49 protein-coding genes (1 of these 49 running past the window's edge) are annotated in these 57,671 nt (G+C 62.8%); 27 read left to right on the top strand and 22 right to left on the bottom strand.

The window, feature by feature from the left end:
* Positions 1-284 carry the 5' portion of a DUF3027 domain-containing protein gene (locus QMG25_RS14620; RefSeq protein WP_283461459.1) on the bottom strand. 214 nt of this gene lie to the left of the window's left edge, so only the first 284 of its 498 coding nucleotides appear in the window; it begins with the start codon at positions 282-284; its stop codon lies off the left edge, out of view.
* 11 nt (positions 285-295) lie between these two features.
* Positions 296-676, bottom strand: coding sequence for a cold-shock protein (locus QMG25_RS14615; RefSeq protein ID WP_283461457.1), 381 nt, complete (start codon positions 674-676; stop codon positions 296-298).
* Between the two features lie 200 nt (positions 677-876).
* On the opposite strand from QMG25_RS14615, the gene QMG25_RS14610 reads away from it, so the two are divergent.
* Genes QMG25_RS14610 through QMG25_RS14595 form a run of 4 tightly spaced genes read left to right on the top strand, consistent with a single transcriptional unit; the run spans position 877 to position 5,685 of the window.
* Entirely contained in the window at positions 877-1,116 is a 240-nt protein-coding gene (locus QMG25_RS14610; protein WP_283461455.1) for a hypothetical protein, read from the top strand.
* Between the two features lie 17 nt (positions 1,117-1,133).
* A complete protein-coding gene (locus QMG25_RS14605) occupies positions 1,134-3,167 on the top strand; it encodes a helicase-associated domain-containing protein (protein ID WP_283461453.1) in 2,034 nt (677 codons plus the stop codon).
* Positions 3,160-4,833 (top strand): DNA repair helicase XPB, encoded by a 1,674-nt coding sequence (locus tag QMG25_RS14600; protein WP_283461451.1) that lies wholly within the window; start codon positions 3,160-3,162, stop codon positions 4,831-4,833. The genes QMG25_RS14605 and QMG25_RS14600 overlap by 8 nt, the downstream gene beginning before the upstream one ends.
* Positions 4,834-4,890: 57 nt before the next feature.
* Positions 4,891-5,685 (top strand): class I SAM-dependent methyltransferase, encoded by a 795-nt coding sequence (locus tag QMG25_RS14595; RefSeq protein ID WP_283461449.1) that lies wholly within the window; start codon positions 4,891-4,893, stop codon positions 5,683-5,685.
* Between the two features lie 80 nt (positions 5,686-5,765).
* Here QMG25_RS14595 and QMG25_RS14590 read toward each other — a convergent pair whose 3' ends face one another.
* The gene (locus tag QMG25_RS14590; RefSeq protein WP_283461447.1) at positions 5,766-7,295 is read right to left on the bottom strand and encodes a sulfatase family protein; all 1,530 of its coding nucleotides are present in this window, start codon (positions 7,293-7,295) and stop codon (positions 5,766-5,768) included.
* 125 nt (positions 7,296-7,420) lie between these two features.
* Complete coding sequence (locus QMG25_RS14585) at positions 7,421-8,413, bottom strand: sugar phosphate isomerase/epimerase family protein (RefSeq protein WP_283461445.1); 993 nt, start codon at positions 8,411-8,413, stop codon at positions 7,421-7,423.
* A 165-nt stretch (positions 8,414-8,578) separates the two neighbouring features.
* Between QMG25_RS14585 and QMG25_RS14580 the strand changes: the two genes are divergently transcribed.
* On the top strand, positions 8,579-10,033 hold the full coding sequence (locus QMG25_RS14580) for a sulfatase family protein (RefSeq protein ID WP_283461443.1): 1,455 nt from the start codon (positions 8,579-8,581) through the stop codon (positions 10,031-10,033).
* A gap of 48 nt (positions 10,034-10,081) precedes the next feature.
* Here the strand turns inward: QMG25_RS14580 and QMG25_RS14575 are convergent, their stop codons facing one another.
* Positions 10,082-11,845, bottom strand: a complete 1,764-nt coding sequence (locus QMG25_RS14575; RefSeq protein ID WP_283461441.1) for an alpha-L-fucosidase — start codon at positions 11,843-11,845, stop codon at positions 10,082-10,084.
* 170 nt (positions 11,846-12,015) lie between these two features.
* The gene (locus tag QMG25_RS14570) at positions 12,016-15,210 is read right to left on the bottom strand and encodes a chondroitinase family polysaccharide lyase (RefSeq protein WP_283461439.1); all 3,195 of its coding nucleotides are present in this window, start codon (positions 15,208-15,210) and stop codon (positions 12,016-12,018) included.
* A 276-nt stretch (positions 15,211-15,486) separates the two neighbouring features.
* On the opposite strand from QMG25_RS14570, the gene QMG25_RS14565 reads away from it, so the two are divergent.
* On the top strand, positions 15,487-17,862 hold the full coding sequence (locus QMG25_RS14565) for a polysaccharide lyase 8 family protein (protein WP_283461437.1): 2,376 nt from the start codon (positions 15,487-15,489) through the stop codon (positions 17,860-17,862).
* Here QMG25_RS14565 and QMG25_RS14560 read toward each other — a convergent pair.
* From QMG25_RS14560 to QMG25_RS14550, 3 genes are read right to left on the bottom strand one after another with little or no spacing between them, the layout of a single operon-like run.
* Positions 17,859-19,772: a DUF2264 domain-containing protein gene (locus tag QMG25_RS14560; RefSeq protein WP_283461435.1), complete on the bottom strand. Its 1,914-nt coding sequence runs from the start codon at positions 19,770-19,772 to the stop codon at positions 17,859-17,861. The genes QMG25_RS14565 and QMG25_RS14560 overlap by 4 nt on opposite strands.
* A complete protein-coding gene (locus QMG25_RS14555; RefSeq protein ID WP_283461432.1) occupies positions 19,769-20,776 on the bottom strand; it encodes a Gfo/Idh/MocA family protein in 1,008 nt (335 codons plus the stop codon). Before QMG25_RS14555 ends, QMG25_RS14560 begins: the two co-directional genes overlap by 4 nt.
* A gap of 6 nt (positions 20,777-20,782) precedes the next feature.
* Positions 20,783-21,922: a GntR family transcriptional regulator gene (locus tag QMG25_RS14550; protein WP_283461430.1), complete on the bottom strand. Its 1,140-nt coding sequence runs from the start codon at positions 21,920-21,922 to the stop codon at positions 20,783-20,785.
* Positions 21,923-22,184: 262 nt separating this feature from the next.
* Here QMG25_RS14550 and QMG25_RS14545 point away from each other — a divergent pair, with 262 nt between their 5' ends.
* From QMG25_RS14545 to QMG25_RS14510, 8 genes are all read left to right on the top strand, one after another.
* On the top strand, positions 22,185-23,492 hold the full coding sequence (locus tag QMG25_RS14545) for an ABC transporter substrate-binding protein (RefSeq protein WP_283461428.1): 1,308 nt from the start codon (positions 22,185-22,187) through the stop codon (positions 23,490-23,492).
* A complete protein-coding gene (locus tag QMG25_RS14540) occupies positions 23,492-24,457 on the top strand; it encodes a carbohydrate ABC transporter permease (RefSeq protein ID WP_283461426.1) in 966 nt (321 codons plus the stop codon). The genes QMG25_RS14545 and QMG25_RS14540 overlap by 1 nt, the downstream gene beginning before the upstream one ends.
* A gap of 9 nt (positions 24,458-24,466) precedes the next feature.
* Positions 24,467-25,390, top strand: coding sequence for a carbohydrate ABC transporter permease (locus tag QMG25_RS14535; protein ID WP_283461424.1), 924 nt, complete (start codon positions 24,467-24,469; stop codon positions 25,388-25,390).
* Positions 25,391-25,397: 7 nt separating this feature from the next.
* Positions 25,398-26,828 (top strand): sulfatase family protein, encoded by a 1,431-nt coding sequence (locus QMG25_RS14530; RefSeq protein ID WP_283461422.1) that lies wholly within the window; start codon positions 25,398-25,400, stop codon positions 26,826-26,828.
* A gap of 10 nt (positions 26,829-26,838) precedes the next feature.
* Entirely contained in the window at positions 26,839-28,233 is a 1,395-nt protein-coding gene (locus tag QMG25_RS14525) for a sulfatase family protein (protein WP_283461420.1), read from the top strand.
* An 87-nt stretch (positions 28,234-28,320) separates the two neighbouring features.
* Entirely contained in the window at positions 28,321-29,031 is a 711-nt protein-coding gene (locus tag QMG25_RS14520; protein WP_283461523.1) for a response regulator transcription factor, read from the top strand.
* A gap of 5 nt (positions 29,032-29,036) precedes the next feature.
* Positions 29,037-30,557, top strand: coding sequence for a sensor histidine kinase (locus QMG25_RS14515; RefSeq protein WP_283461419.1), 1,521 nt, complete (start codon positions 29,037-29,039; stop codon positions 30,555-30,557).
* A 110-nt stretch (positions 30,558-30,667) separates the two neighbouring features.
* Entirely contained in the window at positions 30,668-30,961 is a 294-nt protein-coding gene (locus tag QMG25_RS14510; RefSeq protein WP_283461417.1) for a WXG100 family type VII secretion target, read from the top strand.
* A gap of 13 nt (positions 30,962-30,974) precedes the next feature.
* Here QMG25_RS14510 and QMG25_RS14505 read toward each other — a convergent pair whose 3' ends face one another.
* Both QMG25_RS14505 and groL read right to left on the bottom strand, forming a co-directional pair.
* Positions 30,975-31,976: a ribonuclease HI family protein gene (locus QMG25_RS14505; protein WP_283461414.1), complete on the bottom strand. Its 1,002-nt coding sequence runs from the start codon at positions 31,974-31,976 to the stop codon at positions 30,975-30,977.
* Between the two features lie 224 nt (positions 31,977-32,200).
* The gene (gene groL / locus QMG25_RS14500; protein ID WP_283461412.1) at positions 32,201-33,835 is read right to left on the bottom strand and encodes a chaperonin GroEL; all 1,635 of its coding nucleotides are present in this window, start codon (positions 33,833-33,835) and stop codon (positions 32,201-32,203) included.
* Positions 33,836-34,249: 414 nt separating this feature from the next.
* Here groL and QMG25_RS14495 point away from each other — a divergent pair, with 414 nt between their 5' ends.
* On the top strand, positions 34,250-34,795 hold the full coding sequence (locus QMG25_RS14495) for a TM2 domain-containing protein (protein ID WP_283461410.1): 546 nt from the start codon (positions 34,250-34,252) through the stop codon (positions 34,793-34,795).
* Between the two features lie 99 nt (positions 34,796-34,894).
* On the opposite strand, the gene QMG25_RS14490 is transcribed toward QMG25_RS14495, so the two are convergent.
* Entirely contained in the window at positions 34,895-35,494 is a 600-nt protein-coding gene (locus QMG25_RS14490) for a LytR C-terminal domain-containing protein (protein ID WP_283461408.1), read from the bottom strand.
* Between the two features lie 42 nt (positions 35,495-35,536).
* Entirely contained in the window at positions 35,537-35,845 is a 309-nt protein-coding gene (locus tag QMG25_RS14485) for a DUF3263 domain-containing protein (RefSeq protein ID WP_283461406.1), read from the bottom strand.
* Between the two features lie 247 nt (positions 35,846-36,092).
* Here QMG25_RS14485 and QMG25_RS14480 point away from each other — a divergent pair, with 247 nt between their 5' ends.
* Positions 36,093-36,851 carry a uracil-DNA glycosylase gene (locus QMG25_RS14480; protein ID WP_283461404.1) on the top strand — a complete coding sequence of 253 codons (759 nt, stop codon included), beginning with the start codon at positions 36,093-36,095 and terminating at the stop codon, positions 36,849-36,851.
* A gap of 77 nt (positions 36,852-36,928) precedes the next feature.
* Positions 36,929-37,783 (top strand): siderophore-interacting protein, encoded by an 855-nt coding sequence (locus tag QMG25_RS14475; protein ID WP_502866418.1) that lies wholly within the window; start codon positions 36,929-36,931, stop codon positions 37,781-37,783.
* A 48-nt stretch (positions 37,784-37,831) separates the two neighbouring features.
* On the opposite strand, the gene QMG25_RS14470 is transcribed toward QMG25_RS14475, so the two are convergent.
* On the bottom strand, positions 37,832-39,211 hold the full coding sequence (locus tag QMG25_RS14470; protein ID WP_502866417.1) for a threonine/serine exporter family protein: 1,380 nt from the start codon (positions 39,209-39,211) through the stop codon (positions 37,832-37,834).
* Here QMG25_RS14470 and QMG25_RS14465 point away from each other — a divergent pair.
* Positions 39,201-39,656: a pentapeptide repeat-containing protein gene (locus QMG25_RS14465; RefSeq protein WP_283461400.1), complete on the top strand. Its 456-nt coding sequence runs from the start codon at positions 39,201-39,203 to the stop codon at positions 39,654-39,656. The two genes, QMG25_RS14470 and QMG25_RS14465, sit on opposite strands and share 11 nt — an antisense overlap.
* A gap of 5 nt (positions 39,657-39,661) precedes the next feature.
* Here QMG25_RS14465 and QMG25_RS14460 read toward each other — a convergent pair whose 3' ends face one another.
* From QMG25_RS14460 to QMG25_RS14450, 3 genes are all read right to left on the bottom strand, one after another.
* The gene (locus tag QMG25_RS14460) at positions 39,662-40,735 is read right to left on the bottom strand and encodes a lipid II:glycine glycyltransferase FemX (RefSeq protein ID WP_283461398.1); all 1,074 of its coding nucleotides are present in this window, start codon (positions 40,733-40,735) and stop codon (positions 39,662-39,664) included.
* A 136-nt stretch (positions 40,736-40,871) separates the two neighbouring features.
* Positions 40,872-42,536, bottom strand: coding sequence for an MDR family MFS transporter (locus tag QMG25_RS14455; protein ID WP_283461396.1), 1,665 nt, complete (start codon positions 42,534-42,536; stop codon positions 40,872-40,874).
* Positions 42,533-43,162, bottom strand: a complete 630-nt coding sequence (locus QMG25_RS14450; RefSeq protein WP_283461394.1) for a TetR/AcrR family transcriptional regulator — start codon at positions 43,160-43,162, stop codon at positions 42,533-42,535. Before QMG25_RS14450 ends, QMG25_RS14455 begins: the two co-directional genes overlap by 4 nt.
* A gap of 297 nt (positions 43,163-43,459) precedes the next feature.
* Between QMG25_RS14450 and QMG25_RS14445 the strand changes: the two genes are divergently transcribed.
* Genes QMG25_RS14445 through QMG25_RS14430 form a run of 4 tightly spaced genes read left to right on the top strand, consistent with a single transcriptional unit; the run spans position 43,460 to position 47,521 of the window.
* On the top strand, positions 43,460-44,251 hold the full coding sequence (locus QMG25_RS14445) for an IclR family transcriptional regulator (RefSeq protein ID WP_283461392.1): 792 nt from the start codon (positions 43,460-43,462) through the stop codon (positions 44,249-44,251).
* Entirely contained in the window at positions 44,248-45,276 is a 1,029-nt protein-coding gene (gene hutG, locus QMG25_RS14440) for a formimidoylglutamase (RefSeq protein ID WP_283461390.1), read from the top strand. Before QMG25_RS14445 ends, hutG begins: the two co-directional genes overlap by 4 nt.
* Positions 45,273-46,790: an ABC transporter substrate-binding protein/permease gene (locus QMG25_RS14435; protein WP_283461389.1), complete on the top strand. Its 1,518-nt coding sequence runs from the start codon at positions 45,273-45,275 to the stop codon at positions 46,788-46,790. The genes hutG and QMG25_RS14435 overlap by 4 nt, the downstream gene beginning before the upstream one ends.
* Positions 46,790-47,521 (top strand): amino acid ABC transporter ATP-binding protein, encoded by a 732-nt coding sequence (locus QMG25_RS14430; RefSeq protein ID WP_283461388.1) that lies wholly within the window; start codon positions 46,790-46,792, stop codon positions 47,519-47,521. Before QMG25_RS14435 ends, QMG25_RS14430 begins: the two co-directional genes overlap by 1 nt.
* Before the next feature lie 30 nt (positions 47,522-47,551).
* On the opposite strand, the gene QMG25_RS14425 is transcribed toward QMG25_RS14430, so the two are convergent.
* The 4 genes from QMG25_RS14425 to bcp form a co-directional block, all read right to left on the bottom strand.
* A complete protein-coding gene (locus tag QMG25_RS14425) occupies positions 47,552-48,376 on the bottom strand; it encodes an enoyl-CoA hydratase/isomerase family protein (protein WP_283461386.1) in 825 nt (274 codons plus the stop codon).
* Positions 48,369-49,766, bottom strand: a complete 1,398-nt coding sequence (locus tag QMG25_RS14420) for a CaiB/BaiF CoA transferase family protein (protein ID WP_283461383.1) — start codon at positions 49,764-49,766, stop codon at positions 48,369-48,371. Before QMG25_RS14420 ends, QMG25_RS14425 begins: the two co-directional genes overlap by 8 nt.
* The gene (locus QMG25_RS14415; protein ID WP_283461381.1) at positions 49,759-51,294 is read right to left on the bottom strand and encodes an aldehyde dehydrogenase family protein; all 1,536 of its coding nucleotides are present in this window, start codon (positions 51,292-51,294) and stop codon (positions 49,759-49,761) included. Before QMG25_RS14415 ends, QMG25_RS14420 begins: the two co-directional genes overlap by 8 nt.
* A gap of 439 nt (positions 51,295-51,733) precedes the next feature.
* Positions 51,734-52,201, bottom strand: coding sequence for a thioredoxin-dependent thiol peroxidase (gene bcp, locus QMG25_RS14410; RefSeq protein WP_283461379.1), 468 nt, complete (start codon positions 52,199-52,201; stop codon positions 51,734-51,736).
* Positions 52,202-52,490: 289 nt separating this feature from the next.
* Here bcp and uraD point away from each other — a divergent pair, with 289 nt between their 5' ends.
* The 4 genes from uraD (at position 52,491) to QMG25_RS14390 (ending at position 55,866) form a co-directional block, all read left to right on the top strand.
* Positions 52,491-52,988, top strand: a complete 498-nt coding sequence (gene uraD / locus QMG25_RS14405; protein WP_283461518.1) for a 2-oxo-4-hydroxy-4-carboxy-5-ureidoimidazoline decarboxylase — start codon at positions 52,491-52,493, stop codon at positions 52,986-52,988.
* Complete coding sequence (gene uraH, locus QMG25_RS14400) at positions 52,985-53,326, top strand: hydroxyisourate hydrolase (protein WP_283461377.1); 342 nt, start codon at positions 52,985-52,987, stop codon at positions 53,324-53,326. The genes uraD and uraH overlap by 4 nt, the downstream gene beginning before the upstream one ends.
* A 3-nt stretch (positions 53,327-53,329) precedes the next feature.
* Entirely contained in the window at positions 53,330-54,241 is a 912-nt protein-coding gene (gene pucL, locus QMG25_RS14395) for a factor-independent urate hydroxylase (protein WP_283461375.1), read from the top strand.
* A gap of 140 nt (positions 54,242-54,381) precedes the next feature.
* Positions 54,382-55,866, top strand: a complete 1,485-nt coding sequence (locus QMG25_RS14390) for a nucleobase:cation symporter-2 family protein (RefSeq protein WP_283461373.1) — start codon at positions 54,382-54,384, stop codon at positions 55,864-55,866.
* Positions 55,867-56,281: 415 nt separating this feature from the next.
* Here QMG25_RS14390 and QMG25_RS14385 read toward each other — a convergent pair whose 3' ends face one another.
* Complete coding sequence (locus QMG25_RS14385) at positions 56,282-57,076, bottom strand: SDR family oxidoreductase (protein WP_283461371.1); 795 nt, start codon at positions 57,074-57,076, stop codon at positions 56,282-56,284.
* Positions 57,077-57,496: 420 nt separating this feature from the next.
* Between QMG25_RS14385 and QMG25_RS20600 the strand changes: the two genes are divergently transcribed.
* A partial coding sequence (locus tag QMG25_RS20600; RefSeq protein ID WP_502866419.1) for a pyruvate dehydrogenase E1 component-related protein occupies positions 57,497-57,671 on the top strand: 175 nt, incomplete at its 3' end.

The following is a 57,671-nucleotide window of genomic DNA, read 5'->3' as shown; positions in this document are numbered from 1 at the left end:
TTGCCGCGGGCCACCCTTGACAACGAGGCAAACCATACCCAGCCCTGGTATCCGGGCTTTTTCGACTCAAACAAGTGCGTCACGCACCTGATGCCTTCGCTGCGGGCGCCGAGATGGGCCCCGATGTCGTCCGGGCCGGCGATCTCCTGCACAGCAGTACGGGCAGTGGCCGCATCGGCAGCGAGGATGGCATCGGGCTTTCCCAACCGCCAGACGGGAACTCCGGGGCGCGATGCTTCGATGGGGGCGGAGGAGGCGGCGGATTCGCCGGAAAGTTCGGTCATGATGGGCACCGTTACGCGTCGAAGTTGTCGGCAACCTTGCGCAGCGCAGCGGCAATCTTGCTCGCGTCGCCGTCAGGATACTTGCCGTTGGTCAGGGGTCCCACGGAGCTTTCAAGCAAGGAGACCAGGTCCTGCACAATAGGGGCCAGGTCACGTGCGGGCATCCGCTTGGCCTTGGCCACGGACGCGCTGCGATCAAGGATCTTCGCGGCCATGGCCTGGGCACCCTTGCGCCCGTCGGCGACACCGAACTCCATGCGCATTCCGGGCTTGATCTCAACAGCATCCGCAGGCAGGGCATTGGCGCGCAGGAAAACTTCACGGCCGTCGTCGGCAGCAATGATGCCGAAGCCCTTTTCGTTGTCGTACCACTTCACTTTGCCGATTGGCACTTGCTTTACCCCTTAAAGGTCTTGTTCTGGCGAGCCGTGTCCTGTGCCTGCGCTAAACGTGCTCGCCGTTGACGAGGCCGTGATTTGTTCGGCCGGTGCCTTCAGCCACGGTTTGTGCAGCCCTACTCGCTTATAGGTTACCGTGTTGGCGAAACTTCCGCGGCTTTGTGCCGAACCTGTCCGCTGTTAGCGTTGTGTTCATGAGCCAGCATTTTTCTGCCCCGCAAACCGTGCACCGCGGATGGCAGATTTTCAACTACACGGCCATGGCCTTGGCGTTTGCAGCACTTATTTGCCTGATCGTGGTGTTGGGCGGCAAATGGGCAGGCGGTACGCCGTGGCCCGGGTTCAATTGGATCGCCATGCTCGCCATGCCCGCAGCATTTTTCATGATGGGCGCCAGCGTCCTGCGCTCAGTGGCCATCCGGCGCCGGCTCTGACTTTCCCTCCCCCACCCATGGCCGCTTTGGCCGCTTTGGCTACGGAATTGTCGGGCCGTTCCGACGCGGAGCTGCTGCGCCTGTTGCAGCTGCGCCCTGATGCCATGACCCCGCCGGTGCCCGACTTCGCCGCCTTGGCCGCGCGACTGTCCATGAGAACCAGCATCAACCTCGCCCTGGACCGGCTCAACGTCCTGCAGTTGCAGACGCTGGCCGGGTTTGTTGTCGGGGCCCACTCCCCCAGCCACCGCCGTTTCCTGCCCGCGCTGCATGATCTTGCCCTTGTCGTGCAGGTTTCCCCGGCCCACAGGCCATTGGGGCACGACGCCGGTGCTCACCATTTCCTCCCCCTCGCCGCCGTGGCACCAGTCTTGGGCGGCGGCTTCGCTGCGGAAGTGCCGCCGCTCCTCCCGCCGCCCGAGCCCCTCACGGTGCGCTTGCGGATCAGGGACAACGCCTCGGCGGCTGCCATCGACATGCTCCTGCGCGGCATGGCCACATTGCTCGACTGTGCCTCTGCGGCCGGTATTGACTCCTTGCGCGGCGGTGCCGTGGGCGTCCGCGGCCTGCGAACGCTGGCCAAATCCACTCAGCTCGATGAAGCACGATTGTGCTTCTACTTGGAGCTTGCCGCCATCGCCGGACTGATCGCCCTGGATGGCGTCGCCCTGCGGTGGCGGGTTGCGGCAGCCGAGTGGAGCGCGTTGGACCGTCCCGGTCAGTGGATCGTGCTCGTGCAGGCTTGGTTGAACAGCAGCCGGCCGTCGGCGGCCGGCTTCGCGCCGGGCAACGGCCGGCAGTCGCCCCAAACCGTCAGGCCACTGGCTGCCGGACCGCTGGCCGCCAGGCCGCTGGCACCGGCCACGCCGCACCGGCACGCTGCAACCTGGCGACGCAACGTGGTTTTGGCCCTGGCACAGCTGAGCGATCCACCCGCCGCCGCGATCCCCGCCGGCTGCATGCCCACCGCCTCAGCTTCGACCGCGACAGCTTCCACCACCACAGCGCTAGCTGCGACAGCAACAACTGCCACAGCTCCGGCCGCGACAGCGCCGACTTCCGCATCGCTGCTCTCTTTTCTGGCCTGGCGGCATCCGCGCCAAAGCGAACACATGGCCACGCAGTTGCCGGGCGTCTTGGCCGAGCTGGAACTATTGGGCATCACCGGCGCCGGCGCCTTGTCCGGATCAGGGTGCGCCGTGGCGAATGCCGACTGGGACGGTGCCGCCGACTGCGTGGGCGGGCTGCTGCCCGCTCCGATCCAGCATTTCCTCATCCAAGGGGACCTGACAGCCGTTGCCCCCGGCTTCCTGGCACCCGCCGTGGCGGCCCAACTAAAACTCATGGCCATACCGGAGGGCGACGGCACAGCCGGCATTTACCGCTTCAGCCAGGGGTCGCTGGAAGTCGCCATCCGTTCCGGCATGGACAAAGATGCGATCCTCAGCTTCCTCCAGCACCATTGCAGCACAGCTGTACCACAATCGCTTGGCTACTTGATTGGCGCCGCAGCCCGCGCGGCCATTGCTCCCAACAACAACTACCTTCCCAACCCCTCAGGCGCGGCCAACAACTTCGGCGCGGCAAACCCGGCCGGCATAGCGACAACCCCAAGCGTCGTCTCCCCGGCTCCCCCGCGACAGCCGGTGAAAGCGCAAAAGTTCCCGGCCGACGTCGCACGTCCCGACGCCAAGCGTTCCCAAGCCGTGCATCCCGAAACCCTCCAGACTGCGGCCACCCGTGCCGAGGCGGAGGCGCAAATTGTGCAACTGCGCAGTCGGCCCGTCTGGGCGGATACGGGCGGTGGCGAGTCTGGGCCGGCCCTGGTCATGGAACAACTGCGCCAGGCTGTGGGGATTGGCGGGCGCATCCTGCTGCAGGCCGTGGACGGCACGGGTACCGTTGAGCGCGTGCTGCTCGAGCCGGTGTCGCTGGAGGCCGGCATGCTCAGGGCGCATTTGCCCGGCACGGGGCGGGAGCGCCGCTTCAGCATCCATCGCATTGTGGCGGCAGAACCGGCGGTCGAAGAGCAGGAGGACGAGCATGACTGAGGGGCCCCTGATCGTGCAAGGCGACAAAACCATTTTGTTGGAGGTGGCGCACCCCGACTCCACCGAGGCGCGGCACGCCATAGCCGCCTTTGCCGAGCTGGAGCGGGCCCCGGAGCACATGCACAGCTACCGAATCACTCCGCTGGGACTGTGGAATGCGCGGGCGGCGGGGCTTGACGCCGAGCAGGTCGTGAACACACTCCTGCAGTACTCGCGCTATCCCGTGCCGCATGCGCTGCTGCTGGACATTGCCGAGATCATGGCGCGGTATGGACGCCTGCGGCTGGAAAAGGATCCGCAACACGGGCTGGTGCTGCGCAGCGACGACGAACTGATCCTGGCGGAGGTGGCCCATGGCAAGAAGATTGCCGCGCTGCTGGGTCCGCGGATCGATGCCGTGTCAGTGGTGGTGCACGGCTCCGCCCGCGGGGAACTCAAGGCGCTGCTGCTCAAGGCAGGCTGGCCGGCCGAGGACCTGGCCGGATATGTCGACGGCACCTCCCATCCGATCGCGCTGACGGAAAACACCGGCGCTGCGCCGTGGTCGCTGCGCCCGTACCAGCGCACGGCCGTGGAGAACTTTTGGGCCGGCGGTTCCGGCGTCGTGGTGCTGCCGTGCGGGGCGGGGAAGACGATCGTGGGCGCCGCGGCAATGGCCGCCGCCGGGACCACGACGCTGATCCTTGTCACCAACACCCTCTCCGCACGGCAGTGGAAGGCCGAACTGCTCAAGCGCACCACGCTGACGGAAAATGAGATTGGCGAATATTCCGGGGCCGTGAAGGAACTTCGGCCCGTCACCATCGCCACCTACCAGGTCATGACCACCAAGCGCCACGGCAGCTACCAGCATCTGGACCTGTTGGACGAAAACGACTGGGGGCTGCTCATCTACGACGAGGTCCACTTGCTGCCCGCGCCCATCTTCCGCATGACGGCCGAGCTGCAGGCGCGCCGCAGGCTGGGGCTGACAGCCACGTTGGTGCGCGAGGATGGCCGGGAGGGCGAGGTTTTTGCCTTGATCGGGCCCAAGCGCTACGACGCGCCGTGGAGGGACATTGAGTCCCAGGGCTACATTGCCCCAGCCGATTGCGTGGAGGTCCGCGTCGATTTGGCGCGTTCGGAGCGGCTGGCTTATGCAACGGCGGACGACGGCGAGAAGTATCGCCTGTGTGCCACGTCCCTGGCCAAGTCGGTGGCTGCCCAGCAACTGGTGCGGGCCCATGCCGGGGAACAAATCCTGGTGATCGGGCAGTATCTTGGTCAGCTCGATGAACTGGCTGCCCGGCTGGACGCGCCGCTGATCAACGGCACCACCCCGGTGGCCGAGCGCGAGCGACTCTTTGGGGAGTTCAGGGAGGGACGCCTTTCCACCCTTGTGGTGTCCAAAGTGGCGAACTTTTCCATCGACCTGCCCGAGGCATCTGTGGCCATCCAAGTCTCCGGTGCGTTTGGCTCACGCCAAGAGGAGGCCCAGCGACTGGGCCGCCTGATGCGTCCCAAGACCGACGGGCGGACAGCTCGATTTTACACCTTGGTTGCCCGCGATACGGTGGACGCCGACTTTGCCGCCAAGCGCCAGCGCTTTCTCGCCGAACAGGGTTATGCCTACAGGATCATGGACGCCCGGGATGCTCCCCGCGCGCCCGACGACTTGCAGGAGTAGGATCGAAAAACAGCGGGTCGCTGCCAAGGCATTCAGTTCCAAGCGCTCGGAGGCGTCATGGGCATCGAGGAGTCAGTTGCTGCGCACTACGGTCGCGGCAGGATTGAAGAACAAATTCTGGCCAAAATTGCTGCTTCGGGCAACGACCCGGAGCATTTTGACATTGCCGATCTGCATGGAATGGACCAACTCCACGTTGGCGGCGCCGCGGCCACGTCCCTCGTTGCGGAGCGGGCGGGGATCAACGCCTCCCACAGGGTGCTGGACATCGGTTCGGGACTGGGCGGCGTGTCCCGGCATTTGGCCCGTCATTTCGGTGCCACGGTCCATGGCTTGGAACTCACGGCCGAGTTTGTGGCCGCAGCCACGTCGCTGACCCGCCGCACCGGCTTGGCGGAATTGGTCGAGTTCACCCACGGCAGCGCCCTGTCGATGCCTTTTGAAAACGATTCCTTCGACGCGGCCGTGCTCTTCCACGTCGGCATGAACATCCAGGACAAGGACACCCTTTTCGCCGAGGCCGCCCGCGTGCTGCGTCCGGGATCCGTCTTGGCCATCTACGAGGTCATGTTGATGGGTGGAGACGTTGAGGAGTATCCGCTGCCATGGGCCGAAACCGCTGCGACATCCTTCCCGCAGCCGCCGCTGGCATATAGCGATGCCTTGGCCCAAGCCGGGTTCAGCGTTGACTTTGAGGCCAAGGTTCCGCTGGCGGAAGCCGCCAAGTTTCTGGAACAAAGCATGGCGGGAGGCGGGCCCCAGGGTGTGCAGAACATCCAGTTCGCCAACCTCCTGGCCGCGTTCCGCGCAGGTGTGCTGGCTCCGGTGGAGATCTACGCGCACATGCCCTGAGCCTCCCCGAAATGGTGTCCGGGCCGTCTCGCGGACCGGACGGTCACCCGGCCCGGGCCCTCATGCAGGCCCGGTTGGGGTCAGTCGCGGCCGGCCGCTGACAATGAGCGGCCGCCAGCGATGCTGGCCGCCCACGCATCATGCAGTGCCGTGAGCTCGGCCGCCACGATTGGCTCAGTTCCGTGGAGGTTGGTGGTCTCTGCCGGGTCGTCGGCCAAGTTGCACAAGAAGTAGCCGCTGCCGGGCTCAGCATGCTCAACGTCCCTGATGGCCTGGGCCACCGGCGAGTCCGGCTCCGCCCAGTGCAGCTTCCAGTCGCCCTTGCGCACAGACCATTGCCAGCCGCAATCCCAGTGCAGGACTTCGTGTCCGCCGCCGGAGGCAGTAGTTGGTGTGCCGTCCGCGCCCGTTTCCGTGGCAGCATCCGGGGTCGCAGGAGCTGCGGCCAGCAGGTCGAGCCCGTCGCAGTGGGCATGCACGGCGGGGTCCGCTCCGGCGGCTGCGAGCGCGGTGGGCACAATGTCCATGGCGCTGGTGAGACCGGCGCGGGTTTCGCCGGCAGTGACGTGGCCCGGCCAGCGGAGCAGAAACGGGACCCTGACCCCGCCTTCCCACAAGGTGTATTTGGTGCCTCGCAAAGGCAAGTTGACACCGTAGTTGCAGGTGGAGCCGCCATTGTCCGTCAGGTAGATGACAAGGGTGTCCTCGGCCAAGCCCAACTCATCCAGCTGGTCCAGGATGAGCCCGATCTGTGCATCCATCAATTCCAGCTGCGCCAAATAGTAGGCACGGCCGTTTTCCAGGTGGGGGCTGATGGCGCCGTCGTACCAGTCAATGTATTCCCCGGCTCCCGGATTCCAGTCGCCATAGGCGGGCAGTCCGCGCTTCTCCAGCTCTTCCGCCGGCAGCTGCCAGCAAAAGTTGTGGACCGCATTGAACGCAACGGTTGCGAGGAAGGGGGTGTCTGCATGGTCGGCGACGAACTGCCGGGTCCGTTCGCCGATGGCATCCGTGAGGAAGCCTTCCAGTTCCTGCGGCTCTTCCCCGTTCCACAGCGGCTGGACGGCCATGGGGAAGGCAGCCTCACCGTAGTCCTGCACCGACTCTTCGGAGTGGTGCATGTAGTTGAGCCGGCCCATGGATTCGCCGGCCAGCCCATAGAACGACTCGTCGTAGCCGTGCTGCGGGGGCGTGCCGCGGTCTCCGCTGTGCTCGGTGCCGTAGTGGACTTTCCCGAAGTAGCCGGTGGCGTAGCCTTCCCCGCGCAACAATTCGGCAATCGTGGGCACCTGGGGCGGGCAAATCTCCGAGTCCGTGAACCAGCGCGCACCCCACCGCTGCTGGTAGCAGCCGGCGGCCAGTCCCGCGCGCGACGGGGAACAAATGGGTGCCGTGACATAAGCGTTGGAATAGGACACCCCTTGCGCGGCCAGGCGGTCCATTGCGGGGGTGCTCACATCGTCCTGCACACCCAAGATTGACCGGTCGGCGTAGCCGTGGTCGTCGGAGACGATGACCATGATGTTGGGCCGGCGCGTGGTGGGCTGGCCGGTGGTGTCAGTGGTGGGCTGGCGCGTGGTGGGCTGGCCGGTGGTGTCAGTGGCGGGCATGAAGATCCTTCTCATTGTCAGGGGGCTGTGTGCCGGGGCTATCGGTCAATGACACCGTTATGGTCTTTCGCTGCCGGTATTACCGGGCGCGAAAGACCATAACGGTGTCCTTCGTCAAATATTCGTCAAGCAAGGAGTGCTTTCAGCGATGCAAGGGCCTGGCCAACAGGCGGCAGCTCCGGGTGCCAGGCCCGTTCCCATTCAAGGGAAACCCAGGGATCGAAAATGCCTTGCATGGCGGCAATTTCGGCTGCGAGGGCGTTCATCCGCAGCAAAGGCAGCTGGCCCTCCCCCGGCAGCGTGAGCACCACGTCGTGGGTGTCCGGTGTCCGCACGCCGTCCTTGTACTGGGCGTAGGCCAGCGATTCCGTCAGCAGGGCGGCCGTCCGCTCGGGCGTCTCATCGTGGCGCCACGGGTGCATCAGGTCCCAAATGACCTTCACCGGCGCATCCGCCTCAACATGGGCCAGGATGCGGGCCACATCGGAGGCGCGCGGGTGCGAGTCGTGGGTTTCCAGCAGGATGCCCACCCCGAGGTCGCGGGCATGCCCGGCAGCGGCGTTGAGCCTGCGTGCGGCACGAAGGTCGGCGGCAGCCAAGGCGGGCGACGGCTCCTCCCCCACCCCGCACGGTTCCAGCCCCGCCCCGGGAAACACCCGCACTTGTGCACCCTGCCCCGTGTTGCCGGTGGAGAGTGCGGCGGCAAGGTCGAAGGCGGCCAGCAGCTCCGCCAGCACCGGATCCTCGGCTGGGTATCCGGCCTGGGCATCGGCCGGATACCCCGCACCAGGGGCGGCACCGCCGGCGACATACACGGCCGCACCGTCGGCCGCACCGTCGGCCGCACCAGGGGCGGCACCGTCGGCGACACTCACGGCGACAGTACCGTCGCTGGCAGCACACACACGGACGTAGCTCGCCAGCGCAAGCACTTCAAGTCCGGCGTCGGCCAGCTCGCCGGCCACTGCGGAGCATGCTGCGGCGTCCATGCCTGGGTAAATAAATTCACCGGCTGCGGCGCGCAACTCCAGGCCAGTGGCACCTGCTTCGCGGGCAATGCCGATGACCTGTGCCAGGGAAGCACCGGGGCAGCCGAGGGTGGAAAATGCCAAGGGCATGGTGGGCCTTTCAACGGGGTGATCGAAGTCTCTAGTATCAACACTATGCCGGAAAACGCTTTCCAACAATGCCCGCAAGAGGATCGGCAGCATCCGCTCTACACCTTTATTCCTCTCCCGGTTCCGTGGTATTTCTAGTGCATCCCGTCCCTTTAAGGAGCAGCAATGGCCAGCTCGTCCCCCGCGGCACCAAACATCGTCTTCATCCTCAGCGACGATCAAGGCCCCTGGGCGCTGGGCTGCGCAGGCAACGAGGAAATCCACACGCCCGTCCTTGACGCACTTGCAGCAGACGGCACCCGGTTGGAGAACTTCTTTTGCGTCTCCCCCGTCTGCTCCCCCGCACGGGCAAGCCTCATGACAGGGCAAATTCCCTCCCGACACGGCGTGCACGACTACCTCACCGGGGTCGAAGTGGGAGCCCAGGCCCCGGACTACCTGGCCGGTCAGGCCATCTTCACAGACGTCCTCGCCGATCACGGCTACCGCATGGGCCTGTCCGGAAAATGGCATCTTGGCGCCAACGATGCGCCGAGGAAGGGATTTGTGCACTGGTATGGGCTCGAAGGCGGCGGCAGCCCCTACTTGGGTGCCACCATGTATCGCAATGGCAGGCGGGAGGAAGTCACCGATTACCTGACCGACATCATCACCGACGATGCGCACGCCTTCCTTGACCGGGAAGCCACCCGCGAGGAGCCGTTTTTCCTCGCGGTCAACTACACGGCCCCGCACAAGCCGTGGAAGGGCCAGCACCCCCCGGAGTTTGAAGACCTGTACGCGGACTGCGCCTTTGACAGCTGCCCGCAGGAGGAACCGCACCCGTGGCAGCCCACAGTGGACGGCGTCGCCATTGGCGGCGAACCGGATGTGCGGGCCGCCTTGGTGGGTTACTTTGCCGCCGTCAGTGCCATGGACGCCGCCATAGGCTCGCTCCTGGAGCACCTTGAAAAGCTGGGCATCGCGGAGAACACACTGGTCATCTTCAGCAGCGACAACGGTTTCAACGCAGGCCATCACGGCGTGTGGGGGAAGGGCAACGGCACGTTCCCGCAAAACATGTACGACTCCTCCGTCAAGGTCCCCGCCATCTTCCACTGGCCCGGCCGCATCGCTGCCGGCCAGGTGCGCGAGGAACTGTTCTCCGCCTATGACGTTCCCGCCACCATCCTGGAACTGGCAGGCCTGGAACCGGCCCCGTTCGAGACCGGCCCGGGCGCCTCCTTTGCCCCGGTGTTACAGGCGACTGACGACTCAGCCGAGGCTGTCGGCCGGGCTGAAAACGCCGTGGTGGTGTATGACGAATACGGTCCCGTGCGCATGATCCGCACCCGCAGCCACAAGTACGTCCACCGCCACCCGCACGGCCCGCACGAGTTGTATGACTTGGTTGCAGATCCCGGGGAACGGCACAACCTGATGGACGACGGCGGCGCCCACCCCGTGCTTGTTGGCTTGCGTTCGCGTATGGCTGGCTGGTTCTCGCAGCACGGAGTGCCCGAATTTGATGGTGCCGCGCTGCCGGTCGCCGGCGCCGGCCAGCACAGCCCGCTGCGCTCCCCCGCCGGGCAGCCAGATCCGCTGGGGGCGTTCACCGGACCCAATTGGGATGGTGTATAGGGACGGCGCATAGGTCCGGCACCCCACCATTTGTCTGTCGGGGCTTACCTAGTCCTCGGATGCGACTGGCTCAAGCCTCAGCGCGATCATGTTCACTCCGCCGCGGTCCCATTTCGAGTCAACAACCGGCAAATCTTCGATATTCAGTTTATGCTGGCCGGTCCTGGACACGTGAAGCACTCCAATCTCGCTGCGAACCACCTTCCAGTAGTGCAGGATCGGGTAAAGCTCTTCGCCGTCCCTGCGCAGCGTAAACGGCGTACTCCCGGCTTCCGTTTCCAGCGTCCCCGTCAAGCCATCGGCCCACCACTGTGGGTTGAAGTTGCCGAACGTCTCCTTACTCAAAAGCACCACACGGTACTCGCCGGGGGTCGCCATAGTGAAGTTCCACCGCAGCGCTTCGCCAGCGCCGGTTTCCGCGTTCCACACATCGAGTCGAAGGGGTGATCCCGGGACCTGCACAATGCTCTGATCGACTCTCGGCAACTCGGTGAAGGCCAGCTCAATCGTTCGCGGCAGTTCATCGGTGGGCGCAGCGAGTTCCAGAGTAAGAAGCGGCCCCCTGCCGTCGGCTTCGCTCAGGGTGAAAGGCAGCAGGGTGCCCGTGCCCAAATCACGCACGGAGTCAGGTGCGCTCGCAATGCCGCGCAGGGACAGTTCCTGCTTCCCGAGATCGGCAACGTGCAGATAGACCGACGATTCGCCGGCAGTCACGTAGCCCCAGTCAAAGCTGGCGGCAAAGGGCGATGGCCCGGCGCCACGGATGGCTGATACAGCCCGCTGCATCCAGGTTCCGATGCCCGCGAACTGCTCCTGAACTTTTTCTGGGATCGCACCGCTGGCGTCGGGCCCGGCGTTAAGCAGAAGGTTTCCGCCGCGGCTGACCGTGTACGCCAGAGTTTCGCAGAGGCTGGCAACCGGCTTCCAGCCCGCTGCCAGCTTGGAGAATCCCCAGCTGTCATTCGTGGTGGCAGCCGTTTCCCAGGCATTCACAGGCAGGAAGTTGTTGAAGTAGTTGTCATCCATGGAGTTGTAGTCGGCGTCAACCCCTCCGCCAAGCCTGCTGTTGATGACGGCGCCTGGCTGCAGTTCCCGCACCAGGCTAAATGCTTCCTGGGCGCACTCGGCCGGGATGCCACTGGGCATGTCAAACCACATCAGTCCGATGTCGCCGTAGTTGCTGAGGATTTCACGCAGCTGCGGGGCCGCCTTGCGACGCCAGTAACTGTGAAAATCTCCCTTTTCGGTGTCGAAGTCCCAGCTGTTGCAGCTGGGGCCCACCGCATCAGGATCTTCCCAGTCTATGGTTTGGGAATAATAGACCCCCAGCATGATGCCGTACTCGACGCATGCTTGTGCTATTTCGGCCAACGGGTCGCGCTGAAACGGCGTCGCATCGACGACGTTGTACGCGGAAGCCTGCGAGTGATACATGGCGAATCCGTCATGATGCTTGGCTGTGTATACAAAATACTTGGCCCCTGCTTCTGCGGCCATGCGCACCCAGTCCCGTGCATTGAGATCGGCCGGGTTGAAGTCCTTGGCCAGCTCGGCATACTCTGCCAGAGGGATTTTGGCCCTAAATTGGATCCATTCAGCCAGCCCTTCGACATGTTTTCCATGCCACAGGCCACCGAGGATGGCGGATACGCCCCAATGCACAAAAACCCCGAAACTTGATTCCGACCACAGCTCCCGCCGGGCGATGTCTTCGGGGGTCTGTCGCACGACCGACGGGCCATGGACGCCCTCATCCGCGGTTGGTGCAACAAAGGCAGACTTGGACGATTTTGCGGGGAGTGTCGAAGGCATACCCACGACATTACCCTCAGATGGCCGCTGCCACGTCTCGCTGTTGCCTGGAGGTTTCATGATGTTCATCTGGGTCCAATGCTGACTATTTTGTGTGGCTATATCGATTTTTTGCACGGATGTGGCCGGCAGCATCCAGCTGCCGGCCCCATCCTGATGTGCCGGACGTGCTAGGCCTTGGTCAGGCGCAATTCGGTCGGCAGGCCATCCGCGCAGTTCACTGTGATCTGGGTGGTGTTGTGGCCGACGTTCGCCTTCACACCATCAGTACCGGACTTCCATCGACCTTCCAGTTCAACCGTGATCTTGCTGCCCTGGCTGGGCGATCCGCGCCACGGCACTCCGAACGGCGACTGGGCCGGGTCGGACTTGTCCTTGCCGTTGTAGAACCGCAGGTCCGGGTCCGTCACTGACAGGACCAGCTCGGCCCCGTCGGGTTGGACCAGCACCACCGAGGGAGTATCAACCGCCTTCACCACACCGTCGGTGAGCTTCTTTGCAGCTTCGAACACGGCGTGCGCAGTGATTCCGGTGGCCCGGTCCTGCACCACGTGCGCCGTGTCATCATGCCGAAGCACCTTGTACGCCGCCTTGTCGCGCTGGCCCATGTCCGCTGTGAAGGAGGCCATCGACTCTGCCGTGGCACCCACCACCATCGAATACTCGTAGGTCCCGCGCTTCGGCTTGTTCCCGTGGTCAATGACCGCGGTTGCATACGGCAGCGTGCCCTCCGTCTTGGCACCCTGGTCCGGCGCGGTCTGCACTGCGCGGGAAACCACCAGCTGCTGCCCGCCGGGCACGTAGTAGCCCACGTTCTGCGGATCCACGAGCCACACCGGGTCGTGATGCAGCTTCTCGGTGTTGTTGTAAGGCACCGAGGCGATCGCCCCGACCCGTGAGTCCTGCGTCGGCACGGACGTATTGGCCAAGTGGCACTGGAACAACGTCGTTTGTGTGCTGTGCTTGCGGTCGTGGTTCTCAATCCCACTGCCCAGGGCCACCACCCTGTTGTCAAACATGAACACCGACTTGCGGGCATGGAACGAACCGTCGTACACGGCGCTCTCATGCAGGCTCATCAAGAACGCGCCGTTTTTACCGCCGATCGTGCCACCGCCGCCCAACCGTTGGTCGGTCAGCAACATCTCCTCGCCCAAGGGGTTGATGGTCGTGTTCAACTGCTCAAATGGCAGCTGGATCGCGGTGGTGCCCGGGAACCGGTTCCAGTCCCAGCCAGGCTGAACAAAGCCCGAGTCGGTATTGCTCACGGGATCACCGCCGCTCATCACCTGCACGTGGCCATAGGTGATGTAGCGGCCGTACTCGTTGGAGCCTCCATACATCTCCGTGGACCACAGGTAGCGGTTGTGTCCGCGCACGGACACCAGCCAGTTGTCCCGACGGTGCGAGACGAGTGCTGCGTGGTTCATCACTTGGCAGCCGCTCGGGTCCGGCTCCGCAACCACACCGGCGGCCGCCAGCTGTTTCGCCACTGCAAGCTGCGCCGAGAAGGGCTTGGCCGGCAACAGTCGCAGGAACGCCGCGCCTATGACCGGGTCCAGCTCGTGTTTGCCATCCGGGCTGCCCGCCAAGGTCATCGTCTGGTAGCAGTTGAGACTCAGCGAATCGGTCCCCGTTGGGTGGCGATTGGACAAGCTCAACGGGAAGTTGGTTTTGTTGGAATAGAATCGCATTGCCAGCAGAGCTTGGTTCCACCGCTCGTGCGACTCCTGGGAGATGGCAAAGCCGGTACCGGCGAGCACGGCAAGCGCCGGCGAACCGCCGTTAAGCCCGTCCCGCGCATAGGCCGGGTAGTGGCCCATGTGGTGGAAGGTGGCGAAGTCGGGCTTGAATCCGCCCTGGATACCGGGCGAGGGTTTAATGGCGTTGTTGAACCAATTCTGCAGCAGACTCAGATTTGCCACCTGGGCCGTCTCGCCGTCAGCGATCAAAACGCTGCCCAGCAAGCCCATCAGCGTGGTGTTGATGATGTCGAAAATGCCGTTGTAGAACAGATTGGCGTCGCCCGTCCCCACCCGGAACTTACCCAGACCCACCATCCAGTGGAGGGTTGCCCGCACATCAACCAACCGCCCGCGCGAGGCCAGCAGGTCCCGCATCAACCACACCGAATTGTAGAATCCCCGGTTCTGATAACCCAGGTGGTGAATCGTCCCCTGGACACTGCCGTCGGTCCATCCCTGGTCATAGAAATAGTCGAGCAAGCGCACATACAAGTCGGCCAGCCGCCCCTGCAGTGCCGCGTCCGCCGTCGAGTCGTAGGCCGAGGCAACCGCATACATCTGGTCGGTGAAGGGCCGCAACCCAATTGTTGGCGCCAGCCGGTTTATGTCTGCGGCGATGACCGGCGGGTAGATTGACGTCTGGTAGCCGTTGATCGGCTTTCCACCGCCGAACACTCCGGCCTGCGGCACCCCCAGCGAGTCAATTTTCGCCACGAGCACATCAACGGAAACCGCCGTTACAGCCACCTGTTTGCGGACGGTGGCGTTGAACGCCTCCTTCACTGCTGCGAGGTCGGCCAGCTGCGCCGCGGTCGGAGTCGGCATCGGCAGGGGCTTTGCGGCCTGCTCGGAGAACCAAAGTAGGTCCTGCCAGTGCTGGTTCGGATCCGTGTGGACGCCCGGGTTGACGAACGGCACCTGCCGGTCAGGGGTCGGGAAGTTCGATCGCAGCGGTCGGTTGACGATCAGCTGGTCGAGGTGGAGCGTACCCGCACTGGACGGCGCCACGAAGCGCAGCGTGTCCATGTCCGCCCGGGCCTTCCCCTTCATGTCCTGATAGCGAATCCAGGCTGTCCGCCACCCGGTGAAGTTCAGGTTCATCTCACACCAGGCGTCTGTGCGCTGGCCGCGCCCCGCCTCGATGCGCAGTTTTCCGGAGGAAGCCTTGGACTGGTACACCCAGAACGCCAAGGTGTTCACGTCGTAACCGATGTCTGCACCGTTGCCGCCGGAAGCGCCCGAGGGAGGCACAATCCCCAGCGGCGCCTTCACGCTAAGCGTGGAACGGGACTTGTAGTCCCAGCGCAGGCTGGAATTGCCTGTGTGGTTCACGTCGGAAACAATGCTCAACGGTGACTTGTCATTGGTTTTGAACTGCGAAGGAATTGTGGTCTCCAGCAGGAATACCGGCGGCTTGAGGGCCATCGCGTTGGCTTCCAGCTCCGCCAACGTTGTGGGGGGTTCGGTTGTGGGCGTCGGTGTCGTCGATGGCGAGGTCTTCTGCATGGCAAGGGTGTCGGCATTCGCCGGCGACAACGGAACGACGGCGATGGTGACCGCGCCGGCTGCTGCAACAGTGAGCAGTCCGCGACGGCTGATTTCCATGGGTGGGCGGGTCATGTGGATCCTCTTCCTGATAACACTCCTGGTAAACGAATGTGATTCAGTACACATCCTCAGTAAAATATGATTCAAGTACCAATTCGTGTTCCATCCGAAGATGACGTTTTGCGTGCCCCCTTTCGCGCAAACTACGGTGATAGTGTCCAGAACTTTGTCCATCAGGACGGTGTTGGGAAGTAGTGCTTTATTCCTTTCCCATGGGTGCTCTTGACTGCGAAGCAACCCACGCATCCGGCATCTCGGCCGGCTGCGAACAAGCAAAGGACTTCTGCAATGACGCATGAACTATCCCGACGACACATCTTTCAGGGTGCAGGCGCCCTCACTTTTGCGGGCCTGCTCGCTGCGGGCTTCACCCCCATGGCCCAGGCCGCCGAAACAGCAGCCCCAAGCGACCTTGACGCCCTGCGGGAACGCTGGGTGGATCAAATTACCGGCCGCAAGCTGATCGACCCGGCCGATCCCGACTTCGCAGCGGCCATCGCCAGACTGGACAGGGCCGTGGCGAAGTCCGTCTCACTTTTGGCCCCACGGCCCGGCCAGCCGGGCGTCTTCACCGACGCACCGTTCGCGAAGGAAGCGAAAATTGTCACCACCTACCAGCGACTGGCACAGATGGCCACTGCCTGGGCCACCCCCAGCTCCAAATACTTGGGCGACGCAACGCTGCTGAGCCAGATCATCGGGGCGCTGGAGGACGGCAATACGTACGTATACAACGCCGAGCAGGCCGAATACGGCAACTGGTGGGCTTGGGAGATCGGCACCCCCAAGGCCCTGACGGACACCCTCGCCATCCTGGGCAACAACGTCGACGCGGCACTACTGACCAAGTACACCGCAGCCATCGACCACTTCATCCCGGACCCCACAAAACAGTTCCCGGACTCCCGCGGCAAGATCCGCTCCGAAGGCGCCAACAGGGTGGACATCTGCCAGGCGATCATCGTCCGTTCCATCGTCGGCAACGACACCTCTCGACTTGCCGCAGCCATCACGGCACTGAGCCCCGTGTGGCAGTACGTCACCTCCGGCAACGGCTTCTACACCGACGGCTCCTTTGTCCAGCACACCACTATTCCCTACACCGGCACCTACGGGGTGGTGCTCCTTGGCGGGCTGGCGAAACTCTTTTCACTGCTGGGCGGATCCGACCACGCTGTGAGCGACCCAACACGGAGCATCCTGTTCGACACCGTGGAGGATTCCTTTGCCCCGTTCCTGCACAACGGGTTGATGATGGACTCCGTCCGCGGGCGGGCCATCTCACGGACCCAGGAACGCGGCTTCGACGACGGGACCGCCACCCTCGAGGCCATCCTGTGGCTGGCCCGTGCCGTGGATGCGCCCACCGCCGCCCGGTGGCGGGCGTTGTGCAAGGGCGCGGTGACACGCAACAAGTACAGCAACCCCCTGACCGGCGCGTCCATCCCACGCACGGCACTGTTCAAGGAACTCTCCGCTTCAACAGTCCCCGCCGCGCCCGAACCACTGGGGCACAGCTTCTTCCCGGGCATGGACCGCTCGGTCTACCGGGGCAAGGGATGGGCTGTGGCCCTGGGGCTGTCCAGCCGCCGGACCACCTGGTACGAATGCGGCAACGGCGAGAACAACCTTGGTGCACAGACCGGTTCCGGCATGGCCTACCTCTACGCCGGCGACCAGGGACACTTCGACGACGACTTCTGGCCCACCGCAAACCTCGCCCGCCTGCCGGGCATCACCGCGGACACCACTCCGCTGCCACCGAAGGTGGAAGGCGAATGGGGTGGCAGAACACCACAAAACGAGTGGACCGGCGGGCTCACCCTGGACGGAACCGGCACCGTCGGCATGCACCTGATCGGCCCGGGCGGAACAGGACTGCAAGCCCGAAAGGCCTGGTTCTACACTGAGGACATGATGGTGGCGTTGGGCGCCGACATCCACACCGCCAGCAGCGCCGCCGTCGAAAGCGTCATGGAACACCGCAACTTGGGAGCCGACGGCGGGCAGCCAATGACTGTCGATGGCAACCTGCACACCGCTGCGGCAGGAATCCCTGTGCGTTACCGTCACGCGAAGTGGGCGCACGTGGAAGGGACCGGGGGCTACCTCCTGCTCGGCAAGGAGGAGGTCACTGTCTTGCGCGAGCAGCGCACGGGCGCGTGGAAGGACATCAACACCGGTGGAACGCCCGACGTCGTCAGCCGGCAGTATGCAACTCTGCTCTTTGAGCACGGTGCCGCACCAGTCGCCGCGTCCTATGCCTATGCGCTGCTGCCCGGTGCTTCAGCCAAGCAGACGGAAAAGGCCGCCCGCAAGGACGCACCGAAAGTGCTGCGCAACGACGCCGTGGGCCAGGGTGTGGAGCTGGGAAAGAACGCCGTTGCCGCAGTGTTTTGGCAAGCCGGAACGGTGGGACCCGTCTCTGCGGACAAGGCTGCGTGTGTCCAATGGGAAGGCAATCCCGGCCACGGCAGCTTGGCCGTTTCCGATCCCACCCAGGCTGCCGAGAGCATCTCCGTGACGCTCAAGGGCCTCAAGTACCGGCGCATCACCTCCGGCACCGGAGCCACCTTAGGCTCTGACAGCTTCGGAAACACGGTGATCACCGTTTCCACGGCCGGGCTGGTGGGAGGCACAGCCGTCTTCGAACTGCACCGCTAGTCTTTGGGTGGTTCCCAACGGAAAACGCCCTGGTTGATCGAATCGGCCAGCCAGGGCGTTTTTCGCTGCCACGGCAATACCACGTGCTGCTCGTCGACAAGCAGCTGCACCCCGTCCGGCGCCCACTCCCAGTGAAGCCGTACGGCGAAGTCCTGCAGTCCGGCCAGGGACACTTCAAGGCCCACCAGGTAGAGCACCCGAAGTTCGTTGGAACGCAGCGGCAGCCAGTCAAGAACAGGCATCGCCGAGCACGTGCCAAGGATGGTGGCTCCGCCGTGAACCACACGTGCCCGTGCTTCACCGCTGCTGTCCAGCAGGAGCAGGCTCGACTGGGTGCCCGGCGCGGAGCCGGCCTCGGCGGCGCCCGGCTCCGCGCGGCTGTGCAGTGCCTCGTTTGCGCTGCTCAGGTATCCGGAGATGGCAGGGGTCAGCCCCACGACGCCGGTGAGCTTCGCGGCCCGCACTTCAACGCCGTCGATCACGGCAAAGGAGGACTGCACCCTGACATCGCGGCCGTTGGCATCCAGGACAAAGGTGCTGGCGCCGCCGCCGGGCCGCACGCTGCCGCCCAGCAATCCGCGGTGCCGGCTTCCGCCGCCGGGACCCGGCACGTGGATGTCATTGTCGCGGACGCCCGGGGGTTGTCCCAGCCACGGGACGGTGGCAGTGGAAAATGCCAGGCGCCGGTAGAGGGGGCCGTCCTTTTGCGGGTGCCCGTCAGTTCCGGCATTGAGCACCCTGACAGTTCCAGTTTCCCGGGTGCCGACCGCGAACCATCCGGGCCCGGCCAGCGGCAGGGTGAAATCGCCCTGCTCCACGGGCAGGGGCTGCTCAGGCTCGGTCCAGGCCGGATGGTCGGGAGGCAGCAGGAGACCAAAAAATCCCTTTGCAGCCCATTGCGGTGAGCCGGGGGCGTTGTAAGACTGCAGGATGCTGCTGTCCGCCCCGTGCCAGCCAAGGGTGAGCACGCCGTCCGGGGCAGCGCCGCCGTCAAGAAAGTATTTCAGCGTCCCGGAGGCAAGCCGGCGGGCTTGGCCGGGCGAAACAGCTGTGACGCCTTCGCGCAGGGCCATCCAAAATGGTGCAGCGACACCCCAGCGGTAAATCAGCGACCTGCCCTGGATCAGCGGCGCACCGTCGGCACCAAAAAGATGGCTGTAGCCGTGCACAAACTGGGCCAGCCGGTCCTTGTAGACCTGCCGTCGTCCGGTGCTGTCCGGCTCCGCAAGCATGTCAAGAATGAAGAAGGGGTACAGGTGGAAAGTCCAGGCGTTGTAGTGATCAAACCGCCTTCCTTCACCGTCTGAATACCAGCCGTCGCCGACGTACCAGTCCTCAATCCTGGCCAGTGCCGCCTCGATGCCGACAGCGTCGTGGGCGTAGCCGGCGGAAGCCAAAAAAGCTTGGATCGTTGCGGCGAACATGACGTGGTTGTTGTCGGCACCGAACGATTGTGCCGAGGCCTGCAGCCATGCCGCCGTATTGTCCCGAACCCGCTGGGGCACGGCGTCCCACACCCAAGGGCGGCTAAAGTGCAGTCCCAGCACCACGGCTGTGGCTTCAACGGTGGCTTGCCCATGGTCGGTGAGCCTGGGCCAGCGCTCTGCCGATTCCGGATCCGTCCCGGCATCGAGGGCACGGGCATACCATTGGGCGGTTTCGGACATGCTCCCGCCAAGGTTTCCCCGGGCTCCGGCCAGCCGCTGTGCCGCCAGCAGGAACGTCCTGGCGAAGCCTTCCAGAAGGTCGACGTCGTCTTGCTCGCGTTCACTGGGAAAGCGCACCTGTGCGCCGCCGGGGGATGAATGCCGCCAGGCCGCAGCAATTTGTTCGTCGGCGGCCGCCTCCCAATGCTGGCGGCCCCATCCGGTGAACGGGGCCTGTTCCCAGTCGGGCTCGGGGCCCGTCATCGTGTCGGTTGCAGGGAGGACATTGGTGAGTCTGATAGGTCGACAGCGGTGCCCATGGACACGGAGTCGTAGGCGGCGAGCACCAATTCCACCACGTGTTTGGCATGTTCGCCGCTCACGCCGGGTTCGGCCCCGCCCACGGCGGCGACGAAATCGGCCAGCTGGGCCGTGAAGGCGGTCTGAATGTCATCCGGGGAGCTGGTGTGCAGGGTGGTCCGTTCGCCGTCGATCTTCATGAACGTTCCCTGACGCGGGTCGACGGTGATTGTGCCGCGTTCGCACACCACGAGCATCTCGTCTATGTTCCGGGGTGTGTCGGAGACGATCGTGACACGCAGCTGGACACCGTTGGCCAGCAGCAGTTCCATGGTTCCGTCGGTTTCCACCGGCGCACCGAAACGGCTGAGCGTGGTAGCGGATATGCGCACGGCGCGCGCACCGCCCAGCCAGAGGCTGCGGTCCAGGCAGTGTGCGCCAATGTTGATGAACGCCCCGCCGCCGGAAACTGCCTTGTCAAAGAACCAGTCGGGCCGGGTGCCCGGACGGTAGTCGGTGCTGCGGTAATCGTGAATCATGAGCACCCGTCCCAGCTGCCCCGTGGCCAAGGCGGCCTGCGTCGCAATCTTTTCCGCCATGAAGTGCTGGATCATGCCGACCACCATGACCACATTCGCGCTGGCACAGGCCTTTTCCATCAGGAGGCAGTCCGCAAGGGTCGTGGCCATGGGTTTTTCCACGAGGACGTGGACGCCGTGCTTGGCCGCGGCCAGCACCATGTCCTTGTGCAGGCTGTGCGGGGTGTTGATGACAACGGCATCCACCACTCCCGCTGCCAGCATGGCGTTGTAGTCGGTGAAGACGGCAGCGCCCCACGGTTGTGCCACCGCGGCGGCAACCTCTTCCTTCAGGTCGCAGACAGCACTCAGCTCGACGCCGTCAAGCACGGATGCACCTTGCGCGTGCAGACCAGCCACGGCGCCTGCGCCAACAATTCCCAATCGCATTTGAACTCATTCCTCTTCGTGCTGCGCGGGTTGCCTCTTGGCCCCGCAAGATTCTCTTATGACCAGCCGCGGACGGAGCCGCACTTGGTGGATGGGGCAATCGTCGCCCTCCGCCAGACGCCGGAGCAGGATTTCCGCTGCCATTTTCCCCATCCTGTGTTTGGCAGGGGCCACGGCGGTCAAGGGAACTTCGGCGAGATCTGCCAATTCGTCGTCGTAGGACACCAGGGCCAGGTCCTCCGGGATCCTGACCCCGGCCCGACGTGCGGCAGCCTCCAAAAATGTCGCTTCCCTGTCGCCGAAAACCAAGGCGGCGGTGATACCGGCATCACGCAGCTGGGCCAACAGCTGCTCTGCGGCCCCCGACTCCCAGTCTTCCTTCTGCGCGGGAAGCACCAATGGCGCAAAACCCAAATCCTTGGCGCAGCGTTCATAGCCGGCCACAATGGCAGGCTCAGTGGGGGTATGGCTTCGTATCAGCAGTCCCACCCTGCGGTGGCCCAGGCCGACAAGGTGACGGACGGCGTCGTACGCGCCGCCTTGGTGGTCCGAACACACGTGCTCCGTGCGGTCCCCGGGCCCCATGTCCGTCAAGCTGCGCTCCAACAGGACCACTGGCAAATTCAGGGCCGCCAGATCCCGCACCCGCTGCTGCGGATCAGCGATCCCGCTCAGGGTGGGCACCAAAATCAGCCCATCCACACCGGAATCAATGAGGAAGTCGATGCTTGCATCCTCGCGCTCCGACTCATAGTTGTACGTGGACAATTGCAGGCCCACATTCTGGGCCGAGAGTGTCTCTTCGATGCCCTTGAGGACCCGCGGATAATACAGTTGCGTGTCCGGCAGCAGCACGCCCACCCTCAGCCGGGTACGCCGCCGCGCCACCGGGCGTTCGGAGACAAAGCTTCCCGCCCCTTGCCGGCGAGCCACGATCCCTTCCTGGACAAGCTCGTCGAAGGCCCGCCTGACAGTAGTCAGCGACACTCCGGTCTCGGCCGAAAGCTGGGCTTCGGTGGGCAATTTAGCCCCGGCCGCCCAGGTGCCGGCCAAAATGCCACGACGAAGCTCATCGGCCAAGGCCTGAAATTTTAGTTCGCGGGAGTCGGTGTCGCGCACCGTCCCGGATTTTGCTCGGCTGATCACGGCGCCCTTTCTGCTAGCCCGTCGGTGACGAGCATGACAGATGAATAAGTAATGAATAAAGGTGTAATTGAAAGGTACCGCGCTCCGATTTTGTCGCGCCCGCCGCGCTTGCACCTCGTCTCCCCATGAGGTTGACCATTGAAATTTTCGCTCGTTTTCCAAGTAGTTTGAAAATACACCTTGATTCCTATCTTCGCGAACTGTTTGAGTCATGTCACTGAGTCGTGACCTACGGCACAACAACTTCACGAGGTGTCTACTTATGAGTACTAAATCCCGAATCGTACGAACGCTGGCCGTCCTGGCCGGCGCATCCATGGCCCTGACAGCCTGCGGCGGTGGTGGCGGCAACGATGCCGGTGCCAAGGACGGCGGTACAGTGACGTACTGGTCCATGTGGAAGGTCGGCGAGGCACAGCAAAAGGTACTCGCAAGCGCCATCGCCGACTTCGAAAAGGAGACCGGCAACAAGGTTGACGTGCAGTGGCAGGGCCGCACCAACACGAAAAAGATCATTCCGGCACTGAACACCAACAATGTCCCGGACATCATTGACGGTTCCAACGCCAACCTTGACATCGCACTGGGCAGCACCGGCCAGGCGCTCCCCATGACGGATGCCTACAACACCGAGATCGACGGCAAGAAACTCTCTGAGCTCATCCCCGCCAAGTTCGCTGCCGTGAGCAACATCAAGGGCAAAGACGGCCAACCGTGGATGGTGCCTTACAGCCTCACTTCGGATGGCATCTGGTTCGACGCCGAAAAGAACCCGGATCTGGTGACGAACCCGCCGGCATCCTGGGACGACTTCATAAGTCTCCTTGACAAGGAAAAGGCCGCCGGGCAGACACCAATTGCTGCAGACGGTGACATCTCCGGCTACAGCGCCTACTGGTTCGTCAGCGCACTGGTCCACAGCGAGGGACCCGGTGCGTTCAACAAGATTGTCACGGACAAGACCGGCGCTGGCTGGGACTCCCCCGCAGTGCTGGCCGCAGCCAAAACGGTGCAGCAGCTCGTCGACGGCAACTACCTCATCGATGGTTATAACGCCAGCAAGTGGCCTGCCCAGCAGCAGGCTTGGGCCACCGGCGGGGCAGATCTGCTCTTCAACGGCTCCTGGATCCCCACGGAGACTGGCACCTATGCCTCGCCTGGATTCAAGTATGCATCCTTCCCGTACCCGGCCGTAGCCGGCCAGCCCAGCATGGCACGCACTGATTTCACTGGCTTCGCCATTCCCAAGAAGGCAAAGAACCCTGCCATCGCCCAGGAGTTGGCTGCGTTCCTGTTGACCAAGAAGAACCAGGATGCCATGGGCACCGTAGCCAAGGTCCTTCCCGTCCGCGCTGATGCCGCCATTTCACCGGAGCTCGCCGCACTCAAGAAGAACATTGACGGCGCCGAGGAGATCTACTTGGGCAACGACGGTGTCACCGCTCCGGGTTACTTGGAGAAGAACTTCAACCCGACCGACGATCAGTTGTTCTTGGGAAAGATTGACGCTGGCGAGTTTGTCTCCAAAATGAAGTCGGAGACCATCGCTTACTGGAAGGCGCAGGGCTAATGTCCGCCTCTACTCTCAAGCGCACCCGTCGCAACCCTGCTCCGGCTCTCAAGCCCGGGCAGGGCCGGGGCGGCAGCAGCATTGAACGCCAGCGCCGCAAGCTTCTGGTACCGTTCGTCGGACCGGCTTTTCTCTTCTACACCGTGTTGTTCATCGTCCCCACGATAGCGGCGGTTTGGATCAGCCTCAACGAATGGGCCGGTTCCGGCCCCATGACCTTCGTTGGTATCAAGAACTACATTAAAGTCTTCCAAGACCCGTTGTTCCTGAAGTCCTTCGGAAACACGCTGCTCCTGTTGTTCGTGGTGGGTGCGGCAATCTTCATCCTGGCCTTTGCCATGACGCTGGTTCTTCGGGACATGGCTGCAAAGAAGATCGCCCGCAACGTCATCTTCTTCCCTCACCTGATCAATGCCCTTGTCTTTGGCATCCTGGCCGGCTTCATCTTCAACCCGGGGGGCATGGTCAACAGCCTGCTCAAGCCTCTGGGCGTCACGGAACCGCCGGCTTGGCTGGCCCAGGACAATATCTTTCCGCTGATCATGGCCACCATGGTGCTGACCACCACGGGCTACTTCACCACCATCATCATGGCCGGTGTGGACCGGATTCCGCCGTACTTCTATGAAGACTGCGCCCTTGCCGGTGCAACAGCCTTCCAGCGCCTGCGGTACGTGATTCTGCCGCTAACTTGGGACGTGTTCGGCACTTGTGCCGTGCTGTGGACTATCTCTTCAGTGAAGATCTTCGAAATCATCTGGGTCTTTGGCGGCAGTAGCGGTGCAGGCCTGCCACCCACCCAAACCTGGTCCGTGGCCGTGTACACCTACGTCACCGCATTCTCCGGCATGTCCACCCCGGCCTATGGTGCCGCCACAGCATCAGCCATCATTTCTTTGGCCTTGGTTACCGTACTGGTGGTGCTCCTGCGCCGTGCCATGCGCCGTGACGCCATTGAGTTCTAAGGAATCCTCATGACAACCCTTATCCCTTCCCCGTCCAAGAAAGCTGCTCCACCGCCGGTCCGTCGCAAAAGAAACCGTGGCGGCGTCAGTCCCGCCCTGCAGGCCGATCACAACTGGGTCCGCAGCATCGGAGTCTTTATTCTGTGGGCGGTGGTGGTGCTATTCATCGCCATGCTCGTCTGGACGGTGCTGCAGGCCTTCCGCGACACCCATGCAATCTTGGAAAGCCCATGGGGCTTGCCAACGTCGTTCAACTTCGACAACTTCGCCACGGCCTGGAACGTCAGCGGTTTCGCCTTGGCCACGGTTAACAGTGTTCTGACCACGGCAGTGTCCTCGTTCGTGTGCGTCGCCGTTGCCGCACCTGCCGCCTACTACCTCAGCCGGGTGGAGAACCGACTCACCGATGGTCTGAGCCTGTACTTCATTCTTGGACTGGGCATCCCAGCCCAGGTCATCTTGATCCCGCTCTTTGTCATGCTGGACAAGGTGCACCTGACCAACAGTTTGATTGGCTTGAACTTGGTCTACATCGGTTTGTCGCTGCCGTTCACCGTTTTCCTGTTGACGGCCTTCTTCCGCAGTCTCCCTCTTGAAATGGAGGAAGCGGCTGCACTCGACGGCGCATCCGCCCTGCGCACCTTTATCCAGGTCACACTGCCCCTGGCCAAAGGCGGCATCCTCACCGCCTTTGTGCTGCTGGTGGTTGGGAGCTGGAATGAAACCCTGCTGGCGCTGACCCTGCTCCAGAGCACCGAAAAGTACACACTGCCGGTAGCCTTGATCTCCTTCGTGCAGCAGCAGACCTACTCCGGTGCCGACTGGGGCGGACTGTTCGCCGGCCTATGCATCGTGATCCTGCCCATGCTGGTCATCTACATTTGGCTCGGGCGCCGACTCACGGAGGGCCTGACCTTGGGAATGGGCAAGTAGAGCACCCATGCGGACCAATCCCAATTTGTTGTTTGTCGTCGCCGACCAGTTCCGGGCCATGTGCCTGGAGCCGGGCGGCGATGCCGTTTCCACCCCCTTTTTGGATGCCCTGGCGTCCGACGGCGTGTCCTTGGCCAACGCTGTCAGTAACTATCCCGTGTGCAGCCCGCACAGGGCCATGATGATGAGCGGGCAGTACCCTGTCTCCAATGGAGTCACCCACAACGTGAACTCAGAAACCGCCGCCTGGGGTGTTGGGCTGCACCACGACGCCCCGTCATGGGCTGCCGTGTTGAGGGACGTAGGATACAGAACCGGCTACATTGGCAAGTGGCACCTCGAGGCACCTGTTCCGGCGGATGCGATCTACGGCACCGGACCCTTGGAAGACAGGCGCTACTGGGATGCCTACTCCCCCCTTGACCGGCGCCACGGCTTTGATTTTTGGTATTCCTACGGGTGCTCCGATGAGCACCTCTCCCCCCATTATTGGACCGGGAACGCCGAACGGCATGAACGGGTGGACGTTCAAGGTTGGTCAGCCGCGCATGAAACGGACGTGGCCCTGGACTTCCTCCGCCGGGCTGCCGGCGCAGCCTCCGGCGGTTCCGGCGCAACTTCCGGTGGTGCGCCGTTTGCTCTGGCGGTTTCCTGGAACCCGCCGCACCAGCCCTTCGACCAACTCCCGGAGGGGTATGACACCAGCTATGCCGGGTTGTCCCCCGCCGAGCTGCTCAACCGGCCCAACGTGGACGTGGATTCTGACACGGGCCGGGACGCTGCCGCCATCGCCCCGCTGTACTACGCCGCCGTCAACGCCATCGACGCCCAAGTGGGGCGGCTACTGGCCGCGCTCGACGATCTCGGCCTGGCCGAGGACACCCTTGTCATTTTCACCTCCGACCATGGGCAACAGATGGGCAGCCACGGGCTGCTCTACAAAAATGTGCCCTACGAAGAGTCCATGCGCATCCCCTTTGTGATGCGCGGCCCGGGAGCATTGTCCACTGAAGCCGCTGCCACCACCGTGCTCTCCAGTGTGGACATCGCCCCAACCCTTTTGGGGTTGCTCGGCTTCTCGGCCGGCATTCCGGCCCAGATGCAGGGCCGTGACCTGGCGCCTTTGCTTCGGGGAGAGCCCGGCACCCCCACAGGAGCCGGGGAGTCGGCCTTGTACTTTTACTACCCACGCGATGCGGACGATGTGGACATCCGCGGCATCAGATCACGCAGCACGAAGTTCATCGCCCGATTCCAGCCTGCAGGCGGCCTGACAACCGAGCTTTACGACCTGGTGGCGGATCCCTATGAACTGCACAACATCACGGATCCGGCGCTGGTGCGCGAGCACGCCAAAACGTTGGAAACCGCACTTGCCGCCGCCGGACAACAGTGGACCGGGGCAGATGCCCTGAAGGAATTGGCTGGGCCAGCATGAAGGAGACACCATGAACATTCTCTTGGTCATGGCAGATCAGTTTGCCGCCCACGCACTGCAGCGCAGCCGGGCCACCGACGCCCACTTCAACACGCCAAATCTTGACCGCCTCGTTGCGGCTTCCACGTATTTCAGCCAGGCCTACACGCCGTTCCCACTGTGTGTGCCCGCCCGCAGCTCAATGGTGACGGGAAAATATCCACACCAGCTCGGCATCATGTCCAACGCAGGTCTTGGCGCCAGCTCCGGCGCCTTTCCCGCCGTAGAACCCGGTCACGGCCCGGAATCGCTGGGACACTGGTTCAGCGCCGCCGGTTACGACTGTGCCTATGCGGGCAAATGGCATGCCCTGCGGGCCAGTGCCACCGACGCGGACGGCTTCTCCGCGATCCATCCCTTCGGCGACGAAGGATTGGTGCAAGCGTGCCACCAGTGGCTTGCGAACCGTGCCAGTCACGTGGGCAGCACCGCGAAGGCAACCAGCACCGGGCCCGCTGGCAGCGCCGGGAACGACGGCGAACGCCCCTTCTTCCTGGTCGCCTCCTTCGACGACCCCCACACCATTTGTGAATACGCCCGGGGCCAGGCCATGCCCTACGGCAAGGTGCCGGCCGCGGACCTCGCAGACACCCCTCCCCTGCCAGCGAACTTCACGGCGGCACCCTTTGCCCCCGACGCCTTGGGCGCAGAGCGCGCCTTCGCGGCGAGGGTCTACGGCAGCAATTCCTATACCCCGGAGGACTGGCGCCACTACCGGCACACGTACTCCGCACTCGTGGAACGCGTCGACAAGCGCATGGGCCAGTTGCTGGACGAGATCGATTTGGAGAGCACCGCCGTCGTACTTGTCAGCGACCACGGCGACGGCGACGCCTCCCACGCATGGAACCAAAAGACCGCCCTGTACCAGGAGTGCATCCGCGTGCCATTCCTTGTCCACGTGCCGGGGCAGGCTGCGGAAGTGGAGGAGCGACCCGTGCCCGCCGTGCTGGGACTGTTGCCGACCCTGTGCGAACTAGCCGGGATTCCGGCCCCGGAAGGCTTGGCTGCGGGGTCCGTGCTGAATCCGTCGGAAGAGCCGGTCGTGGTGGAGACGGTGTTTGCCGACGCCGCCGCCATGCCGGGTACAGGAACGGCGGGCCGTGCCATCATCGCGGGGCAATGGAAATACACGGTGTATTCCTGGGGAAGGCACCGCGAACAGCTGCACGATCTTGCCGCCGACCCGGGCGAGCAGCGGAATCTGGCTGTGGAAGCCCGGTACGCCCCCGAGTTGGAGGGGATGCGTGCGGAACTCCTGCGCTGGGCACTGGCGAATGGCGACACGGGATTCTTGAAGAAGCTGGTGCTGCCCGAATCCGCCGGTCCGGACGTCCAGCAGGAAATATTTCGCGTCCCGTACTAGCAGCTGGGAGCTGACTGGGCGTAAGCTGACAGTACTTATCCAAGGAATATTCAGCATATTCCCAGCCAATGGTCGGAGACTGTGATGGTGAAGAAGACAGGACCTGAAGCAAAGCTGCTCGTTGTTGACGACGAGCCCAATATTCGCGAGCTCCTTTCCACCTCCCTGCGTTTCGCCGGGTTTGAGGTGGTTGCAGCAGCCAACGGCCGCGAGGCCCTGGCCGCAGCCGAGGAGCACAACCCCGACTTGGCAGTCTTGGACGTCATGCTCCCGGACATGGACGGATTTACCGTCACCCGCCGCCTGCGCGCGGCCGGACGGCACTTCCCCGTGCTGTTCCTGACCGCCCGCGACGACACCGAGGACAAAGTCACGGGACTGACAGTGGGCGGCGACGACTACGTCACCAAACCGTTCAGCCTGGACGAGGTCGTAGCCCGCATACGTGCCGTGCTGCGCCGCACCCAACCCATGGAAGACGACGACGCCGTGTTGCGCGTTGCCGACTTGGAGCTCGACGACGACGCCCATGAAGTGCGCCGCGCGGGCAAGACGGTGGAACTCTCCCCCACTGAATTCAAGCTCCTGCGCTACCTGATGTTGAATCCCAACCGCGTGCTGTCCAAGGCCCAGATCCTTGACCATGTGTGGGAATACGACTTCAACGGCGATGCCTCCATCGTGGAGTCCTACATCTCCTACCTGCGCCGCAAGGTCGACATTGACGCCTCGCTGCCTGCCCTCATCCAGACCAAGCGCGGCGTGGGCTACGTGCTGCGAACGGCCGACAAGCGCTAATCGCCTTGCTTAAGTTGTGGAAAAACGCCTCCCTGCGCTCACAGTTGGTGGCCATCATCAGCGCCTTGCTGAGCCTGTCGTTGCTGGCGCTGGGATCCACAACTTTCCTCTTGCTGCATTCCTTCCTGGAAGACCAGATGGACACGCAGCTGTCCACCTTCCAGCAGTCCATCGTTGTGGTGGGCACAGTGGATTCGCAAAACACCGGCCAAACACCCTTCGCCTTTGACTACTATGTGGGTTTCCATTTTGGCGACGGCAGTTTGGCGGACCAAAACCGTTCAGGCAAGGACAAGCCCGTCTATCCCGCCTTCACCATGGAGCAGGCGCAGGCACTGAACGGCAAGAAGTTCAAGGTACCCAGCACCGATGGCGGAGCGCCTTGGCGGGTCACCGTCATCGCGCCGCAAAAGTTCAACTTCGGCCCGGCGGACTTGACCCAAAGCCGTCCGGAATATGTGGGCTACGTGGTGGTGGGGCTGCCCTACGAAAATCTTAACGTCACCATGCAACGCCTGGCCGCGGTCATTGCCGGCGTCGCCATCCTCACCATCACCCTGGGGACCATGATCGCGTACTGGACGGTCACCCGCTCGTTCAGGCCCTTGAGCCGGGTGGAAAAGACGGCAGCCGCGATTGCCGCCGGCGACCTGTCTCGACGCGTCGACATTGAAAACCCCGCCACCGAGGTGGGGCGCTTGTCAGGCTCCCTGAACACCATGCTGGCCCACATTGAGCATGCCTTTGCTGCCCGGACGGCGTCGGAGAAGCGCATGCGGCGCTTTGTGGCCGACGCGTCCCATGAACTGCGCACCCCGCTTGTGACCATTCGAGGCTTCTCGGAGCTTTATCGACACGGCGCCTTGCAAAAACCCGAGGACGTGGGCACGGCGATGGGCAGGATTGAAAGCGAAGCCAAGCGCATGGGCGAGCTTGTGGAGGACCTGCTCATGCTGGCCCGGATCGACGAGCAGCGTCAGCTGCAGCTCAAACTGGTTGACCTGCTGATCATCGGCCACGATGCCGTCCTGGATGCACGGGCATCGGCACCGGAGCGGACCTTTGTCGTCGTCGGACGCGAGGGTGGCCCGGGCACGCCCGCACCCACGGTTGGCGACGAAGCAAAGTTGCGGCAGGTGGTGGCCAACCTCATGGGCAATGCACTGCGCCACACACCGGAGGGTTCCCCCATTGAAATTGTGGTCGGCACCCGCTCGGAGGGCACACAGAAATTCTCCGTCATCAAGATCCGCGACCATGGCCCGGGCATCTCCGAAGAGGAGGCCCCGCGCGTGTTTGAGCGCTTCTACCGTGCCGATTCCTCTCGCGACAGAAACACCGGAGGCAGCGGACTTGGCCTGGCCATTGTCTCGGCGATTGTGGCTTCACATGAAGGAACAGTGCGGCTGGAGCAGACTCCCGGCGGCGGCGCAACCATGGCCATCGAACTTCCACACCAGGAGCCGGAGCCCGACGGTACCGCCGACGATGGCGAGGACTCCTCCACAGGAGAGGCTGCAGCCTAGCTTGCCCACTGTTGCCTCCGGGTGGCTGTTGGCTTCATGGAACGGCTCCTAGGCTGGAAACTGTCAGCGGCACACACCGAAGTTTCAACCTCCCGGACAGGACCCTTCCCATGGCACAGTTCAACGTCAACAGCGACGACCTTGCACTCAAAAGCACGGCCGTCAGAGGCTCGGTCGACCGAATCCGCATGGAGGTGGACGCCATGAAGCGCAACCTCATGGACCTGCAGTCCACGTGGACGGGCGCGGCCGCCACCAATTTTCAGTCGCTGCTGCAGGAATGGCACGCCACGGAACTGAAAGTTGAGGCGTCCCTTGAGAGCATCAACGGCGCCCTGTCCACGGCCGCGACACAATACGCGCAGGCCGAAGAAGCCAACACGAGAATGTTCACGGCACGCTAAAGGCCCCGCGGCCTTACGCTTCGGAGGTGCCCTGGTGGAAACGCACCTGCCACCGGCCGCTGGCGAACTGCCAGATTGAGCTGCGCAATGCGCTGCCGTCCGGGGCATCGCTGCGGTACGTCAACAGGGCCGTGGAGTCGTCGAGCCGGTTCAGTGTGAGCACCTCAAGGCTAGTGTGCCCAGCCGTCTCGTCGCTGAACATGGCCAGGGCCTCCTGCCGGGACAAGCGTCGGCCGGAGGCACCGATTTCTTCAAAGTCGGGGTGCAGCAGCTCGGACGCCCGCAGCGGATCGGCCCGCACGGCCGGGTCAAGAAGTTCGCGTTCGAGCTGCACTACTGCCTCCAGTGACGCGTCACGGCCGGCGGGGAATGAAGGGTCAAGGTCGTCCTCGAGCATGGAAAACAGATCCGGCTGCACCTCATCCGCCGGCGCTTGCTGCATGGGAGCCGCAGGTGCTTGCTGCATGGGAGCCGCCGGTGGCTCCACGGTGGCCACAGGATCGGATTCCGCTCCGGACTCCGCTGCGGGCTCGGCTGTGGGCGAACCCGCGCCCGGGAAGCCCGGACCAGCGTTGGGCGTGCGTTTGGCTTGATAGGCGGTGGCGGCGTCGCGGGCGCGGTCGTCGGCGGCTTCGTTGAGGTCGTGGCCAGCATGGCCCTTGACCCATTCGAACGTGTACTTTCTGCCCAGAATGGCTGCGTCGATGTCCTTGAGCAGTTCAAGATTCAGCACCGGCTTTCCGTCGGCCTTGCGCCAGCCCTTGCGCTTCCAGCCGGGCATCCACTTCGTAATGCAGTTGATGACGTACTGGCTGTCACACAGGATGTGCAACGGTTCTTCCGGCACATGCTCCGTGGACTTGAAAAGGTCCAGGACTGCCATGAGTTCGCCCATGTTATTGGTGCCGTGGGGCCAGCCGCCTGCACGCCAGCAGTTCTCGTCCACGTACCACGCCCAGCCGGCAGGCCCGGGATTTCCCAACGCCGAACCATCGGCAGCTGCAACAATTGTCATGAGCCAATACTTTCATCTATCCCGGACGTTCAATGACAGCCCCATTAAATGCGAAGGACGCCCCTGCCAAATGGCAGGAGCGTCTCTCGCACAAGCTTCCGGACGGAGCGCGTTTGGGCCCACGCGCCCGAGGTCCCAAATAGGAGGAGGGCGTTTGGGCCCACGCGCCCGAGGGCCCCAAAGCCAAGACGCGTCAGCGGCTCGGCTTAGGGAGGGCGTGGGGACTAGAAGCCGCCCATTCCGCCCATGCCGCCCATGTCGTCGCCGCCGCCGGCCGGAGAAGCCTTCTCGGGCTTGTCTGCGACAACTGCTTCGGTAGTGAGGAACAAGCCAGCAATGGATGCCGCGTTCTGCAGAGCGGAACGGGTGACCTTGACCGGGTCGTTGACCCCGGCAGCCAGCAGGTCTTCGTACACGCCGGTTGCAGCGTTCAAGCCGTGGCCGATAGGCAGGCCGCGGACCTTGTCCACCACTACGCCGGGCTCGTAGCCGGCGTTGAAGGCGATCTGCTTCAACGGTGCGTCGATGGCAACCTTGACGATGTTGGCGCCGGTTGCTTCGTCGCCCGTGAGGTTCAGGCCTTCGAATGCGGTCACGCCGGCCTGAATCAGGGCAACGCCACCGCCGGGGACGATGCCTTCTTCAACAGCAGCCTTGGCGTTGCGCACTGCGTCTTCAATGCGGTGCTTGCGTTCCTTGAGCTCAACTTCGGTGGCGGCACCGGCCTTGATGACTGCAACGCCGCCGGCCAGCTTGGCCAGGCGTTCCTGCAGCTTCTCACGGTCGTAGTCGGAATCGGAGTTCTCGATCTCGGCACGGATCTGTGCAACACGGCCGGCGATTGCATCTGCATCGCCTGCGCCGTCGACGATGGTGGTCTCGTCCTTGGTGACAACAACCTTGCGTGCCTGACCGAGCAGGTCCAGCGTGGTGTTTTCCAGCTTCAAGCCAACTTCTTCAGCAATGACCTGGCCACCGGTGAGGATGGCGATGTCGGCCAGCTGGGCCTTGCGGCGGTCGCCGAAGCCCGGAGCCTTGACGGCAACGGACTTGAACAGGCCGCGGATCTTGTTCACGATCAACGTGGCAAGTGCTTCGCCTTCAAGGTCTTCTGCAATGATCAGCAGTGGCTTGTTTGAAGCCATGACCTTTTCCAGAACAGCAACAAGATCCTTCACGTTGGAGATCTTGGAGTTGACGATCAGGATGTACGGGTCTTCAAGAACCGTTTCCTGGCGCTCGGTGTCGGTCACGAAGTATGCGGAGATGTAACCCTTGTCGAAGCGCATGCCTTCGGTGAGCTCAAGCTCCAGGCCGAAGGTGTTCGACTCCTCAACGGTGATGACACCTTCCTTGCCAACCTTGTCCAGCGCCTCGGCGATGAGTGCACCGATCTCGGGGTCGCCGGCGGAGATGGACGCTGTTGCGGCGATCTCTTCCTTGGTTTCGATTTCCTTGGCGGAAGCCAGCAGCTGCTCGATCACGGCTGCAACAGCCGTCTCGATGCCGCGCTTGAGGGACAACGGGTCGGCGCCGGCGGCTACGTTGCGCAGGCCTTCCTTAACGAGGGCCTGGGCCAACACGGTTGCCGTGGTGGTGCCGTCGCCTGCGATGTCGTCAGTCTTCTTGGCGACTTCCTTGACCAGTTCGGCGCCGATCTTCTCGTAAGGATCGTCGAGTTCGATTTCCTTGGCGATGGAAACACCATCGTTGGTGATCGTGGGTGCGCCCCACTTCTTTTCGAGAACCACGTTGCGACCGCGCGGGCCCAAGGTGACCTTGACGGCGTCGGCGAGGATATTCAACCCACGCTCAAGACCGCGGCGTGCCTCTTCATCAAATGCAATGAGCTTGGCCATGAAGGCTTCAGTCCTTTCGGGACAGTCATTCCGGATACAAAATCCCCACCACGGTGCCCGCGACGGACGGATGAGCAGCCGGTGATCTCTTTACAACGGCCACGAACCCTCACCCGATGAGGAAAAGTTCAAACCCCGACGGCGGTTGACCCACTAGTAATTAGCAGTCACCACTACAGAGTGCTAACTCAATCATAAGCACTTGGGGAGCTTGGAGTGCAAGCGAAGCGTCAGATATGAGCTTCAGGCGAACGGCCCCAGAGGATATATTGGCTGAACACCACGTCGTTACCTATCCGCCGCGCCCACAAACGGATAGCGTGGGGACTGTAAATATTCCGAAGTGTGCATAAGCAATGGATGCTCTGCCTCCCGGCAGCAGCTTGTGCAACAGCACCAGCACCAGGAGACACCGTGAGTGAAAATACCAACCCCGAACAGACTCCGGCCCAGCCGGAAAAACGCACCGAAGTGCCGGAAGGCTATGACCAGCCTTTACAGTCCAGCCAGGCGGGCCAGCAGGCTCCCAGTTGGCAGCCGCCTGCCGCCAGCGACACGACTGCACCCAGCTACTCGCAGCCCGGTGCGCCGCAGGACTACCAGCAGCAGAACGTTCAGCAGGGCTACCAGCAACAGCAGGGCTACCAGCAGCCGGGCTACCCACAGCAACAGCAGGGCTACCAGCAACAGCAGGGCTACCCCCAGCAGCAGGGATACGGCATCATCCCCGGCGTCGAGCAAAAATCAAAGCTCGTGGCCGGCATCCTCGGCATCCTGCTCGGGGCCTGGGGCATCCATCGCTTCTACTTGGGAGACACCAAGATGGGCGTCATTCAAATTGTCGTCACCATCGTCACTTTCGGAATCGGCGGCATCTGGGGCTTCATTGAAGGCATCATGATCCTCGTGGGGGCCGACCCGTTCAAGGTGGACGCGCGCGGCATTCCGCTAAAGGAATAGCCCACGGCACGACGTCAGGGCCAGCACCCAGAAGACACTTGTGGTGTCCAAAATCTAGTTTTGGACACCACAAGTGGCTTCTGGCGATTGCGGAGCTATTTAGGCTCCGGGACCCAGCACAACGGCCAGTGGCAGGCCCAGCTCGGCGGTCTCCACAACGGTTGGAATATTCAACAGCTTGCTGAGCGCCTCGGCATTGGCCTTCTGCGCGGTGTCGCTGTAGAAGATCACCGAGGCCGGCTGCGGTTGGCCGGCCCAGTTGGACGACTGGGACACGGGCCAACCACCGCCGGTGACAAGGCCCGCGTACCGCGCTGCCAGGCCGGGAACACCCGTGGCATTAAAGACGGCAACGGGGCTGCTTTTGTTCACTGCGGGCTCCGGAGTTGGTTCCGGCGTCGGCTCGGGTGTGGGTGTTTCCACCGCCACAGGGGTGGGCGCTTCTGCAGCGGACTGGGTCGAAGCCGGCGCGGAGCCAGGTGCGGTGCTCGTGGTCCCTGCGGCCAAGGGTGCCGCGTCCGTGTTGAGCATCTGGGGCATGATGAAAAACGCCAGCAAGCCAACGCACAGCGCCGCCACACCAAAGATCATCAGGGGCATCAACGAGCGCCTGTGGGGTTCCATCGAGGCCCGGTGAACGCCGTGGCGTGCCGAATTCTCCTCAACGGTGTCGAATTCATCCCGCGGGTAATTACTCATAGTGCAGTGCTGTCCTTGTGGGTGCGTTGGGTTCGGGGCGCGTCAATTGCCCAGTCGGCGTGCAGACCGAGCCTGTTGGCGTGACTCACGTAGTCTACGCAATCGTTTGACAAGCATGGGGTCGTGGGCCAGTGCGGCTTCCGTGTCGATCAACGCGTTGAGCACTTGGTAGTAGTGGGTTGCCGAGAGGTCGAACATGTCGCGGATGGCTTGTTCCTTGGCTCCGGCGTACTTCCACCATTGGCGTTCAAGGTCAAGCATCTGCTGGTCGCGTTCGCTGAGCCCGTCCGCGGGTTCAGGCGCTGCGCCGGCGTCCGTAGGGCCCTGCCCGTGCTGGACTGCTTCGGCCACTTGCGACCCTCCCTTTGCATTTCATCTACTGGATTTCACGCATGGCGTGCACGTTTGCCGGCCGTGCTCCACGGCCTGCTCTGTCCATAATAGGGGCGAATGACAGCTGTGTCATTCGGGAAACTGTGGACAGGGAACCCGTCGGCACCACGTGTGGGCCAATGAACGCCGGTCGTGCCGAGCTCAGACCGTGCCTCAACCCGTAGCTTGCCGTATCCGCGCGCCTGCCATGGTCCACAATGGAACCATGGACAGCACACCCGGCCTCTTTGAACTCCGCTCCCCCGACCCGTGGGACGCCCGGCAGGTGCAGGCCCTGGCGGTCTTGCGCAGCGACCCCTTGTCCCTGATGGCCCCGGACTGGGCCGCCGCGCTGGCGCCGCAGGAGAACACCTTGCTCAGCCTTGGGAAGATGCTGTCGAAGGAGTACGACGCCGGCACCCGCTTCCTGCCGCCGCCCACCCGGGTGCTGCGCGCGTTGGGCACCCCGCTGGCGAACGTGAGGGTTTTGATCGTGGGCCAGGACCCGTACCCGACGCCGGGGCACTCGGTGGGGCTCGCCTTTGCGGTGGACGGGGCAACGCGCCCCCTCCCGCGCAGCTTGAACAACATCTTCAAGGAACTCCAATCAGATCTGGGCATCGCCCCTTCCCCCCACGGCGATTTGAGCGCCTGGGCAAACCAAGGGGTGCTGCTGCTGAACAGGGTGTTGACGGTGGCGCCGGGGGCGGCAGGTTCGCACCGCCGTCGCGGGTGGGAAACCGTGACCGAATCGGTGATCAGCGCCCTTGCCGCCAGAAATCAGCCCCTTGTCAGCGTGTTGTGGGGCAAGGATGCCCAGCGTCTGGCCCCGTTGCTGGCGGGCACGGCCGTGATTGAGTCGGCCCATCCGAGCCCGTTGTCGGCGTCGCGGGGCTTCTTCGGTTCCAAGCCGTTCAGCCGGATCAACGAGTTGTTGCGCACCCAGGGCAGCGCTGAGATCGACTGGGCCCTCCCCTTGATCTAGACTAGTTAGGACAACCTAACTAGGCGCGCCCGTCGCGCCCACCACGCCGGGCGTCTGCCCGGCATCAGGAGCTCACTGTGACTTCAGCCAAGACCGAATCCTCCCCCGTCGTGGCGCCTGCCGTAAAACCACGCACCCAGTTCACCCTGCGTGTCCTGCGCACCGAACGGCTTGGCCCGAACATGGTGCGCATTGTGGCCGGCGGTCCCGGGCTGGCCGAGTTCACGGCCAAGGACGCCACTGACATGTACGTAAAGATCCACTTCCTGCAGCCCGGAGTGGAGTATGCCGAGCCGGTTGATGTGTTTGCACTGCGCGAAACCATGCCACGCGAGCACTGGCCAATCACCCGCACCTACACGGTTCGCTGGATCAGCCTGGCCGCTCAGGAATTGGCCATCGACTTTGTTGTGCACGGGGACGCCGGGCTGGCCGGGCCGTGGGCAGCCGCTGCCGCCCCGGGCGACAGGATCATTTTCTCCGGTCCCGGCGGGGCCTACAAGCCCAATACCGATGCCGACTGGCACCTGTTCGCCGGCGACGCATCGGCGCTGCCCGCCATTGCCGCATCCCTCGAGGCGCTGCCTGCAGAGGCCCGCGGCCACGTGTACCTTGAAGTCGAGACGGCCGCGGACATCCAGCCCTTGGAGAAGCCCGACGCCGTCGAACTCACCTGGGTGTTCCGCAACGGAACGACCACGGACGAGGGCTCGCTGCTGCGGGACGCCGTCACGAACGGGCCTTGGCCTGCGGGCCGGGTGGACGCGTTCGTGCACGGGGAGCGGGAATGCATGAAGCAGCTGCGCGACGTGCTTCTCAAGCAGCGCGGTCTTGAGCGTTCGCAGGTTTCACTCTCGGGCTACTGGGCCCGTGGCCGCACGGAAGACTTCTTCCAGGCCGAGAAGAAGCAGCCTATCGGCAAAATTCTGTAGGGCACCACCCGCGGAACACCCCACTGTGCGCCCCAGACAGGCGACGGGTCAGCGCCTGCGGTTGCTGCGCCTGTCCCGGTGGCCTTGGCCGCGGGTGAACGGGCGGGCCATGTTGTCGCCCAACACCACCCCGGCAGCAACGGCCAGAATGACCACAAGGGCATTGAACAGCCCGACGGCTCCCGTCACCGAATCGTCCGGCGTGAGCGTCAAGACAAACATGGCCCGGAAGATGGAAAGCCCCACCAACAAGAAGAGGATGGACGGGACGGCCACCACCAGCTGCGGCGCTCTCAGGCGCAGGGCAACAATGCGGGCCAGGAAGCCGATGGCGACGGCGCCGACCGCCGGAGCAAAACGGCCGCCAAGCCCAAGCTCCAGGCCGTAGAAATAGGCCAGATAGCCCACCACGGCGACGGCCATGGTCGGCAGCAGCAGCCTGACGGCAGTTTGTTCGGCGATGCAAATAGCCACTGTGGCAACAGCGACCAACAGCAACGACCAATAAACAGGCAGGACCGACCTGAGGTCCTCGGTCACATCCAGTCTGGCCATCCCCAGCAAGGCGCTCAAAACCAAGGCCACGGAGATGCCTGCCACAATGGCGCCAAACGTCAGAAACGCGGAGAGGAAACGGCCCGCGGCAGAGACGGGGAACCCGTTGATGGCATCCTGCACGGCCGAGACAAGCCGACCCGAGGGCAACATCAACAGGATCCCGCCGGCCACCACAATGGATGGGCTCAGCGGCACGTGCAACATGAAGAACACCAGCGCCAACACGGTGATGATAAAAGAACTGATGGCGGTCACAAAGAAGTCCGGAACCTTCCATTTGCCCAGCACCCGCGCCACCTGCCCTGCCAGCAAGATGGTCAAGAACGCCACGAGTGCACCAAGGCCCGAGCCACCGATGACACCAACCACTGCAGCACCAAAAACGGCCTCTGCCATCGCCACCATCCAGCGCGGGAACGGCTTGGGCCGCTTCGTGATGACATCAAGGCGCCTGGATGCCTCCTCGCGAGAGACACCGCCGCCGGCAATATCCGTCACCAGCTCGTGGACGTCCACCAGACCGGCGTAGTTGTTGGTCCACGACCGCACAACCCGCAACAGCGTGATGGGCACCGCTTCATGAGGGGCATAGTTGATGACCACAGACTGGTTCGTGATGTCCACTTCAATGTTGCGCAGCCCCAGCGCAGCAGTGACGGCGATGATGCTGGTCTCAACTTCCAGGGCACCCGCGCCATACCGGAACATGGTCTCGGCCAAGCGCAGGGCAAAGTCAATGGTTTTCCGTGCCGACTCCTCCGCCTGGCCCACCTGGATCGTGAAGTTGGCGTAGGGGGTCCCTGCCAGCCTTTCGACGATGTTCATGGGCGCCGTGGGCGGAGCCTCCCCCTGTACAAGCTTGCGCAGCACGGACCGGGCCGCCTTGTTGTTCGGCCGAACGGGCGAAACAAGGGGAATCAACCCGGCGGCAGGCGCCGTGCCCGTCCCCGTGGTCTTGGACGGCGCAGATTTGCCCGGCGCAGACTTAGGAGGGGTGGGCTTGGCCGACGTCATTTTAGGCGGAGCCTTCTTCGCTGGCACCGTCTTGGACGGCGCGGACTTGGCCGGCGCCCTCTTCGCTGGCGCAGCCTTGACGGGAACACCGTTGAACGGCGCACTCTTCGCTGGCGCAGCCTTGCCGGGAACACCGTTGGACGGCGCTGGGCGTGACGGCGCCGGGCTGGCAGGTGTGGTGTCTGCTTGGCCATGGCCGGGAGAGTCGTGGTTCCGGCTGCTGGGATGGTTGGTCATTGATGCTCCCTGGGGCCTAGTCCCGGTGCTGGCGACAGGATCTGCTGCCGCCGCGCGCCGTTGAAGTGTTTAGTAGAACTGCTTTCCGGTGCGGCGGGTGTACAGCTGCCTGAACACGCGCTCCCCGATCCTCGACCACAATTTATATCGCATGGGGCTGAGCACCAGATCGTAGCAACCTACAAAATCAGTGACAGTCTTGGTGAAACTGGTCTTGAACAAGCCCAGCCCGTGGTGCGGATGTGTGGTGTCCTTGAGCCTCGCCGAGGGCGGTGTGCCGCAGAAGTCATACTCACCGGCCCCCAATTCCTTCATGTCGTTGATGGCCACCCACTGCACAAGGTGCGAATCGCCATACTGCGAACGCTTTTGCAGCGAGCCGCCGTCCTTGTAAGTGGCCTTGGATCCGTAGTTGATCACAAACGCGCCCACAGACGCGGTCCCGTCCTCGTACACGAAGTAGAAATGTCCCTGGCCGCGGCTGACGAACTCGGTCCAGAACTGGCGGTAGTAGTCGAAACCTCGGACCTGGTTGGTGGACTTGGCCGCAATGGTCCCCACCATCAGCTCGTACATGGTGGCCATGGTGGCGTCGGTGGCATCCATCCGGACCACCTCGACCTCTTCGCGCAGGGCCCGGCGCACGGCATTGCGCCCGCGGGAGTGAAGTTTGCGCAGCAATTCGTTGGGCTCCGGAGAGATGTCCAGCAGCGCGGTGTGGTCGTTGGGCTGCAAATCAGGAACCTTGACGAGCCCGGCTCCCTGCAAGATCGCGTGGGCTTCTTCGGAGGCGACGACGTCCGGCTCAATCTTGGCCGCAAAAATGTTCAACTTCGCCCGCTTGGCAAAGCTGCGCAGCGCATCAAGCATGGCCGGAATCTCGCCCACACTGGCGGCGTCGGGGCCCTTGATGAAGTACCACAGCTTGCCGAGCACGGGGAAGGACTTTTCCAGCACCAGGTTGTAGCTGGTGTAGTCCGGGCCCTCAAAGGCAATGAATTGTGTGTTCCAGCCGTAATTCGCCTTGACAGCCGCAAACGCTGCGGATTGAAGCAAATTGCCGCCGTTGGGGTTGGCGGTGACCAATGTGTCCCATTGGTCGATCTCGACGGCAGTGGCAAATCGGGCGGTAAATTCTGACAAGTGACCCTCAAATAAGTCGGCATGTGGTTGCTGGTTTTAGTCTAGCCGGAACAATCCCGCAACCGACTCCCCGAGCCGTCCAGCGAGCCATGCACGGCTCGGAAAGGGTTGCGCAAGAACGCGATGCTGCCGTTGCCTACTTGCGCGGCGGCGAGGCCGGCGATTCGGCTGATTCGGAGGCGACGGCGTCGTGCGTGATGTCCTGCTCAAACTCAGCCATCCGCTCGGGAGCGACGTCAATGATCTTCTCTCTATCGGACTTCGTTTCGAGCGCAATTTCCTTCACGAAGCACAGCACAATCGCGGCAAGCAGAGCCAGCGGGACCATGAAGAGGAACAGCGGGATCAAGGCTTCGTTGTAGGACTCGATGATCAGGGACTTGACGGGTTCGGGCATGCTGTTCACCAGGTGCGGGGTGAAGGAGCTGGCTCCGGCGCCACCGGTACCGCCGGGGATCTTTTCCGCGATGAGATCGTACAGTCGTGTGGCAAACATGGCGCCAACAACGGCCGAGCCCAGCGTGGCACCGACCTGGCGGAAGTAGTTCTGCCCGGCCGTGGCCGTTCCAACAAACTTCAGCGGGAAGGAGTTTTGCGCCACCAGCGTGAGGATCTGCATGCTGGCACCCAGGCCGATGCCCATGACACCCAAGTAGATGCAGATGAAGTAGATCGGGGTGCCGGTGGAGACCGTGGAGAGCAGCAGAAGTGCCAAGGCGAGGATCGCGCTGCCCACAATGGGGGCAACCTTGTAGCGGCCCGTGGTGGAGACGCGGCGGCCCACCACAACCGAGACAATCAGCATGCAAGACATCATGGGAATCATCAGCAGGCCGGCTTCAGCGGCGGAGAAGCCCGTGGCCATCTGCAGGTAGGTGGGCATGTAGCCGATGGCGCCGAACATGGCGATACCCGTCAGCAGGCCGGCGATGGTAGTCAGGACAAAGTTGCGGTTCTTGAACAACAGCATGGGCATGACCGGCTCGGAAACGCGATTTTCCACAATGACAAAGAGGGTTCCTGTCACTACGGCGGCGATGGCAAGCCCGATGATTTGCGGGGAGTTCCAGTCATACTGCGTACCGCCCCACGTGCCGACCAGGACCAGGGCCGTGGTGGCCAAGGCAATGAGCATCATGCCCACGTAGTCGATCTTCGGACGCGTGGCATGGACCTTGCGGGGAACATGCAACAAGAAGATGGTGGCCGCAATGGCCAGGAGCGCCAGCGGCACGTTCATCCAGAACGCCCAGCGCCACCCCGGGCCCTCGGTCAAGCCGCCACCAATGAGCGGCCCGGCAACGGAGGAGAACGCGAAGACGCCGCCCATGATGCCCATGTACTTGCCGCGTTCGCGGGCCGGCACAACGTCGGCGATAGTGGCCTGCGAGAGGATCATCAAACCGCCACCACCAAGGCCCTGGACCACGCGAGCAATGATGAGCACGTTCATGTCGTTCGCCAGGGCACCAATGACAGAGCCAACAAGGAATATTGAAATCGCGAACAGCAGCATGGGCTTGCGGCCCAACAGATCCCCGAGCTTGCCGTAGACGGGCATCATGATGGTGGAGGCGAGGATGAAGGCCGTAATGACCCAGGCCATGTGTTCGACGCCGGAGAGCTCACCAACGATGGTGGGCAGTGCACTGGAAAGCACTGTCTGGTTCAGCGATGCCAGCAACATCGTCACCATCAGGCCGGCGAAGAGGAGGACGATGTTGCGCTTTTCGCTGTGGTCGGGGTGCCCGTGGGCCGCAGGGGCGGCTGGGACTGCGGCTTTTATTTTGGTGGAACTCATAACGTTGCCTTAATGGTGTCTCTAAAAATTTCTATGGCCTCTTGCACGGCCGGGCTTTGCTCGTTGGTGGTTGCACTTGGATCCTTGGCGAAGGCGAACCGCATGACGGTTCCTGCCAGCATCAACAAGGCCAGCGCGGAGTCCCGGCCGGGAGGCAGTCCTGACCAGGATTGCTCCTGGGGACCATTGGGATAGCGTTCCAGCAGCACGGCCTCAACCAATTCCTCGCAGGCTCGCAGATGCGAGACCAGGCTCCTGGCCAGTTCCGGATGCTGTTTCTTCAGGATCATGCGCCGCTCTGTGCGCGAGGCCTCGGGAAACATGGAACGGATGACGGTAACCATGAGGTGGACCGTCCGTCCGAAGAGGTCCCCGGTCCCGCCAGCGCGGAAGTCGGCGATGGTTTCCTCGGAGAGGGTGGGCGCTTGGACGCCCAGGATGGCGTCTTCCTTGGTGGGGAAATAGTTGAAGAAGGTGCGCTTGGAAACTCCTGCGGCTTCGGAGATGGCTTCAACCGTGGTGTTTGCCAGGCCGTGTTCACAAGCAAGGCTCGAAGCCTGGTCGTGGATCAGGGCCCAGGTGTCAAGGCGGTTGCGCTCGCGCAGGCTAACAGGAGTTTTATGCATGACTACAGTTTATGCACTCACGCACAAGTTGCACAACTGCAAACTTTACATCTGTGCATGTTTTACATCACAGGCTGGTCGGACGAATCCAGCTGAACTGCGGAGTTTCCTTGGCAAGTACCGCGCTCCAGCCTTCCGTGGTCGCCCGCTTTCGGCGCACAACAACGTCCCCATCCGGTCACTGACGAAGAAGGAGACTCTGACAACTGGCAAATAACCCACTGCATGGCAAAGAGATTCCCAATTTATGGGAATTAACTCTTTTCACTTGTGACTACGGACACTAACGTCGCTTTCATGTTTGAACGACGACCCACCCCAGTTGGCGATGCACGTGGAGTGCAAGAGACAGCCGAGCAACCATCCGCGGCGCAATCGCGCGTTCTAGAGATACTGTTGCAGTTTGCGCAGCTTCAGGTCCTAACGGCCGCGCAGGTTTCGGCACGCACGGGCATCCCGTCCAGTGCAGTGTATCGACACCTGTCCGCACTGATCCAGACCGGATTGTTGGCTCCGGCCAACAGCCGCAGCCAGTTTTCTGCTGGTCCGGCAACCCTCCAACTGGCCGCCAACTTCCGTCAGGAAACCACTGTCGCCAGCCACATCAGTACCAAGCTGCAGCAACTGGCCAACGAAACCCAGGAGTTGGCCGCCTACTTGGTTGTCAACGGAAACCAGGCCCTCTGCGTGGAAGCCGCGGAAGGTCCGCAAATGCTTCGCTGCAGCTACTCGGCCGGGCTGTCCCAGCCGTTGCACCGCGGCGCCAGCGCTCTGTCCCTGCTGGCCCACCTGACGGATGCAGAGCGAGCCGAGAGAATATCCGTCCTTGAATTGGACGCTGCTGACAACGAATCACTGCGCCGCGACCTGGACATTACGGCCGCACGCGGCTTTGCACTGAGCCAAGGCGCCGTTGATTCAGGCGTTTGGGGCGTCAGCTTCCCGATTTTTAACGCTTTAGGGCGGCTCTCCGGCACCCTCAGCACCATGGCACCATCTGTCCGCGCCATCCGAAATGAAAAACGGCTTATTGCCGTCACACGTGCAGCCGCCCTCATACTCAACACAGCGAAAAAGGGACTCCAATGACCCACGAACTGACCCCCTCCTCATGGACCGGACGCGACGACGGACCCGGGCCAGAACGCCGCCGCTGGCATCATGCCATCAACGAATCCCTGTCCCCTGCCGGCTCCAATTTGCCACCTCTTGCTCCACATGGCGGAATTGCCGTGATCGGGTTCCAAAGCGACGAAGGTGTGCGCCGCAACAGGGGCCGCGTCGGCGCAGCCAAGGCTCCTGCTGTCATCCGCGACGCGCTGGCATCACTGTCAGCGCCGGCAGAACTCACCGCCTGCGACCTTGGCGACATCACCGTCGCCGACGGGGCCATGGAAGCGGGTCAGCAGCGGCTTGGCCTGTCGGTTGCCGCCGCCTTGCAAGCCGGGCAATTGCCGGTGGTCCTGGGCGGAGGGCATGAAACAGCGTTTGGCAGCTACCTGGGTCTGGCTGGGTCCGGAACGCTGGCAGGAAAGCACTTGGGGATCATCAACCTGGACGCTCACTTTGACCTGAGGACAGACCCTGTCCCGTCTTCCGGCACACCGTTCCGCCAAATCGCCGAAGCCGAGCTGGCTGCCGGACGCGACTTCACCTATCGGGTCCTGGGCATCAGCGAAGCAAACAACACGCTGGAACTGTTCAGGACGGCGTCGGCCCTGAACGTACAACATATGTTCGATGAGGACTGCTGCAGCTCCGGGCTGCCTGCCGTCAAGGAGTTTGTGCACAACTTCCTGGGTGAGGTCGACGCCGTCTACCTCACCATCGACCTTGACGTCCTGCCCGCACACGTGGCCCCGGGAGTCAGCGCACCAGCCACGTTGGGCGTGCCGCTTGAGGTCATCCTGGCGGTCTGTCGCCAACTGGCCCGCTCCTCCAAACTGGTGCATGTGGACATCGTTGAACTGAATCCACGCTTTGACGTCGACGGCCGAACGGCCCGCACCGCGGCCCGGCTGGTCCACGCCATCGCCACCGAACACACGGCAGTCCTACCGAAGACGCCCGCCATCCCGGCGTCTTCACCCCAACCTGGAATTGAGTTCCTGTGAAAAACCTGTTCAACCGCCACCGTTTTTGGGCTATTCTGCTTGCTGTCCTGATCGCTATCACCGGCGTAGCTGCCCAGGCCGCTACAGCTGCACCCTCCGCCGACCCTTCGGCGGCGCCGCAAAGTTCGGTCAAGCTCAATGATCTGCAGTCGGGGAAGCTCACGCTGCGGGTCGGCACCGACGCGACGTTCCCGCCATTTGAGTTCACTGACGCCAATGGCGAGAAGATGGGCTTTGACATTGACTTGGTCCGGGCGCTGGCCAAGGAATCGGGCATCAAGAACGTTGAGTTCATCCAGATGCCGTTTGGCAACATCGTCCCGGCGCTGCAGGCCAACCAGATCGATGTGGGCGCCTCCGCCATCTACATCAGTGACGAGCGGGCCAAGGCCATCAACTTTTCCGAGGTGTATTATCCCGGTGGCCTGGCCATCTTCGTCGACGAGGACAACACGAATGTGACCTCACTGGCCGATCTTGTCGGGAAAAAGGTTGCCGTGCAAGTGGGCACAAAATCCGTGGAATGGCTGGAGCAAAACCAGCCCAAGGCACATTTGGTGCAGGTGCAGACCAACGACCAAATGTTCACGTCCGTAAAGCTGGGCCAGGCCGACGCCGTGGTCACCGGCCAGCCCGGAGGGCGGTACTTCATCCACCAGCAGGGTGGCCTGAAACAGGTGGGCGGACGGCTCACCAATGAAAACTACGGGTATGCCTTCCAAAAATCCGATACGGCCATCCGGGACGTTTTCAACTCCTCCCTGGCGACGCTGAAGTCCAATGGCGCGTATGACAAGCTCACGTCCAAGTGGTTCGGCGACGAAGCCACGGCAGTCACCGGCCCGGCCAAGGCCCATGGACTGATCAACATCTCCTCCATCACCAACTCTGCCCTCCCGCTGTGGAACGGTTTTGTCACCACCATGGAAATCATCGGCATGTCCTTGGTGCTGAGCCTGACGTTCGGCATGCTGGGAGGCTTTGCGAAGTTGTCCAAAATCACCCCCATCCGCTGGGTCGGCACGGCCTATGTGTCCGTCATTCGCGGCACGCCGTTCATTGTGCAGCTGTTCCTGATTTACTTTGGCCTACCGCAACTTGGCTTGCAGCTGCAGCCTCTGGTGGCCGGAGTCTTTGCCTTGGGCCTGTACAGCGGTTCCTACGTGACAGAGATTGTCCGCGGTGCCATCCAGTCCGTGGACAAGGGACAGATGGAAGCGGCACGCTCCTGCGGCATGAGCTCCGGCGCTGCACTGCGACACATCATCATCCCGCAAGCATTCCTTCGCATGCTCCCACCGTTGGGCAATGAGTTTGTCTCCCTGACCAAAAACTCGGCACTGGTGTCCTTCGTGACCATCAGTGAATTGTTCCTAGTAGGCCAAACCATTATCTCGCGCACCTTCGACGCCCTAACCGTCTATATCTTCATAGGTCTGGTCTACTACATCATCACCAACATCATCGGCTTCATCGCCAACACCCTCGAAAAGAAACTGGCGGTTTACATCTAATGGCACTCCTTTCGACCAAGTCCATCACGAAGACCTTCGGCACGCTTGAGGTGCTCAAGGGGATCGACTTCACCATAGAGCCGGGCGAGGTGGTTGCCGTCATTGGTCCTAGTGGCGGCGGCAAATCAACGTTCCTGCGCTGCCTGAACCTGTTGGAGACACCCACGTCCGGGCAGGTCTTGTTTGACGGCGAGGACTTACTTGCACCAAAAGTTGATCTGGACCGCTTACGCTCGCGCATGGGTATGGTGTTCCAACAGTTCAACCTGTTCCACAACCTGACGGCGCTGCGCAACGTGATGCTGCCTCAGATGAACGTGTTGGGGAAGAGTAAAGCCGAAGCAGAGGCCCATGCCATGGAGCTGCTGGAAAAAGTGGGCATGACGCATCGCGCCACCGCCTACCCCAGCCAACTCTCCGGAGGGCAGAAGCAACGCATCGCCATTGCCCGTGCCGTCGCCATGAGCCCCAAGCTCATGCTCTTCGACGAGCCGACCAGCGCCTTGGACCCCGAGGTGGTCAACGACGTCCTGGACGTAATGACAGACTTGGCCAAACAGGGCATGACAATGATCGTGGTGACGCACGAAATGGGCTTTGCAAGAAAAGTTGCCGATCGTGTGGTCTTCGTCGATGGCGGCGTGATTGCCGCGGATATGCCTCCAGAGGAGTTTTTTGCCGACGACAACGCCAATCCGCGTGTCCGGGACTTCCTGAACAAAGTTCTATAGGTTTCCGGGTCAGCCCTGCTGGCCCGGAAATTATTCGGATGTACGCACCCAGGTGAAGTGCGGTGTCTTCTTGGCCAGGAACGCCGCGACTCCAATAGCGGCATCTTCGCCGACCGCCATTTCCCGCTGCCAATGGAGGTTCCGTTCAGCCAGGGCGGCAGCACTCCCGGCAGCACCCACAGCATCGCCGCCGATGAGGTTGATGAGATCCTTTTGAGCCCGAATGGAGAACTGCGAGCCCGAAGCCAAGCGGAGGGCAAACGCCGCAACGTCGTCCCAAAAGGCATGCGTGGGGAGCACCTTCGTGGCCAGGCCCAGCCCCAGCGCTTCCCCGGCCGCCACAAAGTCACCTGTGAACAACAGGTATTTGGCCGTTGCCGGACCCACCAGCTGCACCAGCCGCTTGATTCCGGACAGGGGGTAGACAATGCCGATCTTGGCGGGTGTGATGCCGTAGACGGCGCGTTCGGAGGCCAGCCGGAGGTCGCAGGCACCGGCGATCTGCCACCCTCCGCCCACACAGTAGCCGTCGATGGCGGCGATGGTCGGCTTGGGGAAGGCGGCCAAGGCTTCCTCAGCCACGGTGATGTCGCCCCCGTCCTCTTGCACTGTGGCCGGGTCGTGCAGGATCTTTTGCACGGAGGCGATGTCGGCTCCGGCGGAGAAGTGGTCCCCGGCACCGCGCACCACCAGCACCTTCACGGTGTCGTCATCCGCCAACTGTGCAAGCAGCGGCGGAAGCTGGCGCCACATGTCCTGTGTCAGGGCGTTGCGCATAACGGGATTGTCAAGGACCAGCACCGCCACCGGGCCACGACGATCCACCGTCACGGCACCCGTCCGCCGCTCATCCATGATGTTCGCTCCCCCCAAGCGAGGCGGTTCCCCTAGGCGCAACGGTTCCTTCCCGCCCGGCGGGGTTGCCGGCGTCGTACACCACGCCCGCTTCCACCAAGCCGGCAATCTGTGCCGCGCTCAGCCCCAGCCCCTCCAGGATCCCCAGCGTGTCCTGGCCCAGTGCCGGCGGCGCTTTGGCCACTTGCGGGGCCCGGCCGTTGATCGAGACGGGCCCGCGCAGCAGCGGCAGGACGGTGCCGTCGCTGCGGTGAACGGTTTGGACCATCGCCAGGTGCTTGACCTGCGGGTCGGCGAACGCCTGCGCGTAGTTGTAGATGGGCCCGGCCGGGATGCCCGCGGCTTTGAGCCGGGCCAGCCACTGCGCCGCGGTTTGCCCGGCGAGCAACCCGTCGATCAGCAGGCGCAGCTCCTCACTGTGCGCCGTGCGCAGCCTGCTCGTGGCGTAGTCGGGGTGCTCGGCCAGCTCGGGGCTGCCCAGCAGCTCGCACAGCTGCACCCACTGCTTTTCACTGCCGACCGCCATGATGAGCGGGATGTCGCCGGTCTGAAATACCCCGTACGGGGACAGCACGGGGTGGTTGTTGCCGCGCGGCACCGGCACCTCCCCCGTGCTGAGGAACTGCTGGCCTTGGAAGGCGGAGAGCGAGAGCCCGGTTTCCAACAACGACGCCGAAACGGCACTCCCAGCCCCGCCCGCCTTTCTGCCGACCAGGGACGCGGCAATGCCAAAGGCCGTGTAGATTCCGGTGACAAGGTCCACGATGGGCACGCCCACCCTGTACATGTGCTCGGCGTCGAGACCGGTGACGGACATCAGCCCGGACATGCCTTGCGCCACCTGGTCCAGGCCGGCCGCCTGGCTCAGTGGCCCGGTGGCGCCAAAACCCGTGACCGAGGCAATGATCAGCCCCGGTTTGGCTGCCCGCAGCAACTCCGGGTCGAGGCCGGTGGAGGCCAGCACGCCGGGGCGGAAGTTCTCAATCAGCACATCGCTGGCCAGTGCGAGCTCCCACAACAGCTTCTTGCCTGCCGCTGAATAGAAATCCACCGCCACGGAACTCTTTCCGCGGTTGACCGAGTCGAAATACAACGAGTGTTCGCCGTCGAAGGGTGCCCAGCTCCGGGAGGAATCCCCTCCCTTGATGCTTTCCACCTTCGTCACCTCGGCGCCCATGTCACCAAGCAGGGAGGCGGCATAAGGGCCGGCGAGCGCGCGGGAGAGGTCCATGACCTTGATGCCGGCCAGTGGCAGCTCCGACCCGGGCGGCACCTGCCCAAGCCGCTCCTGGCCCAGTGCATCCGCCCCAGGAGTCTCCCGCCCGGGCGCCCCGGCCTCGGGCGACCCGGCCTCAGGCGCCCCACCCCCAGCCATCTCATCCTCAGGCACGGGGTCCGCCGGCGCCTGGCATGCGAAGTTTCACGTTGATTTGCTTGGTCTGCGTGAATCCGGCCAGCATGCCTTCGAGGGAAACTTCCCTGCCAATCCCGCTTTGCTTGTAGCCGCCGTACGACTGCCCCGGCACTTGCCCTCCCCCTTGGTTGACCTGCACCCACCCGGCCTCGATGCGGTGCGCGGTGGTCAGTGCCTCGTCAAGGTTGTGGCTGAATACGTACGCTGCCAGCCCGTAGTTGGTGTCATTGGCCATGTCCACGACTTCATCGACGCGGCGCCACGGGATAGCCAGCAGCACCGGGCCGAAGATCTCCTCCCGGGCGATCCTGAACTCGTTCGTAGCCCCCGTAAACAGGGTGGGCAGGTGATAGTAGCCTTCCGTCAACGGGCCCGACGCCGGCTCCTCCCCGCCGATCACAGCCTTCATGCCGGCGGTGGTGCGGCCCTCTTTCAGGTATCCACTGATGGCCGTGTGCTGTTTGGCGTTGATGACGGCGCCGATGTCGGAGGATTCCTCCAGCGGGTCGCCCACCTTCATGGCCCCCAGCCGCTCGCCGAGCGTGCCGACGAGCTCGTCGAAAATGTCGGCGTGGATGTAGAGCCGGGACCCTGCCGTGCAACTTTGTCCCTGTCGGGCGAAGCGGGAGGCGAGCAGCAGGCTTTGGAGGAGTTCGTCGTCGTCCTTGCCTCCTGTCCACGCATCGGGGAAGACAATCGAGGGGTTCTTCCCGCCCAATTCCAGCGATTGGTGGGCCAACCGCTCCCCCGCCTGGGCGCCCACTTGGCGGCCCACCTTGGTGGAGCCGGTGAAGGAGACCTTGTCCACGCCCGGGTGGAGCGCCAGCGCGGAGCCGATCAGTTCGCCGGTGCCGGTGAGCGTGTTCACCACACCGGCAGGCAGGTGCTTGTTGCAGACCTCGGCCAACAGCAACAGGCTCAACGGCGCTTCGTTGGCAGCCTTGACGATGACGGTGTTGCCGGTTGCCAGCGCTGCGGGGATCTTGAACGCTGCGATCAGCAGCGGGGAATTCCACGGCAAGATGGCCGCCACCACGCCCAGCGGCTCCAAGCGGGTGTACTGCAGCTGGTCCTCGCCGGCAGGCAGCGTGGTTCCCTTCACTTCGGCAGCAGCGCCGGCAAAGTAGCGGAACATGGCCACAAGCGAGACGACTTCGGGGCGTGCCTGGGTGCGCAGTGCGTTGCCGGTGTCCAAGGCAGTGAGATGGGCGAACTCTTCCGTGCGCCGCTCCACTTCGTCGGCGATGGCCAACAGGGCCGCGGCACGGGCTGAAAAGTGCAGCGACCGCCAGGCCGGAAACGCCGCCCGTGCCGCGGCAACCGCAACGTCCACATCCTCGGGCGTGCCGGCCGGAACGCGGGCAATGACGGTTTCACGCCGGGCCGGGTTGTTGACATCGTGCCATTGCCCCGCAACGGAGGGAACCGGCTCGCCATTGACCCACATGGGGTGGTCGCGGACGGTCCAGTCCGAGCCGGGATGGGCGGATGTTTGTGCTGTCATGACCAAAGCCCCTTTGCTTCACCAAAAAACACGTGCTTCAAGCTTTGCGCTTCGCTGCCTTGCGGCCGTTGCCGCGCACAGCTCAACTGTCACACCCGCGCGCCTTGCATGCAAGCATTCACTGCCGAGTCGGCCCGGGTGCGGCACGCCCAGCCATGGGCTCGGAGGTGCGGAAGGTTTCCATGACGGCTCCTTGATGCAGACCCATAATACAGAGGGAAGAAGAGGGTAAGGAGGAACCCTGGCACCCGTTCACTGGAATTGCAGCGGCAGCCCATTGCCGTCGCGACCGCGGGGATCGTGTATTGACACAAAAAAATGCCGCCGCTTCCACGCCTGCTCCAGGGATTCAGCCCTGGTGCAGGTGCGGAAGCGGCGGCATTGTCCAAACCGCAGGCTTTTACGAGCCTTGGTTACAAGCTTTGGCTCCAGGCGTTTGCTACAGGCCCAGCTCGGTGCGCAGACGCGATACGTGGCCGTCTGCGGCCACGTTGTATTCAGCGCTGCGCACTGTTCCGTCGGCGTTGAGCACAACAGTGGAACGCAACGTTCCAATCATCTTGTTGCCGTTCACGACCTTCTCGCCCCATGCGCCCCATGCTTCAGCAACTGCATGCTCGGCGTCGGAAAGGAGCGGGAAATTCAGGTCGAATTCCTCGGCAAAGGCGGTCAATGCTTCCTGTGGGTCCGTGGAGATGCCAACGACATCCACCCCGCCCGCCTTCAGTGCAGCAAGGCTGTCGCGGAAGTCGCATGCCTCGGTGGTGCAGCCGGGCGTTGCCGCCTTCGGGTAAAAGTACACAACAACCTGGCGACCGGCAAAGTCGGACAGGTTGACGTCCTTGCCATTGGCATCAGGAAGGGTGAAGCCGGGAGCGCTCTGGCCGGGCGTAAGTTGAGTTGACATGTCTCTCCAATAATTTCGTCACGTGGAATTGAAATATTGCTCTACGGAATAAGTTTAGAGTCGGCATCGCGTGGCGTCAACGTCGCCGCCAATACTGGGCAAACTGCCCGGATCGGGCAACGCATCATGCCCAGCCTGCGGAAGGTAGGGGATCTTGTGATTGACATCTCGGCTGTGATGCGGTTCACTATTCATATGCTGAAATAACAGTTCCACGATACGAAAATAAATACTCTTTCGTATAGCCGACACCGTGGATGCCAGCAAAGACCCGCAAGGACTGCACACCATGCAGCTTGAAGAGTTTAATGAAGCACAGCCAGCAGAGCTGATGACTGTACTTCGCCCGTGTATCGATATTGAACGTTGGTGCCTCGGCATTGTCGCGGCTCGCCCGTTCGCCGATCTCCAGCAGCTCCTCGACTGCGCCACAACAGTCGCGGATCCTTTTACCGCAGCAGAAGTGGATTCTGCGATGGCCCACCATCCCCGGATCGGTGAGCGTGCAGCAGGCCCCAGCACAGAAGCCAACCTGTCCCGCAAGGAACAATCCGCCGTTGACCCCACCGACAGTGCCATCATCACAGCACTGGCAGAAGGCAACCGCGCCTACGAAGCCAAATTTGACCAAGTCTTCCTGATTCGGGCCGCTGGACGGACACCGGAGGAAATCATTGACACCCTTCACCAGCGGATGAAAAACACCGCCGAAGAAGAAAACCTCATAGTTGCCCAGCAGCTGCGTGAAATCGCAGTGCTGCGGCTCGAAGGAGTGATGAGCGCGTGAGCGTCTCCCATATAACCACCCACATTCTGGATACCGCAGCAGGGAAACCCGCTGCAGGTGTCGCCGTCGAGCTTTACGCCCGCGACGGCGAGGCATGGTTCCAGATTGCGTCGGGCACCACTGATGCTGACGGGCGGGTGAAAGACCTTGGCCCCGAGCGACTGCAGAGCGGAAACTACCAACTGCGGTTCGACACGGGCGCCTACTTCGCCGGCATCAATTCGGACACCTTCTTCCCGGAGGTATCTCTGACCTTTACGGTCGAGGAAAGCCAGGAGCACTATCACGTGCCCCTGCTGCTAAGTCCATTCGCCTATTCAACATACAGAGGAAGTTAAATCATGACTGACAACAACATCATCTTGGGCGCCAACCAGTACGGCAAAGCCGAGGTCCGTCTGGTCAAGCTCACCCGCACGACCGACCGCCACGAGATCGAAGATCTCAACGTCACGTCCGAGGTTCGAGGCGACTTCAACGCAGCCCACATCGACGGCGACAACGCCCACGTTGTCCCCACCGACACGCAGAAGAACACCATCTACTCGTTCGCCCGTGACGGCGTCGGCTCACCGGAGGCATTCCTGCTTCGCCTGAGCAAGCACTTCACCAGCGAATTCGCATGGATCGACGGCGGCCGCTGGTCAGCCGAGCAGTACGGCTGGAACCGCATCCAGGCTGCCGGCAAGGCCCACGACCACTCGTTCGTCAAGAGCAACCAGGAAGTGCGCACCTCTGTCGTTGTCAAGGATGGCGACAAGACCCAGGTGCTGGCAGGCTTGAAGGACCTCACCGTCCTGAAGTCCACGCAGTCCGGCTTCGAAGGCTTCCCGGTGGACAAGTACACCACCTTGAAGGAGACCAGCGACCGGATTCTGGCCACCGACGTGGCAGCCCGCTGGCGCTTCAACCCGGAAGCCATCAACGCCGACTTCGACTTCAACAAGTCCTACGAAGACGTCAAGGCACTCCTGCTTGAAGGCTTCACCGAAGGCTTCTCGCACGCTCTCCAGAACACCCTGTTCGAAATGGGCAAGAAGGTTCTCAACGCACACCCGGAGATCGACGAGATCAAGTTCTCGATGCCGAACAAGCACCACTTCGTCGTTGACCTGTCCCACTTCGGCCAGGACAACCCCAACGAGGTCTTCTTCGCAGCAGACCGTCCGTACGGCCTGATCGAAGGAACCGTACTGCGTGAAAACGCATCGGATGCCGGCAACGTCTGGGATGGCGTCGCAGGCTTCTGCTAAGAAACACCGGGCTTCCATGAAGCCCATGACAGTACAGAACGAATAGTTGGGCGGGGGGCTTCGGCCCCCCGCTCAACTAGCACGGCAGCTCCCAAAGCGAGTTGCCGTTTGACACAGGTAAGCAGACAAGGAGGTCCGCTATGACCAAGGGTTCACGATCCGCCACCGTAGCAAAAACAGGTAGGCCAGAGGACGAAAAACTAGGAATTGGGGCAAGCTTTGCCTATGGATTCCAACACGTACTTACCATGTACGGCGGCATCATTGCCGTACCCCTGATTGTGGGCCAGGCCGCTGGCCTGGAACCCGGTGATATTGGGTTGCTCATTGCGGCATGCTTGTTCATGGGCGGTCTGGCAACTCTTCTGCAGACCATCGGCGTTCCGTTCTTCGGCTCCCAGCTTCCGCTGGTCCAAGGAGTCTCATTCGCCGGCGTGGCAACCATGGTGGCGATTGTGGATGGCGGCGGCGGAATCCAGAGCGTTTTTGGTGCCGTTATTGTCGCCTCATTGCTCGGTCTGGCGATCTCACCGATCTTCTCAAAAATCATTAGGTTCTTCCCCCCGGTGGTCACCGGCACCGTCATCACCGTCATCGGCCTGTCGCTGATGCCCGTGGCAGCAAGCTGGGCCATGGGTGGCAACCGGAAGGCTGAGGACTATGGCAGCGTCGCCAACATTGGCCTCGCCGCAGCGACGCTTGTCATTGTGCTGCTGCTGAGCAAGCTGGGCAGCAGCACCATCTCACGTCTTTCCATCCTGCTGGCCATCGTCATCGGAACCCTCATCGCCTTCTTGGTTGGAATGACGGACTTCTCCAAGGTGGGTGAAGGAGCCATTGTTGCATTCCCCACCCCGTTCCACTTGGGCATGCCGACATTCCACCTCGCTGCTATCATCTCGATGTTCATCGTCATTCTCGTTACCTTGGTCGAGACCTCTGCCGACATCCTAGCCGTCGCAGACATCGTGGACACCAAGGTTGACTCCCGCCGCCTCGGCGACGGCCTGCGTGCCGACATGATCTCCAGTGCCGTGGCCCCCGTATTCGGGTCCTTCACGCAGAGCGCCTTCGCCCAAAACGTGGGACTGGTCGCCGTCACCGGCATCAAGAGCCGCTTCGTGGTGGCCGCCGGCGGCGTCATTCTCGTAGTCTTGGGAATTCTGCCCATCATGGGCCGCGTCGTGGCAGCAGTGCCGCTGCCCGTCCTCGGTGGCGCAGGCATCGTGCTGTTCGGCACAGTTGCTGCCAGCGGCATCCGCACGCTCTCAACCGTCAGCTACAAGAACAACATGAACCTGATCATCGTTGCCACCTCCATCGGCGCCGGCATCATCCCCATCGCTGCACCGACGTTCTACGATCAGTTCCCGACCTGGTTCGCAACGATCTTCCACTCCGGCATCAGCTCCGCCGCCGTGGTGGCCATCTTGTTGAACCTGCTGTTCAACCACTTGAAGTTCGGCAACCCGGACAACCCGTCGGTGTTTGCTGCCGGCGGTGACCGGCTCATGCCGGCCGAGGTGGTGGATTGCCTGCAACACGGCGACCATTGGGCGGACGGCAAGCTCCTTGACGCCGACGACAATGAAATCCCGATCCGTGCCATCGAGGCCGACCACTAGGTCTGCTGTTCCCACGGACCCGTTCCGCAATGCTGCCGCCGTCCCCCTCCCGAGGGTACGGCGGCAGCGGCGTTTAACAATGCGGAGGGGGTCCCCGGTCCCCGTCTCATCGATTCCCCGCCCCTCGAAATCGAACGGGTAGTTGTTGGCAATGTTTTTCGCGGACACTGCAATCTACTGCCCGTTCGATTTTTGTTTGGAACTTTCCCAGTGGGAACTTAAAGAACGTGGGAACTTAAAGAACCACGGCGGCGACCCCCACCAGGGATCACCGCCGCCGTCAATTACCAACGCTCCTGCACCTTTAGGAGTGTTTTGCCGAACGCTCCCTCAGTCCGTGCCGGAGCGCTGCGCAATTGACCCCGGAATCTGCAGGAGCGTCGGGGAGGAGCAGGTCTGCCAGGCTGGCTACGCGTTAGCCGCGACCTACGAACGGCATGCCTGAAGCCGTGACCACAAGCTGGCCAATGTTGGCGCTGGCCGGCAGCCCCGCCATGAACAGGACGGTCCGGGCCGCTTCGGCCACGGGGAAGGTTGGCTCTACCAGCAGGCTGCCGTTAGCTTGCAGGGCGCCACTGGTGACGCCCAGGTCCGCCATGATGGCTGTGGCTGTGTTGCCAATGTCAATCTGGCCGCAACTAATGCCAAAGGCACGCCCATCCAATTCAATGGACTTGGTCAAGCCGCTGATGGCGTGCTTGCTCACCGTGTAGGCAGCGGACTTCGGTCGCGGGGAGTGCGCGGAAATGGAACCGTTGTTGATAATCCGTCCACCCTGGGGCTGCTGTGCCTTCATGGTGCGCATGGCGGCCGCGGCACAGATCATGGAACCGGTCAGATTGACGGCAAGGGTGGCATTCCAGTCAACCAGCGAGATCTCATCGACGGCCCCGCTGGGACCAAACATCCCTGCATTGTTGAAGAGCACATCGACACGTCCAAAGTGATCCACGGCCCGGCGGAAGAGATTCTCCACCTGCTCCGGATCGCAAACGTCGGTCGGAACGCACAAAGCACGTGAATTGCCCTGCGCCGCCTCCAGGAGCCCGGCTTCGCCGCGACCCGCCAGAACAACCCTGTAGCCCTCGGCAAGGGCTGCACGGACCACAGCCAGCCCTATGCCGGAACCGGCCCCAGTGACGAGCAGGACCTTGGAGGCATCTTGCCCCTGTCCCCCGGCGTGTGCCGACGGTGATGGTTCACTTCTCATGTCCGCTCCTTGATGATGGCTGCCATCGGGGATGACATTAAACCGGCTGTGGGTGGCTGGGCAAGCCACGGCCCGGCGGTGCGCGGGGCGGACGCAGCAGCATCATTCAGCTGTCAGGTGATGTTTTCAGCAAGTGCGAAACCGTTTTTGACATATGAAGTACATCATATGAGTCAGCTCACTGCGGGTCAAGCCGACGCGTGCGCATGACTAAAGGACGGATAGGTCTTGCATCCCTTGGATACACACAGTATTCTCAACATACAATATTTTGTTTTCATATGGTGATAATCATCTGATGGGGCCCTTATCAGGACTGCCCCACGCCTACGCCTCGTTCGACGGAGAACGCATGGCGGGCGGGACTACGTGCACCTCACCAAAGCGGAGGTGCAACGGCAACATGGAAAGAGGTATCCAGTGGTTCAGCGAGACGAAAACTCCCATATCCTTAGCGGGTTGACTAATCAGCTTCCTGATCGTGATCCGGAGGAGACTGCCGAGTGGCTTGAGTCTTTGGATTCGTTGATTCAGGATCGTGGCACGGAGCGTGCCCAGTTCATTATGCGTAGTTTGCTGCAGCGTGCTGGTGCGC

Origin of the sequence: Arthrobacter sp. H35-D1, assembly GCF_030063185.1 — a bacterium.
GTDB lineage: Bacteria > Actinomycetota > Actinomycetes > Actinomycetales > Micrococcaceae > Specibacter.
Note: the sequence above shows the minus strand (reverse complement) of the source record. Positions and strands in the feature narration are given on the sequence as shown.

What these genes read in the sequence shown, in the direction of transcription:
- QMG25_RS14585 (WP_283461445.1), bottom strand. Translation starts at nt 8,413, where the DNA reads ATGCCCTTGGCATTTTCCACCCTCGGCTGCCCCGGTGCTTCCCTGGCA.
- QMG25_RS14450 (WP_283461394.1), bottom strand. Translation starts at nt 43,162, where the DNA reads ATGCATAAAACTCCTGTTAGCCTGCGCGAGCGCAACCGCCTTGACACC.
- QMG25_RS14425 (WP_283461386.1), bottom strand. Translation starts at nt 48,376, where the DNA reads ATGGATGAGCGGCGGACGGGTGCCGTGACGGTGGATCGTCGTGGCCCG.
- groL (WP_283461412.1), bottom strand. Translation starts at nt 33,835, where the DNA reads ATGGCCAAGCTCATTGCATTTGATGAAGAGGCACGCCGCGGTCTTGAG.
- QMG25_RS14545 (WP_283461428.1), top strand. Translation starts at nt 22,185, where the DNA reads ATGAGTACTAAATCCCGAATCGTACGAACGCTGGCCGTCCTGGCCGGC.
- QMG25_RS14505 (WP_283461414.1), bottom strand. Translation starts at nt 31,976, where the DNA reads ATGACAATTGTTGCAGCTGCCGATGGTTCGGCGTTGGGAAATCCCGGG.
- QMG25_RS14535 (WP_283461424.1), top strand. Translation starts at nt 24,467, where the DNA reads ATGACAACCCTTATCCCTTCCCCGTCCAAGAAAGCTGCTCCACCGCCG.
- QMG25_RS14555 (WP_283461432.1), bottom strand. Translation starts at nt 20,776, where the DNA reads ATGCGATTGGGAATTGTTGGCGCAGGCGCCGTGGCTGGTCTGCACGCG.
- QMG25_RS14490 (WP_283461408.1), bottom strand. Translation starts at nt 35,494, where the DNA reads ATGAGTAATTACCCGCGGGATGAATTCGACACCGTTGAGGAGAATTCG.
- QMG25_RS14610 (WP_283461455.1), top strand. Translation starts at nt 877, where the DNA reads ATGAGCCAGCATTTTTCTGCCCCGCAAACCGTGCACCGCGGATGGCAG.
- QMG25_RS14455 (WP_283461396.1), bottom strand. Translation starts at nt 42,536, where the DNA reads ATGAGTTCCACCAAAATAAAAGCCGCAGTCCCAGCCGCCCCTGCGGCC.
- QMG25_RS14565 (WP_283461437.1), top strand. Translation starts at nt 15,487, where the DNA reads ATGACGCATGAACTATCCCGACGACACATCTTTCAGGGTGCAGGCGCC.
- bcp (WP_283461379.1), bottom strand. Translation starts at nt 52,201, where the DNA reads ATGTCAACTCAACTTACGCCCGGCCAGAGCGCTCCCGGCTTCACCCTT.
- pucL (WP_283461375.1), top strand. Translation starts at nt 53,330, where the DNA reads ATGACTGACAACAACATCATCTTGGGCGCCAACCAGTACGGCAAAGCC.
- QMG25_RS14590 (WP_283461447.1), bottom strand. Translation starts at nt 7,295, where the DNA reads ATGCCCGCCACTGACACCACCGGCCAGCCCACCACGCGCCAGCCCACC.
- uraD (WP_283461518.1), top strand. Translation starts at nt 52,491, where the DNA reads ATGCAGCTTGAAGAGTTTAATGAAGCACAGCCAGCAGAGCTGATGACT.
- QMG25_RS14525 (WP_283461420.1), top strand. Translation starts at nt 26,839, where the DNA reads ATGAACATTCTCTTGGTCATGGCAGATCAGTTTGCCGCCCACGCACTG.
- QMG25_RS14445 (WP_283461392.1), top strand. Translation starts at nt 43,460, where the DNA reads ATGTTTGAACGACGACCCACCCCAGTTGGCGATGCACGTGGAGTGCAA.
- QMG25_RS14560 (WP_283461435.1), bottom strand. Translation starts at nt 19,772, where the DNA reads ATGACGGGCCCCGAGCCCGACTGGGAACAGGCCCCGTTCACCGGATGG.
- QMG25_RS14570 (WP_283461439.1), bottom strand. Translation starts at nt 15,210, where the DNA reads ATGACCCGCCCACCCATGGAAATCAGCCGTCGCGGACTGCTCACTGTT.
- QMG25_RS14580 (WP_283461443.1), top strand. Translation starts at nt 8,579, where the DNA reads ATGGCCAGCTCGTCCCCCGCGGCACCAAACATCGTCTTCATCCTCAGC.
- QMG25_RS14510 (WP_283461417.1), top strand. Translation starts at nt 30,668, where the DNA reads ATGGCACAGTTCAACGTCAACAGCGACGACCTTGCACTCAAAAGCACG.
- hutG (WP_283461390.1), top strand. Translation starts at nt 44,248, where the DNA reads ATGACCCACGAACTGACCCCCTCCTCATGGACCGGACGCGACGACGGA.
- QMG25_RS14430 (WP_283461388.1), top strand. Translation starts at nt 46,790, where the DNA reads ATGGCACTCCTTTCGACCAAGTCCATCACGAAGACCTTCGGCACGCTT.
- QMG25_RS14605 (WP_283461453.1), top strand. Translation starts at nt 1,134, where the DNA reads ATGGCCGCTTTGGCCGCTTTGGCTACGGAATTGTCGGGCCGTTCCGAC.
- QMG25_RS14540 (WP_283461426.1), top strand. Translation starts at nt 23,492, where the DNA reads ATGTCCGCCTCTACTCTCAAGCGCACCCGTCGCAACCCTGCTCCGGCT.
- QMG25_RS14390 (WP_283461373.1), top strand. Translation starts at nt 54,382, where the DNA reads ATGACCAAGGGTTCACGATCCGCCACCGTAGCAAAAACAGGTAGGCCA.
- QMG25_RS14385 (WP_283461371.1), bottom strand. Translation starts at nt 57,076, where the DNA reads ATGAGAAGTGAACCATCACCGTCGGCACACGCCGGGGGACAGGGGCAA.
- QMG25_RS14415 (WP_283461381.1), bottom strand. Translation starts at nt 51,294, where the DNA reads ATGACAGCACAAACATCCGCCCATCCCGGCTCGGACTGGACCGTCCGC.
- QMG25_RS14575 (WP_283461441.1), bottom strand. Translation starts at nt 11,845, where the DNA reads ATGCCTTCGACACTCCCCGCAAAATCGTCCAAGTCTGCCTTTGTTGCA.
- QMG25_RS14595 (WP_283461449.1), top strand. Translation starts at nt 4,891, where the DNA reads ATGGGCATCGAGGAGTCAGTTGCTGCGCACTACGGTCGCGGCAGGATT.
- QMG25_RS14600 (WP_283461451.1), top strand. Translation starts at nt 3,160, where the DNA reads ATGACTGAGGGGCCCCTGATCGTGCAAGGCGACAAAACCATTTTGTTG.
- QMG25_RS14480 (WP_283461404.1), top strand. Translation starts at nt 36,093, where the DNA reads ATGGACAGCACACCCGGCCTCTTTGAACTCCGCTCCCCCGACCCGTGG.
- QMG25_RS14530 (WP_283461422.1), top strand. Translation starts at nt 25,398, where the DNA reads ATGCGGACCAATCCCAATTTGTTGTTTGTCGTCGCCGACCAGTTCCGG.